We start from the raw sequence: 57,671 nt of genomic DNA, 5'->3' as shown, positions 1-57,671 counted from the left end.
TTCGCCGCGGTGGGCCGGGCGCCGGGCGGGGAGGGCGTGACCGGCACCTTCCACGGCGATGCCCAGGGCTGGCAGCTGGCGCTGGATCCGCAGGCGCCGCTGCGCCTGGACTGGCCGGCCGGCTTCGGCGAGGTCCACCAGGTGCGGCTGGACGGGCACGTGCTCGGTTGGCGCGAGGGCGCCGGCTGGCGCATCGCCAGCCCGGCCCTGCACGTGCGCGGCGAGGACTACGGTGCCGACCTGCGCGGCGGGTTGTGGTTCCAGGGCGACGGCAGCCGGCCGTGGATCGATCTGGCCGCCGAGCTGGAGCCCTCGCCGCTGCCGGTGGCCAAGCGCTTCTGGCTGCGCCGCAGCATGCCTGAGGGCGCGGGGCGCTGGCTGGACATGGCCCTGGAGGCCGGCACCCTGCGGGAGGGCCGCGCGCTGGTCTCCGGCGATCTGGACGACTGGCCCTTCACCGGCCACGACGGCCTGTTCGAGGCGCGCGGGCGGATCGAGCAGGGCCGGTTGCGCTTCCAGCCGGACTGGCTGCCCCTGGAGGACACCGAGGCCGAGATGGCCTTCATCGGCAACGGCTTCCGGGTGCAGGGCAGGGGCCGCCTGGCCGGCGCCACCGTCGGCCGGTTCGAGGCCGGCATGGAGGACTACGCCAACGCGCCGCTGCGCGTGCGCGCCGAGGCCGCCGGCGACGCCGCGCGGTTCCTGGAGCTGCTGCGCAACAGCCCGCTGCAGGCCGGTCACCGCGAGGTGCTGGACAGCCTGGCGGTGGGCGGACCGGCGAAGGTGGGCTTCATCCTGGACCAGCCGCTGGGACATCACGGCGGCAAGGGCCGCCTCGAAGGCACGGTCGAGCTGGCCGGGGCGACCCTGGCCGAGAAGCGCTGGAACCTGGCCTTCGAGGGGGTGCATGGGCTGGCCCGCTACGACAGCACTGGCTTCGCTGCGGACCTGGCGGTCCTGCACGACGGACGCCCCGGCGCGCTGGTGCTGCGCGCCGGTGGCCACGCCCGCGCCGGCCAGGCCTTCGAGGCCGAGCTGCACGCGCCGATGGACGCCGGCCGCCTGCTCGAGCGGGCGCCCGAGCTGGCCTGGCTGAAGCCCCATGTGCGTGGCCGCTCGCCCTGGTCGCGGGCGCTGGCCATCCCCGCCGCCGGGCGCGGCGGCCCCGGGGGCGGCGTGCTGCGCCTGCAGTCGGACCTGGTCGGCACCACGCTGGAGCTGCCGGCGCCGCTGCACAAACCGGCCGGCGAGCCGTTGCCGACCCGGGTGCAGGTGCCCCTGCCGCCGGGCAGTGGCGCCATCGACGTGGCCTTCGGCGAGCGCATGGCGGTGCGCGCGCGCCAGCGCCAGGGCGCCACCGGCGTGCAGGTGACCCCGGGCCAGGGCAGCGTGGACGCCGAGCCGCCCGCCTCCGGGCTGGCCGTCAACGGCCGCACCGACCGCCTGGATGCGCTGGAGTGGATCGGCCTGGCGCGCGGCAAGGGCGAAGGCGAGATGCCGCTGCGCCGCATCGACGTGCTGGCCGGGCACCTGCAGATGTTCGGCGGCCAGTTCCCACAGACGCGCCTGCAGCTGCGCCCGGCCGCCGGCGTGCTGGAGGTGGAGGTGGACGGCCCGGCCCTGGCCGGGCAGCTGGCCGTGCCGGACCAGGACGGCCGGCCGGTGCGCGGCCGCTTTGCGCGGCTGCACTGGCAGCCGCGGACCGACGCCCAGGCCGGCGCCGGGACCGGGCCGGACGCCGGGCCGGACGCCGCCGCGGACGTGTCGGCCACCGCTCCGGCGGCGCCGGCGGCCGATCCGCGGGAGGACTTCGATCCGGCGCGTATCCCGCCGCTGGAGCTGGACGTGGACGACCTGCGTGTGCGCCAGACCCGGCTGGGCACGGCGCAGCTGCGCACCCGCCCGGTGCCGGGCGGCCTGGAGGTGGAACGGCTGCAGGTGCGCGCCTCCTGGCAGCGCACCGAAATCACCGGCCAGTGGCTGGGCCGCGGCGCGGAAGCGCGCACCCATGTGGACGTGCGGGTGGACAGTTCCAACCTGGGCCGGCTGCTGGCCGGCCTGGGCTTCGAGGACTGGCTGGCGCGCGGCCACGGCACGGTGCGCTTCGATGCCAGCTGGGTCGGCTCCCCGGCCGCGTTCCGGCTGGGCGCGCTGGAGGGCGGCATGGAGCTGGTGGTGCGCGACGGCCAGCTGCTGGAGGTCGAGCCCGGCGCCGGCCGCGTGCTGGGCCTGCTGAGCGTGGCCCAGCTGCCCCGGCGCCTGATGCTGGACTTCCGCGACCTGTTCGCGCGCGGCCTGGCCTTCGACCGGATGGAGGGGCAGGTGCGCTTCGGCGACGGCGTGGCGCGCACCGACGACCTGCGCATCGACGCCCCGGCGGCGGACCTCGCCATCCGCGGCAGCACCGACCTGCGCGCGCAGCGCTTCGACCAGACCATCGACGTGGCGCCCAAGTCCGGCAACCTGCTGACCGTGGTCGGCGCGATGGCCGGCGGCCCGGTGGGCGCGGCCGTGGGCGCGGCGGCCAACGCCGTGCTGCGCCGGCCGCTGGGCGAGATCGGCGCGCGCACCTACCACGTCACCGGACCGTGGAAGGAGCCGAAGGTGGAGGTGGTCGAGCGCGACCAGGCACGTGACGGCACGGGCGGGGCGGCGGCCCGGCCTGCGCCGCGGCAGGCGCCGGAGGGCGGTGCGCCGTAGCGGGCCGTGGCGCGCGCTCACGCCCGCGGCGGGCGCCTGCTGTCATCATAGGACGCTTGTTCCTTGCGCCGGCCGCGTGCCGCCCCCACCTTGCAGACGATGAACGAATCCGCCCTGACCATCGCCGAATCCCGCCTGCTGCTGCCCGCCGGCCTCGACCAGAGCGGCCTGGACCGCGCCTTCGGCGCGCTGCTGGGGCCGGGCATCGACTACGGCGACCTGTACTTCCAGCACAGCCGCCGCGAGAGCTGGACGGTGGAGGACGGCATCGTCAAGGACGGCGCCCACTCCATCGAGCAGGGCGTGGGCGTGCGCGCCATCGCCGGGGAGAAGACCGGCTTCGCCTATTCGGACGACATCAACGCCGAGGCCCTGCGCCTGGCCGCCGGCTCGGCCCGTGCCATCGCCCGCGACGGCGCGGCGCAGGCGCCGCGCGCGCTGGTGCGCAGCGGCGGCCACGCCCTGTACCGGCCGGTGGACCCGGTGGACGGGCTGGGCAACGAGGAGAAGGTCGGGCTGCTGCGTTCGCTGGACCGCCTGCTGCGCGCGGCCGACCCGCGCGTGGTGCAGGTCACGGTGAGCCTGGCCGGCGGCGTGGACACGGTGCTGATCGCCCGCAGCGACGGCGTGCTGGCTGCCGACGTGCGGCCGCTGGTGCGGCTGAACGTGCAGGTGATCGTGGAGCAGGGCGGGCGCCGCGAGTCCGGCTACGCCGGTGGCGGCGGCCGCTACTCGTACCAGGAACTGTTCGCCGACGGCCGGCCCGAGCAGCTGGCGCGAGAGGCGCTGCGCCAGGCACTGGTGAACCTGGAGGCGATCGACGCCCCGGCCGGGACCATGCCGGTGGTGCTGGGGTCCGGCTGGCCGGGCGTGCTGCTGCACGAGGCGGTCGGCCACGGCCTGGAGGGCGACTTCAACCGCAAGGGCACCTCCACCTACGCCGGTCGCATCGGCCAGCGCGTGGCCGCGCCGGGCGTGACCATCGTGGACGACGGCACCCTGCCGGGGCGGCGCGGCTCGCTCAACATCGACGACGAGGGTACGCCGACCCGGTGCACCACCCTGATCGAGGACGGCGTGCTGGTCGGCTACATGCAGGACACGCTCAACGCCCGCCTGATGGGCATGAAGCCGACCGGCAACGGCCGCCGCGAGTCGTTCGCGCACCTGGTCATGCCGCGCATGACCAACACCTACATGCTGGCCGGCCGGCACGATCGCGAGGAGATGATCCGCTCGGTGAAGCGGGGGCTGTACGCGGTCAACTTCGGCGGCGGCCAGGTGGACATCACCAGCGGCAGGTACGTGTTCTCGGCCACCGAGGCCTACCTGATCGAGGATGGGAAGATCACCGCGCCGGTCAAGGGCGCGACCCTGATCGGCAACGGCCCGGAGACGATGCAGAAGGTGCGCATGGTCGGCCACGACCTGGCCCTGGACGAGGGCGTGGGCATCTGCGGCAAGGACGGGCAGAGCGTGCCGGTGGGCGTGGGCCAGCCCTCGCTGCTGATCGAGGGCCTGACCGTGGGCGGGACGCGGGCGTGAGGGGGCGCGGGTGAGGCGGCCCTGCAGGCAGCGGCCCGGCGCTCAGTCCTCCGCGCCGTCGCCGTCGTCGAACCCGGACGCCGGAGCCTCGGCGGCTTCCGCTCCGTCCGCGTCCTCCGCGGGGGCGGCCGTGGCGGCGCCGGCGGCGACCAGCGTGCGCAGCTCGCGGAACAGTTCACGGAAGGCGCGCGGCGGCTTGTTGCGCCTGCGCTCCTCCAGCGCGTTGCGCACCAGGGTGCGCAGGTGCTGGCGGTCGGCCTCCGGGTACTCGTCCAGCAGCCGGCCCAGGGCGGCATCTCCCTCCCCGAGCAGGCGCTCGCGCCAGGCCTCGATGCGGTGCATCAGTGCCACCTCGCGCCGCGCCGCGGCGCTGTCCTCGTCCAGCGCGTCGCGGATCGCGTCCAGCACCGCCTCGTCCTCGCGCCGCATCTGCTTGGCCAGGTACGCCAGCTGGCGCTTGCGGGCGATGTGCGAGGTGATCCGGCGGGCCTGCTCGATGTGCGGCAGCAGGTCCTCCGGGACCGGCAGCCGGGCCAGCTGGGTCGGGGTCATGCCGGCCAGCTTTTCGGCCAGCTCGAGCACCCCCAGGGCCTCGCGGCGCCGCTGGCTGCGGCTGGGAGACAGGGATTGGCCGGTTTCGGGATCGCGTCCGCGCATGGGGCAGGCTTGGTTTCGGGTGGTGCGATTCTACCCGGATGCCTGCCGCGTCCCGTACCGGACCGCTTTCGACAGGATGGAGCAGTGAACGACATCGCACGCAATGACGACAGCCTGCAGCGCCTGGAGCGGCTGGCGGAGATCTCACAGCGGCTGCTGGTCCGGGCCCGCGCGCTGGGCGCCAGCCAGGCCGAGGTGACCTGCAGCGAGGACACCGGCCTGACCGTGTCGGTGCGCAAGGGCGAGGTGGAGACGGTGGAATCCACCCGCGACCGTGGCATCGCCGTGACCGTGTACTTCGGCCGGCGCAAGGGCAGTGCCAGCACCGCCGACCTGCAGGAGGCGAGCCTGGAGGCCACGGTGGAGCAGGCCTGCGCCATCGCCCGCCACACCGAGGACGACCCGGCCGCCGGCCTGGCCGATGCCGAGCTGATGGCGCGCGAGTTCCCGGACCTGGACACGTGGCATCCCTGGCATCTGGGCCCGGACGAGGCCATCGACCTGGCCCTGGCCTGCGAGGCGGCTGGGCGCGAGGCCGACCCGCGCATCAGCAATTCCGACGGCGCCTCCTTCGGCAGCGGCGAGAGCCTGTCGGTCTACGCCAACAGCCACGGCTTCATCGGCTGCGAGCGCGAGACCCAGCACTCGCTGGGCCTGGCCCTGATCGCCGGCCACGGCGAGGACATGCAGCGCGACGGCTGGTACAGCATCGGCCTGGCCCAGGCGGACCTGGAGCCGGCGGCGGCGATCGGCCGGCGGGCGGCCGAGCGCACCGTGGCGCGGCTGCAGCCGCGCAGCGTGGCCACGGGCGAGTACCCGGTGCTGTTCGCCGCCGAGGTGGCGCGCTCGCTGGTCGGCCACCTGCTGGGCGCGGTGTCCGGCAGCGCCCTGTACCGGCGCGCCAGCTTCCTGCTGGACAGCGTCGGCCAGCGCCTGTTCCCGGAGTGGTTCGCCATCCGGGAGCGGCCGCTGATGCCGCACGGCCTGCGCTCGACCGCGTTCGACGCCGACGGCGTGGCCACCCGCGACTCGGCCCTGGTGGAGGATGGGGTGTTGCAGCGCTACGTGCTGGGCAGCTACTCGGCGCGCAGGCTGGGCCTGCAGACCACCGGCAACGCCGGCGGCGTGCACAACCTGGAGGTGGCGGCCAACGCCGGCAGCCTGGACGAGCTGCTGCGCGGCATGGGCCGCGGCCTGCTGGTCACCGAGCTGATGGGCCAGGGGGTCAATCCGGTCACCGGCGACTACTCGCGCGGCGCGGCCGGCTTCTGGGTGGAGGACGGGACCATCGCCTATCCGGTGGACGGACTGACCATCGCCGGCAACCTTCGGGCCATGTTCGCCGCCATCGAGGCGGTGGGCAGCGAGGTGGACGTGCGCTCGCACATCCGCACCGGTCCGATCCTGGTCGGGCGGATGACCGTGGCGGGTGGTGAATGACGTATACTTCGGCGTGACGGCCGGTGAACGCTTAAGCCGGGGCCGCAGGACCTGATACATCGAAGAGGGGGATTCGAGGATGAGCGATTTCGAGAACTACACCGCACCGCCGGCCGCGCCCGTGGGCGTTGCTTCCCAGGAAGAGAAGCAGTGGGGCATGTTCGGCCACCTGTCCGCGTTCACCGGTCTGGTCACCGGCGGCATCGGCAACATCGTCGGCCCGCTGGTCATCTGGCTGGTCAAGAAGGACACCATGCCTTTCGCCGCCGACCAGGCCAAGGAAGCACTGAACTTCAACATCACCCTGGCCCTGGTCGGCGTGGCGCTGGCGATCCTGACCTTCATCACCCTCGGCCTCGGCGCGATCCTGACCATCCCGGTCGGGCTGCTGCTGTTCCTGGCCTGGCTGGTGCTGACCATCATGGCCGCGATCAAGGCCAACGAGGGCGTCGCCTACCGTTATCCCTTCACCCTGCGCCTGGTGAAGTAGGCACGACACAGCAGGTGGATACGCAAAGGGCCCGGCAATGACCGGGCCTTTGGTTTTCGATTCGGTGGCGTTCCGTGCCCGGTAGGTCGGGGCGCACCTCTGCGCCTCACCGAGGGAGACAGGTCCATGAACCAACGTATACCTTTACATCCTTGAGGGCTGCCGCTAGTTTCAGGCAAAGCGTGCAGAGGGGGGGGGGGATGCACTCGATCAACGTGGCAGGGAGCCACCCGGCATGAGTGAGCGCGCGCAGGGGGCGGGTTCCGGATACATCCAGTCGCAGCTGTTGCGGTTGCAAGAAGACCGGCAGCGTGCCGTCGAGCACGCCAGAGATGCGGCCGGCAAAGTGACCCACAATCACGACGGCCTGCTATGCCAGGCCGCGGCAGCGATCGCAGATGAAGCAGGGAGGCTGTGCGACGAGGCCACGGAAGCCGCGTTGCGGCGCGCCAAATCCCGGGCCTGGAAGGCGGCGCTGACGCTGGCCGCGCCATGGGGGTCCGGACGCGCACAGGTCATGTGCTGGCTGGGGCTGGCCGTGGGCGCACCCATGCTGGCGTGGATGATCGGCCTCGGCACGACCACGGCGGCGTTACTGTTCATCGCCGGCTACGTGGGCTTGGTCCACTGGGGACGCGGGCGCGAGGCGATGCGTTCCAGCCAGGGCGAGCGCGATGCCATTTCGGACTTCCGCGCACTGAAGCAGCAGCTAATCGCGGTCGCCAGCGAGCCGGGGACCAATCCGGACTATCCCTACCAAGCCACGAGGGCGCCGGTCGGCGAGAAAGAGGACTTCACCTGTATCTTGCGCATCGCCAAGGAGCACGGCCAGCAGTTCGGCGCCACCTTCGTCGGCATGCGCGAGGCAGGCGGCACGGTGCGCCTGCTGGTGCGGTTGCCCGTCGACGGTTTCACGGTCCAGGCCGTGCCGTTCAACGGCATGACGGCGGGCGATCCGCGCTTGCCGGTGTGGGCGGCGCTGGCCACTGACCTGGCCGCCGTGGCGGCGGTGCATGCCTCGAAGATCCGCACCTTCGCCGGCGAAGTGGCCGACTGGCTCGCCGCCAAGGCGCGCGTGGAGCTGATCGAACAGCGGATCGGGACCCTGGCCGGGCTGGAGCGGGCATGGTCGGATGTCGCCCTGCCCGAGGAAACCCTCGACGGCATCTTACGCCTGGTCGACACATTCAAGTCCGGGCGGCCGGTGAAGGGGATTCTCCTTTACGGCCCGCCGGGCACCGGCAAGACCCTGGTCGCGCGCAAGCTGGCGCAGCATTCGGGTTGCAACTTCGTCGCCGTGGGCGTTTCCGACCTCAAGGGCAAACACATCGGCCACACCGGGCCGAAGGTGCGCGAGACCTGGCAAAAGTGCCGCGAGGGCGCGCCGACGATCCTGTTTGTGGACGAGTGCGAGAGCGTGTTCGCTGCGCGCGGTTCGGCCAACAGCGATGCCTTCAGCGACGAGCTGGTGCAGACCTTCCTGGCCGAGTGGGACGGCTTCAACCAGTCCGCGGACCAAGTCTTCGTGGTCGGCGCGACAAACCGCCACGACCTGATCGACAACGCGATCATGTCACGCTTCACCGAAACCTTCGAGATCGGCGTGCCGGACGCGCGTGGGCGCGAGCGCATTCTCACCAACGAGCTGGCCAGGGCGCGGCTCGATTTCAGGCCCACCGAGGACATGGTGCGCGAGACGGCGGGCATGTCCGGCCGCGACATCCACACCTTGGTGTCCAAGATCGTCGCCGCCCACGTGGACGGCGAGGTCAGCCAGGAGGTCTTCGCCGAGGAGGTGAGGCGATTGCGCGGCAAGGGTTCGACGTCGGTCGAGCGCCTGTCCTGGGACGACCTGGTGTTGCCGGAGTCGACCTTGGCCGAGTTCAGGAGCCTGGGCCGCGAATTGGTCCATGCCGAGGAGCTGCGCCAGCTGGGCGTGGACGTGCCGCGCGGCATACTGCTGTACGGTCCCCCGGGGACCGGCAAGACCCAGGTGGCGCGCGTGCTGGCCAGCGAATCGGGGTTGGCGTTCATCGCTGCCAGTTCCAGCGACCTCAAGGCCGGCTACATCGGCCAGTCCGGTGGACGGGTCAAGCAGCTGTTCGAGAAAGCACGGACACAGGCGCCCTGCATCCTGTTCCTGGACGAGATCGACACAGTGGCCCGGCAACGCGGTGGCGGCGACAGCTTCACCGACGAGATCGTCGCCCAGCTACTGCAGGAACTGGACGGCGTGGCAACGCGCAAGGGACAGGTATTCCTGCTCGCCGCCAGCAACCATCCGGACAGCATCGACGGTGCGCTGCTGTCGCGGTTCGAACGGCGGATCGAAATCGGCCTGCCCGACGAGGCTGCGCGCGCCGCGATCCTCGCCCTGCAGCTTGCGTCCAAGCCGGTCGCGTTCGAGGTGGCCCCGGCCTGCGCAGCGCTCGCTGCGCGCACCGCCGGCCTGTCTGGCCGCGACCTGCAGTCGCTGGTCACCAGCGCCACCCGCAGGGCGCTGCAGCGCGCGATGGAGCAGCACGGCGACCCGCGCCTTCTGTCGCTGAGCCTCGAGGACCTCGAATCCAGCCTGCCGGCGACCGTCTGAGCGCCGCGCGTCCCATATCGCGCCACAACAGAGGAGTTTCCCTGATGCGCGTCATCCTGGCCCTGGTCGTCGCCTCTTCGTCGGCGGCTTCATCGCCGGCGTCCTCGGCATTCCCTTCCCCTTCCTCGGCTTCCTGACCGGCCTGGCGGCTGCGATCTTCGCGTTCATCTGGATGATGCTCCGGGGCAAGGATAGTGCGCCGAAGAGCTACCCGGAGGGGTTCACCCCGACCTACGCACACGACAACATCGCCATAGATGTGCCCAACGGCAAGCTGTGGTTGCGCGACCAGAGCGGTTACTCCACCGTGCTGAACAAGGGCGACGTGCTGCGCTGGAGCGAAGCCTACGTCGCCTACGGCGTGCACCACACCAGGAACCGACTGGAGGTCAACGTGCGCGACCTCGGCCGGCCGAAGTTCGAGGTGCCGTTCCGCCGCCACATAGAAACCAAGTGGGGCGCGAAGAAGAACTACGCCGAGCTGCAGGAATGGCACTCGCGCCTGACCGCCTGGGTCAACAACACCTGACGGGTCGAGGGGCCGGGCGGCATGCCCGGTTCCCTGCTTCAGTGGTTGCGCGTGACCGCCAGCGTGCCCAGCGCGGCCAGCGCGGCGGCGCGTGTGCCCAGCGGTGCCAGCGCGGCGTCCATGTCCGCGGCGAGTTGCCGCAAGCACGCGCGGGCGCCGTCCACGCCAAGCAGCGCGGGGTAGGTGGACTTGGCCTGGGCCACGTCCTTGCCCGCCGTCTTGCCCAGCGCTTCGGAGCTGGCCTCGATGTCGAGCAGGTCGTCACGCACCTGGAAGGCCAGGCCCAGCGCGGCGGCGAAGCCGTCCAGGCGCGCCAGCGTGGCCGCGTCCGCGCCGCCGGCCAGCGCGCCCATGCGCACCGCCGCGCGGATCAGCGCCCCGGTCTTGAGCGCGTGCATGCGTTCCAGCTGCGGCAGCGGCTGCACCTGGCCGGTGGCGTCGATGGCCAGCGCCTGGCCGCCGCACATGCCGGCCGCGCCGGCGGCGGCGGCCAGCTCGCGCACCCAGCCGATGCGCAGCGTGTCACTGGCCGCGGCCTCGGCCAGCACGGAGAAGGCCAGGGTCTGCAGGGCGTCGCCGGCCAGGATCGCGGTGGCCTCGTCGAAGGCCACGTGCACGGTCGGGCGGCCGCGGCGCAGGTCGTCGTCGTCCATCGCCGGCAGGTCGTCGTGCACCAGCGAATAGGCGTGGACCAGCTCCACCGCCGCGGCCGGGGCGTCCAGCAGCTCCTCGCTGGCGCCCAGCGCGGTGCCGGCGGCGTACACCAGCAGCGGGCGCATGCGCTTGCCGCCGCCCAGGGTGGCGTGGCGCATGGCCGCGTGCAGGCGCTCCGGCGCGGCGGCCGGGTCCGGCAGCAGGCGCTCGAGGCTGGCCTCGGTACGCGCGGCCCAGCGCGCGAACAGCTCAGCCGCCATCATCGGCGGTGAAGGGCTGGGCGGTGTCGGGGCGGTCCGGGTCGCTGAGCAGGCGCACGCGCAGCTCGGCCTGCTCCAGCGCGGTCTGGCACTGGCGGTACAGGCCCACGCCGCGCTCGTAGGCGGCCAGGGACTCCTCCAGGCTCATCTCGCCCTGTTCCATCTTCTCGACCAGCTGCTCCAGCTCCTCGAGCGACTGCTCGAAGCGGGCGACCGGGGAAGCTTCTTCGGTGTTCTTTCGGGGCATGGCGCGCAGTGTGCGCGGTGCGCCGCGGAGGGTCAACGCACGCCTTCCCCTGCGGGAGCCGCGTCGGCGTCGACCCGGCAGGCGTTTCCGAAGCCGGCGGTCGACGCGTGCCCAAGGTGCCGGGCCGCGCGCCCTGGCGGCGGACGATCCCTCTGTCCGGCGGAGGTGCATGCAGGCCGGCGTGGATGCGTGCGGCGCGCATGGAGCCGTCGTGTCCCCGCTTACGCGGCCCCTGCAGGAGGCGGATCAAGGCAGGGGGCATCGCCGGGCGCGCACCAGGCCAGGCGCAGGCCGCGCGCGGCCAGCCAGGCGGCCAGCTCCGTGGCCACCGCCACGTCGCCGGCGGCCAGGATGCGGCCGGCGGCATCGGCCAGCAGCGGCAGGTGCGCGCGCCGCCAGGGCGGCACGCCGCGCTCCTGCAGCACGTGCTTGAGTGCGCGGCCCGGGGCGCGGCCGGGCCGGCGGATGCGCTCGCCGCCCCGGCGTGCCCGCACCCGCAACGGGGCGTCGAAGCCGGCGGCCGCCGCATCGCCTTCCAGCCACAGGCGGCCGCCATCGGGCAGGTCCAGAGGCGCGCGGCCGTCCCAGTCGGTGTGCCAGTCCTCCGGCAGCGGCGCGCGCAGCGGGCCGGCGTGGAGCAGGTCGCGCCAGCGCTGCACGCGCGCGCCGGCCCAGTCGAAGCAGGGTTGCGCGTCGGCGCGCGCGTGGAGCAGATCGGCCTCAATGCGTTCCAGGCCGCGTGCCGGCAGCGGCGGCAGGCCGCGCGCGCGCCCCCGCAGACGCAGCAGGCGGGCACGGCGGGCCGGCGGCTGTGCCAGCAGGGCGCGGACTGACAGGGTGCCAGGTCCGGTGCCGGCCACCGCCGGCAGCAGGGCCTGGTCCCCGGCCTTCAACAGGGCGTCGGCCGCGGCGCTGAGCGCGGCGCTGCGGGACAGGGCGGCGGCGGCGTGCGGCCAGCGCCGGCGCAGCAGCGGCAGCACCTGCAGGCGCAGGAAGTTGCGGTCCGGATCGGCCAGGGCGTTGCTGGGATCCTCGACCCAGGCCAGGCCATGCGCGCGGGCGTAGGCTTCCAGGGTGGCGCGGGGCACCTCCAGCAGCGGCCGCCAGTGCCAGCCGCCGGCGAAGCGCCGCAACGGCCGCATCGCCCCCAGCCCCTCCGGGCCGGAGGCGCGCAGGGCGCGCAGCAGGAAGGTTTCGGCCTGGTCGTCCTGGTGGTGGGCGGTGGCGAGCACCTCGCCCGGCGCCAGTGCGCGTGCCAGGGCCTCGTAGCGGGCCTGGCGCGCCGCCGCCTCCAGCCCCAGGCCGGAATCGCGCGGCACCTGCACCCGTTCGACCTGCAGCGGCACCTGCAGGGCGTCGGCCAGTTGCCGGCAGTGGTCGGCCCAGGCGTCGGCCCCGGCCTGCAGGCCGTGGTGCACGTGCACCGCGCGCAGGCCGCGGGCGCGCACCGCCGGCTCGGCGGCCAGCCGGTGCAGCAGCACCACCGAGTCCAGACCGCCGCTGCAGGCGGCCACGAAGGCGCCCGTGGCCTGCGCGGGGAGGTCCAGGGGCAGGGCGGGGGCAGGTGGCGCCGTGTCGTCCATGGCCGCATCCTAGCCGCTGCCGCGCGCGTTCCGCCGTTGCAGGAGCCACGTCCACGGCGACCCGGACGGCCTTGCCGGCCCGGCGGTCAACGGGACCGGATGGGATCGTCGCGTCGCCGCGTACGCGGCTCCTGCGGGTCGTCAGGCGGTCTCGTAGGCGCCGTAGCTGCGCAGGCGCCGGTAGCGGCGCTGCAGCAGCTCGTCGATCGGCACCTGCGACAGCGCGTCCAGCTCGTTGAGCAGGACCGCCTTCAGGCGCCGGGCCATCTGCTTCGGGTTGCGGTGGGCGCCGCCGATCGGCTCGCGCACCACCTTGTCGACCAGGCCCAGGCTGTGCAGGCGGCGGGCGGTCAGGCCCAGCTGCTCGGCCGCGTCCTTGGCCTTGGCCGCGTCCTTCCACAGGATCGAGGCGCAGCCCTCCGGGGAGATCACCGAGTAGGTGCCGTACTCCAGCATCAGGGTGCGGTCGCCCACGCCGATGGCCAGGGCGCCACCGGAACCGCCCTCGCCGATCACGGTGCAGATCACCGGGATGCGCAGCTCGGCCATCTCGATCAGGTTGCGGGCGATGGCTTCGGACTGGCCGCGCTCCTCGGCGTCGATGCCCGGCCAGGCGCCGGCGGTGTCGATGAAGGTCAGCAGCGGCAGGCCGAAGCGCTCGGCCAGCTTCATCAAACGCAGGGCCTTGCGGTAGCCCTCCGGCTTGGGCATGCCGAAGTTGCGGCGCACCTTCTCCTTGGTGTCGCGGCCCTTCTGGTGGCCGATGATCATCACCGGGCGGCCGTCGATGCGGGCCAGGCCGCCGACGATGGCCTTGTCGTCGGCGAAGGCGCGGTCGCCGGCCAGCTCCTGGAACTCCTCGCAGATCACGTTGACGTAGTCCAGCGTGTACGGGCGCGCCGGGTGGCGGGCCAGCTGGGAGATCTGCCAAGGGGTCAGGTCGCGGAAGATCTGGGCGGTGCGCTTGCGCAGCTTGTCCTGGAGCGCGCGCACCTCGGCATCCACATTCACCGCGGGGCCGGTGCTGGCGTTGCGCAGCTCCTGGATCTTGGCTTCCAGGTCGGCGATGGGCTGCTCGAAATCGAGGTAGTTCGGGTTCATCGGGAACCGGGTCGTACAGGAAGCCGGCAGTGTAGCCGAACGTGCGTGTTTGGACCGAACCGTACGGTATGGAACCGGGGCGAATGGCGCCGGATCACCGCCGGCACGCGGGCGGGTTCAGTGCGCCCATGGCCTGGCGATGGCCACCTTGACCGCGCGCACGCCCGGCTGGGCGCGCAGCTCGTCCAGCAGCGGCGGGGCCACCCGCACGCCATGGGCGCCGTTGAGGTCGAGCACGCCGGTGGCGCCCTGGGCTCCGCGGCGACCGACCTGCACGTGCAGGCGCAGCGGGGTGGGGCCGGGGCGGTGGCGGGCCAGCACCGCGTCCACCCGGTCCCAGGTGTGCGGGTCGCGCAGGTCCAGGCGCAGCGACAGGCGCTGGGCGTGCTGCGCGCACAGCTGCTCGAAGTCCCAGGCCTGGCGCAGGCGCAGGCTGAAGCCGCCGCTGAATTCGTCCTCGCGCAGGCCGCCTTGCACCACCAGCACGCGGTCGCGCACCAGCAGGCCGGCGAACTCGGCGGCGCTGTCGGAGAACACGCTGCACTCCAGGCGGCCGCGGCCGTCCTCCAGCTGCACGAACAGCTGGCTGTCGCCCTTGCGCCGCACGCCGGTGACCATGCCGGCCACCACCACCTGCACCTCCGGGCGCCAGCTGCGCTTCTCGCCGTTGGCGCCGGCGGCCCACAGCCTGTCCAGCTCGCCCAGGTCGGCGCCGACCAGCTGCCGCACCTCCTCGCGGTACGGGTCGAACGGGTGGCCGCTGAGGTAGTGGCCCAGGGTTTCGCGCTCGCCGTCCAGGCGCTGGCGCAGCGGCCACTCGTCGGTGGTCGGCAGCTCCAGGGACAGTGCCGGGCCGGTGTCCTCGACCATGCCGAACAGCGAGGCCTGGCCGGCGGCCTGCTCCCTGGTCAGCTGGTCGGTGGCCTTGAGCACTTCCGGCAGCTGCAGCATCAGGGTGGCGCGGTTGGCGCCCAGCGCGTCCAGCGCGCCGGCGTGGATCATCGCCTCCAGGGCGCGGCGGTTGAGCTTGGTCGAGTCCACCCGGCGGCAGAAGTCCAGCAGGTCGCGGTACGGGCCGCCGCGCTCGCGCTCGGCCACGATCGCCTCGCACAGGCCGCGGCCCACGCCCTTGATCGCGCCCAGGCCGTAGCGCACCGTGCGGGCGTCCACGGCCTCGAACATGTAGTTGGATTCGTTCACCTTCGGCGGCAGGACGGTCAGCCCCAGCCCGCGCGCCTCCTCGAGGAAGCCCACGACCTTGTCGGTGTTGTCCATGTCCGAGGACAGGGTCGCGGCCATGAACTCGGCCGGGTAGTGGCGCTTGAGCCAGGCGGTCTGGTAGCTGACCAGGGCGTACGCGGCGGCGTGCGACTTGTTGAAGCCGTAGCCGGCGAACTTCTCCATCAGGTCGAAGATCTCGTCGGCCTTCTTCTCGTCGACGCCGCCCCTGGCCGCACCCTCGCGGAACATCTCGCGGTGCTTGGCCATCTCCGCCGGGATCTTCTTGCCCATGGCGCGGCGCAGCAGGTCGGCGCCGCCGAGCGAGTAGCCGCCGACGATCTGCGCCATCTGCATCACCTGCTCCTGGTACACCATGATGCCGTAGGTGTCCTTGAGCACCGGCTCCACGCGCGGGTCGGGATAGGTGACCTCCTGGCGGCCGTGCTTGCGCTCGATGAAGTCCGGGATCAGGTCCATCGGGCCCGGGCGGTACAGCGACACCAGGGCGATCAGGTCCTCGAAGCGGTCCGGCTTGGCGCGCTTGAGCAGCTCGCGCATGCCGCGCGATTCGAACTGGAACACCGCGCCGGTGTTGCCGCTGGCGAAGATGTCCTGGTAGACGGCCTGGTCGTCCAGCGGGATGTGGGCGATGTCCACCGGCGGCAGGCCGGCGCGCGCGTGGCGCGCGTTGATGGCCTTCACCGCCCAGTCGATGATGGTCAGGGTGCGCAGGCCCAGGAAGTCGAACTTCACCAGGCCTATCGCCTCCACGTCGTCCTTGTCGAACTGGGTGACCGGGTTCTTGCCCAGGCCGTCGTGGTCGTGTTCGGCGAACAGCGGGCAGAAGGTGTACAGCGGCGCCGGCGCGATCACCACGCCGCCGGCGTGCTTGCCGGCGTTGCGGGTCAGGTCCTCCAGCTGGCGCGCCAGGTCGATCAGGTCGCGGACGTCGTCCTCGCTGTTGTAGCGCTGGATCAGCTCCTGCGAGGCCAGTTCGCTGTCCTTGCCCTCGCCCATGGCGTCCTTGAGCGTGATGCCCAGGACGTTGGGAATGAGCTTGGCCACCCCGTCCACGAAGCCGTAGGGCAGGCCCAGCACGCGCCCGGCGTCGCGCACCACGGCCTTGGCCGCCATGGTGCCGTAGGTGATGATCTGGCTGACCCGCTCGCGCCCGTACTTGCGGGCGACGTAGTCGATCACCTCGTCGCGCCGGTCCATGCAGAAGTCGATGTCGAAGTCCGGCATCGACACGCGCTCGGGGTTGAGGAAGCGCTCGAACAGCAGGTTGTAGGGCAGCGGGTCCAGGTCGGTGATCTTCAGCGCCCAGGCCACCAGCGAGCCGGCGCCCGAGCCGCGGCCCGGGCCGATCGGGATGCCCTGGTTCTTGCCCCACTGGATGAAGTCGGCCACGATCAGGAAGTAGCCGGGGAAGCCCATCTTGATGATGGTGTCCAGCTCGAAGTCCAGGCGCTTGAAGTAGTCCTCGCGGGTCTTGCCCGGGGCCAGCGGGTTCTTCGCCAGCCGCTCCTCCAGGCCCTCGTAGGCCTGCTTGCGGATCCAGGTGTCCAGGGTCTCGTCCGAGGGCACCGGGTAGGCGGGCAGGGAGTACTTGCCCAGGGTCAGCTCGAGGTTGCAGCGGCGCGCCAGCTCCAGGGTGTTGTCCAGCGCGTCGGGCACGTCCGCGAACAGCTGCGCCATCTCCTCCGGCGACTTCAGGTACTGCTCGGGGCTGTACTCGCGCGGGCGCTTGGGGTCGTCCAGCACCCGGCCGGAGGCGATGCACACGCGCGCCTCGTGCGCCTCGAAGCCGGAACGCTCCAGGAAGCGCACGTCGTTGCTGGCCACCACCGGGATGCCGCGCACCGCCGCCGCGTGCAGGGCGAAGGCGTTGAACGCCTCCTCGCCCTCGCGGCCGGTGCGCACCAGCTCCAGGCACAGGTCCTGGCCGAACAGGCGCTGCCAGTCGGCCAGCTGCTGCAGGGCCAGGTCATGGCGGCCTTCGGCGGCCAGGCGCCCGGCCAGGCTGCCGCGCCCGGCGATCACCACCAGGCCGGAGGCGCACTCGCGCAGCCACTCCGGGGTCACGGCCACGCCGCCCTCGGGGCGGTGGCCCTCCATCCACGCCCTGGTCAGCAGGCGCGACAGGTTCAGATAGCCGGAGTGGTCGCGGCACAGCACGGTCAGCCGCCACGGCACCTCGGACGGCGAGGCGGCCACGCACAGGTCGGCGCCGGCGATCGGCTTGATGCCCACCGCCTCGGCCGCCTTGTAGAACTTGATCAGCGCGAACAGGTTGTTGAGGTCGGTCACCGCCAGGGCCGGCAGCCCCAGCTCCACCGCGCGGCTGAGCAGGTTGGGGCGCTTGGCCTTGGCCGGGTCGGCCTGGTCCGGTTTCTCCGGCACGCGGATGGTCGAGTCCGCGAGCGAATACTCGGTGTGGATGTGGAGGTGGACGAAGCCGGACATGAGACCCAGCAGGGTACCGGCGGGGGGGAGGGGGAACAAGGACTTGACGGGCGCCGCGGGCGGGGCGTGCCGGCCGCGCCCGGATCGTTCATCATCGCCGGCCAACCCGGAGGAAGCGATGACCGCGAACGACCTGCAGCCGGTGGCCCCGGCCGAACGCCTGGCCATGCTCGATGCCCTGCGCGGCCTGGCACTGTGCGGCATCCTGCTGATGAACATGGAAGGCTTCTTCGGTCCGGTGCTGGCCTCGGGCACCGGCCTGGATCCGGCGCTGTCCGGCGCCGACCGGATCGCCGACGGCCTGGTCTACTTCTTCGTCCAGGGCAAGTTCTTCACCCTGTTCTCGCTGCTGTTCGGCATGGGCTTCGCGGTCATGGCCGGGCGTGCCGAGGCGGCCGGGCGCGGCTTCGTCCGGGTCTGCGTGCGCCGCGGCCTGGTGCTGCTGGGCATCGGCCTGCTGCACGCGGTGCTGGTCTGGTCCGGGGACATCCTGGTGACCTATGCGCTGCTGTCGTTCCTGCTGCTGGCGTTCCGGCCGCTGCCGGCGCGCTGGCTCGCCTGTCTGGGCGCGGCGGCCTGCCTGGTGTCGCCGCTGCTGCTGGCGGCCACCGCCATGCTGGCCGGCGTGGTGTCGCTCACCCCCGGAGGTGCCGAGGGCTGGAACCGGGCCATCGCCGAGGGCGCCGCGGACATGCTGGCGCTGGTGGAGGAGGGGCGCCGGCTCTACGCCTCCGGCGGCTACGGCGAGGTGGTGGCCCTGCGCCTGCGCGAGCTGGGCTCGATGGTCTCCAGCCTGCCGTTCTTCGGCACGCAGGTGCTGGGCATGTTCCTGCTGGGCGCGGCGTTCGTGCGCAGCGGCGCGATCGCTGCGCCGGCCCAGCATCCGCGCCTGTTCGCGCTGCTGCGTGGGGTGGCGCTGCCACTGGGCCTGCTGGCCATGGCGGCCGGTTTCGCCCTGGCGCCATACCTGCCGCTGGACCGCTTCGACTTCGCCCTGGGCATGGGGCAGGCACTGATGTTCCTGGCCGGCCCGCTGATGTGCCTGGGCTACGTGGGCTGGCTGGTGGCCCTGTTCCGGACCCGCGCCGGGGCCCGACTGGCGGTGTGGCTGGCCCCGGCCGGACGCATGGCCCTGACCCTCTACCTGATGCAGTCGCTGGTGTGCACCCTGCTGTCCTATGGCTACGGCCTGGGCGGGTTCGGCCAGGTGGGCCGGGCCTGGCAGGTGCTGCTGGCGCTGGCGCTGTTCCTGGTGCAGGTGCTGCTGGCCCATGCCTGGCTGGCGCGCTTCCGCTTCGGCCCGGTCGAGTGGCTGTGGCGCTCGCTGACCTACGGGAAGGCGCAGCCGATGCGCCCGGCTGCGCCGCTTCCCGCCGCCTAGCCGGCGCTTCCTCCCGGCGGTGCGGGCGGCTACCCTCGCCGCAGCAGGGTGGAGAGGGAAGTCCATGCAGGTGACGGCAGCGCCGGGGCGGGCCCCGGGCAGGGGGATCGGTCCCGTGGCCACGGCCGCGGCGCGCTGGATGCTGGCCGCATGCGCGGCCGTCCTGGCCACGCCCGCGGCGGCGCGGGCGGACGGGGGCGCGGCGGCCGTGGCGGGGAACTCCTGCCCGCAACGCGACGGCGACACCTCCCGCCCGCGGATCGGCCTGGCCCTGGGCGGCGGCGGCGCGCGTGGCGTGGCCCACATCAGCGTGCTGCGCAAGCTGGAGGAGCTGCAGGTGCCGGTGGACTGCATCGCCGGCACCAGCATGGGCTCGCTGGTCGGCGGCCTGTACGCCGCCGGGGTGCCGCTGGACGAGCTGGAGCAGCTGGTCCTGGAGGCGGACTGGAAGCAGCTGTTCGACGATTCGATCCCGCGCCGTGAGCGCAGCTACCGCCGCAAGCAGGACGACCGCGACGGCCTGGCCACCCTCGGCCTGGGCTTCGACCGGCGCGGCCTGCGCGCGGCGCCTGGCGTGCTGCAGGGCGAACGGATCCTGTCGCTGTTCCAGCGCAAGACCCTGCACGTGGCCGCGGTGCGCGACTTCGACCGGCTGCCGATCCCGTTCCGCGCCGTGGCCACCGACCTCAACACCGGGCAGGCGGTGGAGCTGGGCAGCGGCAGCCTGGCCCAGGCCATGCGCGCCTCGATGTCGCTGCCGGGCATCTTCCAGCCGGTGCGGATCGACGGGCGGGTGCTGATCGACGGCGGCATCGCCGAGCAGGTGCCGGTGGACACCGTGCGCCGGATGGGCGCGGACGTGGTGATCGCGGTGGACGTGGGCACGCCGCTGATGGCGCTGGATGCCGACGCCAGTCTGCTGCAGGTGGTCTCGCAGCTGACCGGCATGCTCACCGTGGGCAACACCCGCAGTGCGGTGGCCACGCTGGGCGGCAGGGACGTGCTGATCGTGCCGGAGCTGGGCGAGGACGTGGCCACCGGCGACTTCGCCAGGGCCGCCGAGGCCCTGCGCATCGGCCGCGAGGCGGCCGACGCCGCCTCGCCCGCCCTGGCCGCGCTGCCGCGCTGGCGTGCCGCCCCGCCGGCGGCCGCGCCGGTGCCGGAGCCGGCGGTCGTGGACTACGTGCGCCTGGAGAACGAGAGCCGGTACGACGACCGGGGGCTGGCCGGCATCCTCGACCTGCGCCCCGGCCAGCCGCTGGATGCCGGCCACCTCGAGCAGGCGACCCTGCGCGCCTACAACGAGGGCACCTTCGCCAGCGTCACCTACGAGGTCGAGCGCGACGCCGAAGGCCTGACCGGTGTGGTGGTGCGTGCGCGGGAAAAACCCCAGGGCCCGAACTACCTGCAGGCCGGCTTCCGCACCGCCACCGACTTCAGCGGTGCCAACGAGACCAGCCTGCGCATGGCCCTGCTGCGTGCGCCGGCCACGGCCTACGGCGCCGAGGCGCGCGTGCTGGCGGGCATCGGCAGCGAGCCGGAGCTGCAGGGCGAGTACTACCACCCGTTCGACCCGCAGGCGCGCTGGTACCTGTACGGCCGCCTCGGCGCGCGGCGCAGCACCGTGCCGGTGTTCGACGGCCGCGGCCATCGCTTGGCCGTGTACGAGGCGCAGCTGGCCTCCGGCCTGCTGAGCCTGGGCCGCACCTTCGGCCGCTACGGCGCCGCGGAGGTCGGCCTGGAGCGCAGCAGCGGCGAGGCCGAGGTGGAGACCGGCGATCCGGCCCTGCCGGACGCGGACGTGGACGCCGGCAGCTGGTACGCGCAGGTGGCGGTGGACCGGCTGGACAGCCTGTACTTCCCGCGCGAAGGCCACTGGTCGCGCCTGACCTACCGGCGCAGTGCCGGATGGCTGGGCGGGGATGCCCGCTTCGAGGAGGCCGGGTTCGACGTGCTGGCCGCCATGCCGTTCGGCCGCCACGCGGTGCAGGCCTCGCTGGCCTGGCACACCACGCTCTCCGGCGAACTGCCGCTCAACCTGCGCCACCGCCTGGGCGGGCGCGGGCGCCTGGCGGGCTTCCACTACAACGAGCTGGCCGGCCAGCACTACGCGGTGCTGATGGCCGGCTACAGCTACCAGCTGGCCTCGCTGTTCCGGCGCTCGGCCGTGGCCGGCGCCACCCTCGAGTACGGCAACGCCTGGGAAAACCGCGGCGACATGCGGCTGGGCGACGGCATCTGGAACGGCAGCCTGTACCTGGGCTTCGACTCCTGGATCGGGCCGATGCTGTTCGGCTACGGCCGCCGTGCCGGCGGCGGCGCCGTGCTGTTCCTGGAGATCGGCAAGCCCTGGTGATGGCGCAGGACTAGAATCCACCCCGTGAACGCGCACATGGACGATGTCCTCATCCTCGGCGGCGGCGCCATCGGCCTGGCGACCGCGCTGGCGCTGCTGGAGGCCGGGCGCGGCGTGCGCGTGCTCGAGGCCGCGCAGGTCGGCCGCGCCACCTCCTTCGGCAACTGCGGCACCATCACCCCCAGCCACGCCCCGCCGCTGGCCGCGCCCGGCGTGCCGGCGCGCGCGCTGCGCTGGATGCTGGCGCCGGACGCGCCCCTGTACATCCGCCCGCGCTTCGATCCGGCGCTGTGGCGCTGGCTGCTGCGCTTTGCCCGCCGCTGCAACCGCCGCGACTGGCTGGCCAGCACCACCGCGCGCGCGGCCATCCTCAACGATTCGCGCGCGCGCCTGGCCGGGTGGGTGCGCCGCTACGGCCTGGAATGCGAGTTCGCCGAGAAGGGCCTGGACTACGTGTTCCGTGATCCGCGCAATTTCGAGCACTATGTGGCCGAGTGCGGCCCGCTCAACGAGCTGGGCATCGCCACCGAGGTGATCGAGGGTGCCGAGTACCTGCGCCAGGAGCCGGCGCTGCGCGAGGGCGTGGTCGGCGCGATCCGTTTCCCGGTGGACGCCCACCTGCGCCCGGACCGCTACGTGGCCGAGCTGGCGCGGGTGGTGCGCGCGCGCGGCGGCGTGATCGAGGAGGGCTGCCGGGTGGAGGTGTTGCAGCCGGAGGACGAGGCGGTGCTGGTGCGCCTGCAGGACGGCGGCACCCGCCGCGGACGCGAGGCGGGGGGGGCGATGGCCGCCTGGACCCCGGCGCTGGGGCGCCGGCCGGGCGTACGCCTGCCGATCCAGCCCGGCAAGGGCTACTCGATCACCTACGCGGCCCAGCCGCTGGTGCCGCAGCGGCCGCTGGTGCTGAAGGACCGCTCGGTGTGCGTGACCGCCTGGGGCAGCGGCTTCCGCCTGGGCAGCACCATGGAGTTCTCCGGCCAGGACACCACGCTCAACCCGGTGCGCCTGGGCGCGCTGGAGCGGGCCGCGCGCGAGTACCTGCGCCAGCCGCCGGACCCGGCCACGGTGCAGGAGCGCTGGTACGGCTGGCGGCCGATGACCTGGGACGACCTGCCGGTGCTGGGCCGGGTGCCGCGCCATCCTCACGTCTGGATCACGGCCGGGCACGGCATGCTGGGCATGAGCATGAGTGCGGCCAGTGGCCAGCTGATGGCCGACCTGATCACCGGCCGTGATCCGGCCATCGACCCGGCGCCGTACCGGGTCGAGCGTTTCCAGTAGCCAGCGAGGCCTGCCATGACCCCGAGCCGATCCCCGCGACCGGAAGCCGGATTCGACCTGCTGGTGCTCGGCGGGGGCTCGGGCGGGCTGGCCGGTGCCTTCGCCGCGGCCGCGCACGGCGCACGCGTGGCGCTGCTGGAGCCGGGGCCGCTGGGCGGCGCCTGCGTCAACGCCGGCTGCGTGCCGAAGAAGGCCATGTGGCTGGCCGCGGACATGGCCGAGCGCCTGGCCCTGGCCGCGGATCTGGGCTTCGACCTGCCGGCCACGCCGCCGGTGCTGGACTGGCCCACGTTCAGCGCCCACCGCCAGCGCTACATCGGCCAGATCCACGCCAGCTACCGGCACCGCCTGGACGCGGCCGGCATCGTGCTGATGCCCTGCCGCGGCCGCCTGCGCGATGCGCACACGGTGGAGACCGACACCGGCGTGCGCCTGCGCACCGACCGCGTGCTGCTGGCCACCGGCGCACGGCCGCAGCGGCCGGACATCCCCGGCGTGGAGCTGGCCGGCACCTCCGACGACTTCTTCGAGCTGGCCCGGGCCCCGGGCCGGGTGGCCCTGGTCGGTGGCGGTTACATCGCCGTGGAGCTGGCGGGCGTGCTGCAGGCCCTGGGCAGCCGGGTGGAGGTGTTCGCACGCGGGCCGCGGCTGCTTTCGCACATGGATGCCGAGGTGGTGCTGGCGCTGCAGGCCAGCCTGCAGGCGCGCGGCGTGCGCCTGCACCTGGAGGCGCCGGTGCACGCGTTGCAGCCGGGTGCCGGCGGCGGGATCCGCGTGCTGCACAAGGGGCAGGACGCCGGCGCGGCAGCCGAGCCCTTCGACTGCGTGCTGCTGTCCACCGGGCGTCGGCCCGACACCGGGGGCCTGGGCCTGGAGGAGGCCGGGGTGGCCCTGGGCGAACGCGGCGAAGTCCTGGTGGACGAGTGGCAGGACACCTCGCTGCCGGGCGTGCACGCAGTGGGCGACGTGACCGGCAAGCTGGCGCTCACCCCGGTGGCCATCGCCGCGGCGCGGCGGCTGATGGCACGCCTGTTCGGCGGCCAGGCCGATGCGAAGCTGGACTATGACAACGTGCCCACCGTGGTGTTCTCGCACCCGCCACTGGCCACCGTGGGCCTGACCGAGGAGCAGGCGCGCGCCCGCCACGGCACGGTGCGGGTGTACACCAGCGGGTTCCGGTCGATGCTGGCGGCGCTGGCCGATGCGCCGCAGCGCAGCCTGTTCAAGCTGGTGTGCGTGGGCGTGGAGGAGCGCGTGGTCGGCATCCACCTGCTGGGCGAGGCCGCCGACGAGATCCTGCAGGGCTTCGCCGTGGCGCTGAAGCTGGGCGTGACCCGCGCCCAGCTGCGCCAGACCGTGGCCATCCATCCGACCTCGGCCGAGGAGCTGGTGCTGGCCGGCCAGTGATGGCGGAAACGGCGCGTGCCGGCTGCTATGATTTTCCGCATTCCCAACGCGGACTTGCACCAGTGACCGCAGCATTGATCGGCTCGCCGGGGGAGGCGGCCGGCCAGGCAGTGCCCATGTCCGGGATGCAGGCGCCCGCCGACGCCAGTGCCCGCCTGCCCGAGGCGCTGGTCGCGGTCGGTCGGGTCCTGGTCCGGCACGGACTGGTCCGTGTGCTGGAGCAGGAGCGCCTGGCCCGGGTGAGCGTCGCCGCCGACGCCGGGCAGGCGCGCAGCCTGCTGCAGCGCCACCGGTTCGACATCCTCCTGGTCGATGCCGCGCTGGCCTCGGAGCTGGGCGAAGCGGCGCTGCAGGGCCGGCACCACCGCATCGTGCTGGTCACCCCGCGCGAACATGCCGGGGAGACGCCGCTGCCGGGCAGCGCGCAGGCGTGCGCGATGCTCAGCGAGGCGCAGGACGAGAGCGCTACCATCGAACTGCTGCGCACCGTGGCCCGCTGCGCCGAGCCCGGCTACCGGCAGGAAAGCTGCTGCCGCTGCGCGGCGCGCGAGACCTGGCGGCAGCAGGAACTGCCGCTGTCCCCGCGCGAACGCGAGATCTTCCTGCGCATCGGTGCCGGCATCGGGCCGCGGCAGATCGCCGAGGAACTGGGCCTGTCGGTGAAGACGGTGGAAAGCCACCGCGAGAAGATCAAGCACAAGCTCGGCCTGGGCGACGGCGACGCGCTGCGCGCGGCCGCCCTGCGCTGGCGCGAGGGCTACCGCCTGGCCTGAGGGCGCTCAGGCCTCCACCGGTTCGGGCTGGAGCAGCCAGCGCCGGGCGAAGGCCTCGGCCGGCAGCGGCGCGTCGAACAGGAAGCCCTGCGCGCGCCGGCAGCCCAGCTCCAGCAGCGCGTCGGCCTGGGCTCGCGTCTCCACGCCCTCGGCCACCAGCTCCAGCCCCAGGCTCTGCGCCATGGCCATGGTCGCCACCACGATCGCGTAGTCGTGGCGATGCTCGAGCATGCCCCGCACGAAGGAACGGTCCAGCTTGAGGCTGTCCAGCGGAAAGCCCCTGAGATGGGCCAGCGACGAGTAGCCCATGCCGAAGTCGTCCAGCGACAGGCTGAAGCCGGCGGTCCTGAGCGTGGCCAGCACGGTGAGCGATGCGTCCGGATCGGCCATCAGGCCGCTTTCGGTCAGCTCCAGGTCCAGGCGGTCGGGACGCAGGCCGCAGGCGGCGACATGTCCGGTCAGGCGGTCGGCGAAGTCCGGGTCGTCGAACTGTCGCGGTGAGAGGTTGATCGCCAGCCGCCCGGGCAGGCGCAGGCCGCGCTGCTCCCACTCGCGCAACTGCGCGCAGGCGCGCGCCACCACCCAGTGGCCCAGCGCGTCGATCAGGCCGCGGTGCTCGGCCAGCGGCACGAACTCGTCCGGGCTGACCTGGCCCAGCTCGGCGTCGTTCCAGCGCAGCAGCGCCTCGGCGCCGACCAGGGTGCCGTCGGCCATGGACACCTGCGGCTGGTAGTACAGCTCCAGCCCGTCGTGGCGGATGGCCCGCTCCAGGCGGTCGGCCAGCTGCACGCGCCGGGCCAGACGTGCGCTCATGCGCGGGTGGTAGACGTCGATGCCGGTGCGCGAGCGCTTGGCCGCGTACATGGCGATGTCCGCATTGCGCACCAGCAGCTCGCTGCCCACGCCGTCGGACGGGAACACGGAGATGCCGATGCTGGCCCGTACCGCCAGGCGGTGCCCGCACACGTCCATCGGCCGGGCGATGGCCTCGGCCAGGCGTGCGGCGATGGCCCGTGCCCCCGGCGCGTCGGCCCCGGCGGCCAGGACCACGAACTCGTCGCCATCCAGGCGCGACCAGCTCGCCGGCCTGCAGGTTGCCGCGCAGGCGCCGGGCCACCTCGATCAGCACCGCATCGCCCACGCTGTGGCCCTTGGTGTCGTTGATCTCCTTGAATTCGTCCAGGTCGATGAAGAGGATCGCGAACACCCGTTCGGCGGCGGCGGCGTCCTGGATGTGCCGCTCCAGCGCGGCGTGGAAGCTGGCGCGGTTGGGCAGCTTGGTCAGGTCGTCGAACAGGGCCAGCTGCTCGATGCGCGACAGCTGGGTGACCTGCAGGGAGATGTCCTGGATGGTGCCGACCACGCGGGTGCGGCTGCCGGCCGGGTCGCGCAGCGCGCGCCCGCGCTCGCGCAGCATCCGGAGCGGCTGCCCGGGATACTCGACCCGGTAGCGGATGTCGTAGGCGCTGTCGCTGCCCAGCGCGGCGCGGAAGGCCTCGTCCACGTCGGGCCGGTCCAGCGGATGCACCCAGCGGCGCAGGTGGTCGTAGCCGCCGCAGCCGACCGAGGCCTCGGTGTGCAGCAGCTCCTGCGCGCGCGTGCAGCAGGTCAGCGCGCCACTGGGCAGGTGCAGCTCCCAGCGTGCCAGCTGCGCCAGGTCGTGGGCCTCGCTCAGCAGCGCCTGGCTTTCGCGCAGCGAGGCGGTGGAGGCGTTGAGCGCCTCGCGGTCGGAGGCCACGTACGCGTTCATCGCCAGGCCCATGTCCAGGAACAGGCGGCGGATCAGCGACTTCAGCGCGTCGGCATGGAAGTCGGGGTCGTGGTCGCGCAGCGGGCGCATCGAGTCGACGATGGCGGTCAGCAGCTTGGCGCAGGACGCCAGGTACCAGTGCGGCTCCACGCCCAGGTGGTGGTGGACCGCGCCGATGCGCAGCCGGTTCTGCACGTAGGCCCTGTCGCAGGGCAGGGTGAACAGCTCGCGCGCGTAGCGCGCCTGGGCCTGGTGCAGGCGCTGCAGGGTCTGCCAGTCCTCGATGAAGCTGCCGATCTCGGGGAAGGCCCCGATGTGGGTGTAGAAGCTGTCGATGGTGCGGTCGCGGCTGCCTTGCACCACTTCCCACAGCTGGATGAGCCGCCGCTGGTCCTCCTCGCCCAGTTCCAGGAACGCCAGGCGCCGGCGCAGGTCTTCTTCGTCGATCGAGGCCAGTGACGGCGACAGGGGCGGCAGCGGCATGGCGGGGCGGTGGACGGACGGGGCGGGGCGCCCGGCAGGCCGCGGCCGGTGAAGGCCCGGCTGCACGTGGTGCCGGCGGGCGCCGCGCGCCTTCCGTGGCGGGTATCCGCCCAGCCTAGGCGCGGCCGTGGCGCTCGACCATCGGGGAGGCCCCGGTCCGGCCATGCGCCGTTCGTCGAACCGAACAACCGGGCAAACTCCGGGGCGGCCGGCGTGCACGGCCTACAATGCGCGCATGGACATCTGCCGACTGCACCGGGGCACCGCGCCCCTGCTGGTGAGCCTGCCGCACGACGGCAGCGCGCTGCCCGAGGGCCTGGCCGGACGCCTCACCGACAGCGCCCGGCGCGTGCCGGACACCGACTGGCACGTCAGCCGCCTGTACGACTTCGCCCGCGAGCTGGGCGCCTCGGTGCTGGTGCCGTACTACTCGCGCTACGTGGTGGACCTCAACCGCCCGCCGGACGACACCTCGCTGTATCCGGGGCAGAACACCACCGGCCTGTGCCCGGTGACCCAGTTTTCCGGCGAGCCGGTGTACCGCCCCGGCCGCGAGCCGGACGCGGCGGAGATCGCTGCGCGCGTGGAGCGCTACTGGCGTCCGTACCACGCCACGCTCCAGGCCGAGCTGGGGCGCCTGCGTGCCGAGCACGGCCGGGTGGTGCTGTGGGAGGGCCATTCCATCCGCGGCCGCCTGCCGTACCTGTTCGAGGGCGAGCTGCCGGACCTCAACCTCGGCACCGCCGGCGGCGCCAGCTGCTCGCCGGCGCTGCAGCGGCGCCTGGAGCAGGTGCTGGCCGCGCAGGGCCGGTACAGCCACGTGGTCAACGGCCGCTTCAAGGGCGGCTACATCACCCGCCATTACGGCCGTCCGGACGCCGGCGTGGAAGCGGTGCAGCTGGAGCTGGCCCAGCGCACCTACATGGACGAGGACAGCTTCCGGTACCTGCCCGAGCGCGCGTGCCACCTGCAGGCCGTCCTGCGCCAGCTGCTCGAGGCCACCCTGTCCCTGTAGGAACCGCGTCAGCGGCGACCCGGCCGGCGTGTCCGGCGGCTGCGTTCAACCGCGTGGCGGAAGACGCCCAATGCCACACGCCCCGGCAAGGACGCATCCGCCGCGGCCCGCGGGTCCCCGCGCCGCGTACGCGGCGCCTGCAGGTGAGGCCCGCTCCTGTGGGAGCCGCGTCCAGCGGCGACGCGGCCGGCGTGTCCGGAGCCGGCATTCAACCGCGACGCGGCAAGGGCGCCGACGAACCGCCGCATCCCCGGGGCCTGCCCGCCGTCAGGCCGCATCGGCAGGCACACCCACCGCGGCCGGACGTGCGCCGCGGCGCCACCTGCGCGGCCCCCCGCAGGTTCCGTCCTCGTCCGCCTGCGGCCGCCAGGCCTGGACCAGCTTCTGCTGGATGTTCGGCGGCACCGGTTCGTAGTGGCTGAAATCCAGGGTGTAGCGCCCCTTGCCGGCGGTCAGCGACTTCAGCTCGGCGGCGAAACCCTCCAGCTCCGCCTGTGGCACCTGCGCACGCACCACCGCCTCCTGCAGCGCGCCCCTGCCGTTGCCGTCGCTGCCGTCGGTCCCGGCGATGCGCGCCCGGCGGGTGGCCAGGGCACCGGTGATGTCGCCCACCTGTTCCTCGGGCACGGCCGCCTCCAGCGCCACCACCGGTTCCAGCACCAGCGGCCTGGCCTTGGCGACCGCGTCGAGGAAGGCCTTGCGTCCGGCGGTGACGAAGGCAATCTCCTTGCTGTCCACCGGATGGTGGCGGCCGTCGTAGACCACCACGCGCACGTCCTGGATGGGATGGCCGCTGATCGCGCCGGCCTGCATGGCCTGGCGCACGCCCTTCTCCACCGCGGGGATGAACTGCCCGGGGATGGCGCCGCCCTTGACCTCGTCCACGAACTCGAACCCCGCCCCGCGCGGCAGCGGCTCCACACGCAGGAACACCTCGGCGAACTGGCCGGCGCCGCCGGTCTGCTTCTTGTGCCGGCAGTGGCCTTCGGCCGCCACCGAGACGGTCTCGCGGTAGGCGATGCGCGGCGGGCGGGTGGCCACCTCCAGGCCGAAGCGCTCCTTCAGGCGCTCGAGCATCACCCGCAGGTGCAGCTCGGACAGGCCGTGGACCACCGTCTCGTTGACCTCGGCGTTGTGCTCGACCACGAAGGCCGGATCCTCCTCGGCCAGCTTCTGCAGCGCCTGCGCCAGCTTCTGCTCCTGGCCGCGGCTTGCGGCCTGCACCGCCAGGCCGAACATGGCCTTCGGGAACTGCACGGGCGCCAGGCGCACGTGGTCCTCCTCGTGCGAGTCGTGCAGCACCGCACCGAAGTGCAGCTCCTCGATCTTGGCCACCGCGGCGATGTCGCCGGCCACCGCCGCGCCGGTTTCCGGGTGCTCGCGGCCGAACAGGCGGAACAGGTGGCCCACACGCACCGGGCGGCGGCCGTCGTCCACCAGCAGCTGCGCGTCGCGGCGCACGGTGCCCTGGTAGACGCGGAAGATGCCGATCTTGCCGACGAAGGGGTCGTGCACCACCTTGAACACCTGGGCGACCACGCGGCCGTCCGGATCGGCGCGCACCGCCACCGGTTCCCCGCCCTGGCCGTTGTGGCGCAGCAGCTGCGGCGGGTTGCCCTCCAGCGGCGAGGGGAACAGGCGGCCGGCGACGCGCAGCAGCTCCGGCACGCCCACGCCGCTGCGCGCGGAGACGAAGCACACCGGCACCAGGTGGCCCTCGCGCAGGGCCTGCTCGAACGCGTCGTGCAGCTCCTGCGGCGAGAGGCCGGATTCGCCGCCTTCCAGGTAGTGCTCCATGGCCTGCGCGTCCACCTCCACCACCTGGTCGAGGATGCGCTGGTGCCATTCGGCCACCGGGCCGAGGTCGGAGTCGCCGCCGGCGCCGGAGAAGCAGTCCACCACGCGCGTGCCGCCGCCGGCCGGCAGGTTCAGCGGCAGCACCTCCGGGCCGAACAGCTCGCGCAGCTGCGCCATCACCCGCGCCGGGTCGGCGTGTTCGTGGTCGATCTTGTTGACCGCGATCACCCGGCACAGCCCGCGCTCGCGGGCGCGGGCCATCAGGCGCACGGTGCCGTGCGCGGCGCCGGTGTCGGCGTCCACCACCACCAGCGCGGTCTCCACCGCCGACAGCGCCGACAGGGTCGGCCCGCGGAAGTCCGGATAGCCTGGGGTGTCGATCAGGTTGAGGTGGAAGGAGCCGTCGCCGGCGTCGTGGTCCAGGCCGGCGATGGCGATGTCCAGGGAGTGGCCGCGGGCCTTCTCCATGGGGTCGAAGTCGGACACGGTGGTGCCGCGCTCGATGCTGCCTGCCGAGTTGATGGCGCCGCCGGCATGCAGCAGGGCTTCGAACAGGGTGGTTTTGCCGGCGCCGGGGTGGCCCGCCAGGGCCACGTTGCGGATGTCGCGGGTCGCGTAGGGCATGGGGCCGTTCCTCCCGTGGCTGGGTCGAAGGCCGTCATGGCTGTCCGGGCCGGGCCCTCCGTGGTGTCGACCCGGCGGGCGGTCATGGCGGACGAACACCTTAGCGCGCCCCCGGCGCCGGCCACGTTGCGCCGCACAACCGCGGGCCGCGGCCACGGCGGGTTAACGCGCCGGCGGCTAACGTGCCGCTTCCGGCCGACATCCAACGAGGAAGGGAACATGGGCATCTCGCGTCACGCCACCGCGCACTGGGAAGGCGACCTCAAAGGCGGCGGCGGCCGCCTGGACACCCCGCAGAGCGGGCTTCTGTCCGGAACCCGCTACGGCTTCAACAGCCGCTTCGGCGAGGAGAAGGGCACCAATCCCGAGGAGCTGATCGCTGCCGCGCACGCCGGCTGCTTCACCATGGCACTGTCGGCCAAGCTGTCGGAGGCCGGCTTCCCGCCCGCCGCCATCGACACCCGCGCCGACGTGGACCTGTCGCTGGAAGGCGGCCCGGCCCTGTCGCGGATCCGGCTGAAGACCACCGCCTCGGTGCCGGGCATCGACCCGGCCAGGTTCCGCGCCGTCGCCGAGGACGCCAAGCAGAACTGCCCGGTGTCGCGGGCGCTGTCGGCGGTGCCGATCGAACTGGAGGCGCAGCTGGTCGGCTGAGCGGCACGCGCGCCGGGGCCGGTCCGGCGTTGCCGTGGCGGCGGTGCGCCGGCATAGTCGGGGGCTTCGCAAGAACCGAAGGAGTCGACTATGCGCGTGCGCATCCTCGCCCTGGCCCTGGCCCTGGCCACCCTGGGTTGTGCCATCCCCGCATCCGTGCCGGCGCAGGCACCGGAGGCGGCGCCGGGCGAGGTGGTGGCGGTGCTGACCGCCGCGCGCATCCACACGCTGGACCCCGCGCAGCCGCAGGCCACCGCTCTGGCATGGGATGCGGAAGGGCGCATCGTCGCGGTGGGCAAGGCCGCCGAGCTGCGCCGCCGCTTTCCGCAGGCGCGCCACGTGGACGCCGACAAGGGCACGGTGGTGCCCGGCCTGATCGACGCCCATGCGCACGTGATGGGGCTGGCGCAGGCGCTGATGAGCGCCGACCTGACCGGCGCCGGCAGCAAGGCCGAGATCGTCGAACGCCTGCGCGCCTTCGCCGCGACCATACCGGAGGGCGCCTGGATCGTCGGCCGCGGCTGGGACCAGAACCGCTGGCCGGAGCAGGCATTCCCGACCGCGGCCGACCTGGACGCCGCCTTCCCCGACCGGCCGGTGTGGCTGGTGCGCGTGGACGGCCATGCCGGCTGGGCCAACAGTGCGGCGATGGCCGCCGCGCAGGCCCTGGAGGGTGCACGTGCGCTGGACGGCGACTGGCAGCCGGAGGGCGGCCATATCGTGCGCCAGGACGGCCGCGCCAGCGGCGTGTTCGTGGACGGGGCGATGGTCCTGGTTGAGCGCGCCATTCCCGCGCCGGACGCGGCCTGGCAGGAGCAGGCGCTGGAGCGGGCGCTGGAGCTGGCGGTGGCCAACGGCCTGACCGGCGTGCACGACATGGGCGTCTCGCGCGAGGAGCTGGCGCTGATGCGCCGCTTCGCCGACGAGGGCCGCCTGCCGCTGCGCATCTCCGCCTATGCCGACGGCGACGGCCCCGCATTGGCCGACCTGTGCGCGCACGGCCTGTACCGCCACCCCTCCGGCCGCCTGCAGATGAAGGGCGTCAAGCTCTACATCGACGGTGCCCTGGGCAGTCGCGGCGCGGCGCTGCTGGAGGACTACTCGGACGAGCACGGCAACCGCGGCCTGCTGGTCACCGACCCGCAGGCCTACGCCGCGGCGGTGATCAAGGCGCGCGACTGCGGCGTGCAGGTGGCCACCCACGCCATCGGCGACCGCGGCAACCGCATCGCGCTGGACACTTACCAGCACGCCCTGGCCGCGCGCACCGCGCGCGCCGACCATCGCTGGCGTGTGGAGCATGCCCAGGTGGTGGCGCCGGAGGACCTGCCGCGCTTCGCCGCGCTGCGCCTGGTGGCCTCGATGCAGCCCACCCACGCCACGTCGGACATGCCGTGGGCCGGGGAGCGCCTGGGCCAGGCGCGCCTGGCCGGCGCCTACGCCTGGCGCCGCCTGCTGGACCTGGGCGTGCCGCTGGCGCTGGGCTCGGACTTCCCGGTGGAGTCGGTGGACCCGCGCCTGGGCCTGTATGCCGCCGTCCCCCGCCAGGACCTGGACGGCCAGCCACCCGGCGGCTGGCTGCCCGGCCAGCGCCTGAGCGCGGTGGAGGCCCTGCGCGGCTTCACCGTGGAGGCCGCCCGCGCCGGCCACGACGAATCCGAGGTGGGGCGCCTGGCCCCGGGGCTGCGCGCCGATTTCGTGGTCTTCGACCGCGACCCGCTGGCCGTGCCGCCGGCCGAGCTGCCCAAGCTGCAGGTCCGCTCCACCTGGGTCGACGGTCAGGCGGTCTACACCGCCGACTGAGGCCCGCGCCCCTCGCCGCGGACGCCTGCCCCCGGCCGGCCCGGGCTCCTGCAGGGAGCCAGGCTCATGGCCACGCCCACCATTCTCTCTGCAGGAGCCGCGTCAGCGGCGACCCGGCCGGCACATCCGGGCTCGCGTTGCACCGCGCCGCCGGGAGAGGCGGCCCCAACCGCCGCCGGGTGCAGGTGCATCCGCCGCGAATCGGCCACTTCCGTCGCGTCGCCCCGGGCGCGGCTCCTGCAGGGGGCAGGCCGGCCATTCTCTGTAGGAGCCGCGTCAGCGGCGACCCGGCCGGCACATCCGGGCCCGCGTTGCACCGCGCCGCCGGGAGAGGCGGCCCCAACCGCCGCCGGGTGCAGGTGCATCCGCCGCGACCGGCCACTTCCGTCGCGTCGCCCCGGGCGCGGCTCCTGCAGGGGGCAGGCCGGCCATTCTCTGTAGGAGCCGCGTCAGCGGCGACCCGGCCGGCACATCCGGGCCCGCGTTGCACCGCGCCGCCGGGAGAGGCGGCCCCAACCGCCGCCGGGTGCAGGGGCATCCGCCGCGAATCGGCCATCCCCATCGCGCCGCCGGTGACGAGGGCCCCGAAGCAGGGGAGGAAAGGGGGCGGGGGCTCCGGCCGTTCATCCCCCAGGTGGCCCGCCCCGCCGAAATCCCGGATAATCCGCCAAAGCCGGTCGGACGCGCTTCCCAGGAAGCCAGCTGCCCGGCTTTTTCCGTGTCCGGGTTCCGCCAGGCCTGGGGCGCCCCGATGGCGCCCCGCCCGGGCCGCGGCGGATCCCCCGGCGCACGGCCTTCCCCGCGGCCCCGATGGCCGCACGTTACACAGGAGCTACCGGCCATGGGCCAGTCAGTCGTCGTTCTCGGCGCCCAGTGGGGCGACGAGGGCAAGGGCAAGATCGTCGACCTGCTCACCGAGGAGATCGGCGCCGTCGTGCGTTTCCAGGGCGGCCACAACGCCGGCCACACCCTGGTCATCAACGGCAAGAAGACGGTGCTGCACCTGATCCCCTCGGGCATCCTGCGCGAAGGCGCGCTGTGCCTGATCGGCAACGGCGTGGTGCTCAGCCCCGCCGCGCTGAAGAAGGAGATCGAGGAGCTGGAGGCTTCCGGCGTGGAGGTGCGCAGCCGGCTGAAGATCAGCCCGGCCACGCCGCTGATCATGCCGTACCACATCGCCCTGGACCAGGCGCGTGAGAAGGCCGCCGGCGGCAAGGCCATCGGCACCACCGGCCGCGGCATCGGCCCGGCCTACGAGGACAAGGTGGCGCGCCGCGGCATCCGCATCGCCGACCTGCACTACCCGGCGCAGCTGGAGGAGAAGCTGCGCGCCGCGCTGGACTACCACAACTTCGTCCTGACCCGATACCTGGGCGTGGACGGCGTGGACTTCCGGCAGACGCTGGACGAGGCGCTCGCCTTCGGCGACTACGTGGAGCCCATGAAGGCCGATGTGGCCGGCATCCTCCACGAGCTGCGCAAGCAGGGCAAGCGCGTGCTGTTCGAGGGCGCACAGGGTGCGCTGCTGGACATCGACCACGGCACCTACCCGTACGTCACCAGCTCCAACACCACCATCGGCGGCGCCCTGGCCGGCACCGGCGTGGGCGCGCAGGACATCGACTACGTGCTGGGCATCGCCAAGGCCTACGCCACCCGTGTGGGCGGCGGCCCGTTCCCGACCGAGCTGAACGACGAGATCGGCCAGGCCATCCGCGACCGCGGCGCCGAGTACGGTGCCTCCACCGGTCGCCCGCGCCGCTGTGGCTGGATGGACATCGTGGCGCTCAAGCGCGCGGTGGCCATCAACGGCATCACCGGCCTGTGCATCACCAAGCTGGACGTGCTGGACGGCATGGACAAGCTGAAGGTGTGCATCGCCTACGAGTACCGCGGCAAGCGCACCGAGTACGCCCCGCTGGACGCCCAGGGCTGGGAGGAGTGCACCCCGGTGTACCTGGAGTTCCCCGGCTGGCAGGAGAGCACCCACGGCATCACCGAGTGGGACAGGCTGCCGGCTGCGGCCCGCGCCTACCTGCGCGCGCTGGAGGAGCTGGCAGGCTGCCCGATCAGCATCGTCTCCACCGGTCCGGACCGCGAGCACACGATGATCCTGCAGGATCCGTTCGCCTGATCCGGAAGACCATCGGAGCCAACGGAAAGCCCCGCGGAAGCGGGGCTTTCCTTTTTCACGGGCTGGTGCCGTACGCCCACCGGATCCCGTGGCCGGTACGCAGAAGGAGTTTCCAGCCGGCAGCAGATGGCGGGAGGCAAGGACTGCCAGCATCCTTCCATTCCCGGGCGCATCCGCGTCCTGCAGGTGTCGCGGACGATCCGGTCCACGCGCTTCCGCGGGGCCTCGGGTCTTGTTCCATGGGTTCTTGCGGCCCTTGACCGGACTCGTCATCCACGGGCGGGAGAGGGATCCACGGGTGGCAGGGACAGCACGCAGTGGCTATCCTGAAGGGCCTCCCGACCGTCGGTGCCACCATGTACGCCCTGCTGTTGCTGGCCCTGCTGTCTGCCGATCCGGCATCCGACGCCATGCAGGCGCCGGTGTCCGCCACCCCTGCCGGACAGCATGACCCGCTGGTCCGCTTCGCCCGGCCGGCGGCGGGCATCCTGGCCGGTGGGCGCATCGCTGCGGCGGACCTGCCGGCGTTGCGGGCGGCCGGTGTCGTGCGGGTGGTGGACCTGTCGCGTGACGAGGAAACGCCGGACTTCGACGAGGCCGCCGCGGTGCGCGCGGCCGGGCTGGAGTACGCCAACCTGCCCATCGCCGGGCCGCAGGACCTGGATCGGGCCACGGTGCAGGCCTTCGACGCCCTGCTGGCGGAAGGCGGGCCGGTGCTGGTGCATTGCGCCAGCGGCAACCGGGTGGGAGCTCTGGCCGCCCTGCGTGCCGCCTGGCTCCACGGGGCCGGCGAGGAGGCTGCCATCGCCGAGGGGCGGCGCTGGGGCCTGACCAGCCTGGAGGGTGCCGTGCGCGAGCGCCTGCGCGCCACCTGCCTGGCCGAGGCCGGCCAGGACGGCCGCTGCGACGGGGGCGGCTGAGCGGCGGCACCTGTCTCGGCTGCGTCTGTCCAGGCAGTCCGCCGGCCCATGCGGGGCCGTACATCAGGTGTGTCGAACGCATGTCCGGCCTGAAAAGCCACGGGTAAGCGGCGCCTGCCCGCGCCGCGGGCGCGCAATGAGGCTCATCCGTCGGCACCAGGACGCAGGTGCGCCGTGGTTCGGTTCGTGGCGCGGGGAGCGCTCCACGTGGTGCTTGAGCACTTCGCCCTCGGGGGCCAAGCAGGCCAGGCCCGGTGGTCCGGCGAGTGCATGGGAGGCGGTTGCCAGGATGGACCCGTACGCAGGTGCACGCGCGGTGGTGCCGGTGGAAGCGAGCCGTCCCTGTGCGGGGCATTTTTTCGGTTCTTCTCCCAACTGAGGGGAGAGAGGCGCACGGCCGACCCGGCAGAATTGTTGTTCTCGAGGCAACAAAACGGGGCCGGCCGTGGCCGAAGTGGATTGTATGTCCCCCTGCTGCAGGGGCTGCTGCCGGGCACCAGCATCGACCTGACCGTGGCCGACTGGAACGGCCTGGCAGGCGCCAACATCGACCTCAACCTGCTGCTCACCCGGCTTGCAGCCGATGTGGGCGTCAGCGAGCCCGGCCAGGTCCTGGATGCCGACGTGCAGCTGGGAACACTGATGCTGGCCGCCGCCGACGTGCTCGAGGCCGACGGTCAGACCCTGGCCGCCAACGCCCTGGAGCTGCTGGGTCTGCGCGTGGGCGGCCTGATGGGCACCGTCCGCCTGGCCGAACTGCTGGAGCTGGATTTCCCCCCGGGCGCACTGGGCAACGTCCGGCTGGGGGTGCTGGACCTGGTGACCGGCCTGGTGCAGCTCTACAACTTCCGCAACGTCATCACCACTCCGGATCCCGTCACCGTCGCAGCCAGTTCTTCTCGGCGATGGAGAACTGGGGCGCGATCTTCACCTTCGAGCGCGCGCTGCTGCTGGACCCGGCCATCTCCAACACCTCCGACCGGCAGGCCGTGTTCGAGATCGCCGCGCACGAGATCGCCCACCAGTGGTTCGGCAACCTGGTGACGATGGCCTGGTGGGACGACCTGTGGCTCAACGAGGGTTTCGCCACCTGGATGGAGGGGCACATCACCCGCAAGCTGCATCCGGAGTGGGACCCGGATGACGTGCGCGTGGTCTACACCAGCCGCGGCGCGATGGACCGCGACGCCTATGCGACCACCCACCCGGTCGTGCAGCACGTGGAGACCGTGGAGCAGGCCAGCCAGGCCTTCGACGGCATCACCTACGGCAAGGGCGCTGCGGTGATCAGCATGCTGGAGGACTACGTCGGCGCCGAGGCGTGGCGCCAGGGTGTGCGCAGCTACATCGCCCGCCACGCCTACGGCAACGCGGTCACCGACGCCCTGTGGCGCGAGATCGACCAGGCCGCCGCCGGCAAGGAGTTCCTGCAGGTGGCCCACGACTTCACCCTGCAGCCGGGCGTGCCGCTCATCCGCGCCGCCGTGCGCTGCGAGGACGGGCGGGGCGTGCTGGCGCTGGGGCAGGGCGAGTACAGCATCGACCGGCCGGACAAGGAGCCGCTGCGCTGGCGCGTGCCGGTGAAGGTGCGCGCCGCCGACGGCAGCGAGCAGCGCGTGCTGGTGGACGGCAGGGCGGAGGTGGCACTGCCCGGCTGCGAGGGCCCGGTGGTGGTCAATGCTGGACAGAAGGGCTATTTCCGCCCCCTGTACGCGCCGGAGCAGTTCCAGGCGCTGGGCCAGGCCTTCACCCGCCTGCCGGTGGTCGACCAGCTGGGCGTGCTGATGGATGCCAATGCCCTGGCCGCGGTCGGCCTGCAGCCCGAGGGCGACGTGCTGGACCTGGTGGCGCAGGTGCCGCTGGAGGCCTCGGCGGACCTGTGGCTGCAGCTGTCCGACATCCTCGGCGGCCTGGACGAGCTGTACGGGGACGAGGCGGCTGGTCAGGCCCGCTTCCGCCGCTTCGCGGTGGCCCGCCTGTCGCCGAAGCTGGCGCAGCTGGGATGGGAGGACCGCGACGGCGACAGCGCCACCACCCGCCGCCTGCGCGCCGCGCTGATCGGCACACTCAGCCGCCTGGGCGACCCGCGGGTGATCGCCGAGGCGCGGCGCCGCTTCGAGGCCTTCCTGCGTGATCCGGAGTCGCTGCCTGTGGAGTTGCGCAGGCCGGTGCTGGGCATCGTCGCCCGCCACGCCGACGCGGCCACCTGGGAGCGGTTGCGTGCGATGGCGCAGGCCGAGACCTCCTCGCTGCTGCGCGAGCAGTACTACACGCTGCTGGGCACGGCCACCGACCGGGCGCTGGCGCAGCGTGCGCTGGCGCTGGCCCTGACCGACGAGCCGGGCGCGACCACCAGCGCGGGCATGATCGGCGCGGTGGCACGCAACCACCCGCACCTGGCCTTCGACTTCGCCGTGGCGCACAAGGCGCAGGTCGACCCCCTGGTGGACAGCACCTCCAATGCCCGCTACTACCCGTACCTGGGCGCGGCGGCCAACGACCTGGCCATGGTAGACAAGATCCGCGCCTTCGCCGAGCAGCACGTCGCGCCGACCTCGCGGCGCGACGCGGAGACGGCGATGGTCGGCATCCAGACCCGGGTCAAGCTGCGTCAGCGGCGCCTGCCACAGATCGACGCCTGGCTGCGGCGGCACGGGCTCTGAGGCCGGGCATGGGCCCTGCAGCGCGGGGCCCCTTTCCTTCCTTGCCGGCGCGCCGGGCACGGGCCGGAACGGGGCGGCGTGCGGCATCATTGCCGTGATGAGTCCTCCCACCGCCGTGGCGCCCATGCCGGCGCCGACCCGCCGCGCCGTCGTCCGCCAGGCCTGGCCGATCATCCTGGCCAATGCCTCGGTACCGCTGCTGGGGCTGGTGGACACGGCGGTGATCGGCCACTACGGCAGCGAGGCCGACCTCGGCGCGCTGGCGCTGGGCGCGCTGCTGGTCAACCTGGCGTACTGGAGCTTCGGCTTCCTGCGCATGGCCACCACCGGCTTCGTCGCCCAGGCGGCGGGCGCCGGCGACGAGGCGGGCGTGCGTGCGGCGCTGGCGCGCCCGCTGCTGACCGGGACGCTGCTGGGCGCGGCCCTGGTCGGGCTGCAGTGGCCGCTGGCGGCGGTGTTCTTCGCACTGATGGACGCCAGCGAGGCGGTGTCGGCCACCTCGCGCGCCTATTTCGCCGCACGGGTTTGGGGGGCACCGGCGGCGCTGGCGCTGTACGCGCTGTGCGGCGCGCTGGTGGGGCTGGGACGCAGCCGCAGCCTGCTGCTGGTGCAGCTGCTGCTCAACGGCCTGAACGCCGTGCTCGACGTGCTGCTGGGCGGGGTGCTGGACCTGGGCGCGCGCGGGATCGGCCTGGGCACGGCGATCGCCGAGTGGAGCACCTGCCTGTTCGCAGGCGCCTGGCTGTGGCGACTGCTGCGGGCGCGCCACCGCGACGCGGCCCCGTTCCTGCCGTGGCGGCGGATCCTCGAGCCGGCGGCGGTGCGCGGCACCCTGGCCGCCAACGCCGACATCCTGGTGCGCACCCTGTGCCTGCTGGCGGGCTTCGCCTGGTTCGCGCGGCAGGGCGCGGCCTTCGGCGACGCGACCCTGGCGGCCAACCACGTACTGCTGCAGCTGGTCTCCTTCAGCGCCTTCTTCCTCGACGGCTTCGCCTACGTGGCCGAGGCGCAGGTCGGGCACGCGGTGGGCGCGCGCGACGGCGCGCGCCTGCGTGCCGCGGTGCGGGTGACCAGCGAGCTGGCGGTGGTCACCGCGGTGCTGCTGGCCGCGGGCCTGTGGCTGGCGGGCGGCACGGTGGTCGGTTGGCTGGCCGCGCTGCCGGAGGTGACCGGCCGTGCGGCCGCCTACCTGCCCTGGACCGCGCTGTACGTGCTGCTGTCGGTGGCCGCATTCCAGCTGGACGGGGTGTTCATAGGCGCCACCCGCACCCGGCAGATGCGCAACGCCAGCGTGCTCTCGCTGGCGGTGTTCCTGGCCTTCGCCGTGCCGTTGGCCGGCGCCTTCGGCAACCACGGGCTGTGGGCGGCGTTCGTGGTGTTCGTCGTGGCCCGTGCCCTGGCCCTGCTGCCGTACTACCGGCAACTGCTGGCCGAGGCCCGCTGAGCCGCCATGCCCGCGGCGGCCGCGCACCGTTCACGTGTTTCCGGCCACAATGGGGAAACACCCCGCCACCGCAGGTCCGTGAGCCCGCAGCGCCGACTTCCGCTGATCATCGCCACCGCCCTGTTCATCGAGAACATGGACTCGACGGCGATCTCCACCTCGCTGCCGCAGATCGCGGCCGAGCTGGGCACCGAGGCGGTGGCGCTGAAGCTGGCGCTGACCACCTACATGCTGGCGCTGGCGGTGTTCATCCCGGTCAGCGGCTGGGTCGCCGACCGCTTCGGCGCACGCAACATCTTCATCGGCGCCATCGCCGTGTTCCTGCTCGGTTCGCTCGGCTGTGCGGCCAGCAACGGCCTGGGCCAGCTGGTGGCCGCGCGCTTCGTGCAGGGCGTCGGCGGGGCGATGATGGTGCCGGTGGGGCGCCTGGTGCTGTTGCGCAGCGTGGAGAAGTCCGAGCTGGTGCGCGCGCTCAGCTGGCTGACCGTGCCGGCCATGCTCGGCCCCATCCTCGGCCCGGTGCTGGGCGGTGCCATCACCACCTACGCGCACTGGCGCTGGATCTTCCTGGTCAACATCCCGATGGGCCTGCTGGGCATGTGGCTGGCCTGGCGCTACGTGCCGCTGCTGCGCGAGCCGGTGGCGGCCCTGGACTGGCGCGGCTTCCTGCTCTCGGCCGGCGGCCTGGCACTGGCGATGTTCGGCCTGTCGGCGGTCGGCCGCGGCCTGGTCCCGGGTGCGGCCATCGCCGCCTGCATCCTGGCCGGCGCCGGACTGATGGCCGGCTACTGGCGGCATGCACGGCGCCACCCGCATCCGCTGCTGGGCCTGGATCTGCTGCGCGTTCCGACCTTCCGGGTCGGCGTGCTGGGCGGCTCGCTGTTCCGCATCGGCATCGGCGCCACGCCGTTCCTGTTGCCCCTGATGCTGCAGCTGGGCTTCGGCCTCAATCCGCTGCAGTCCGGTCTGGTGACCTTCACCTCCACCGCCGGGGCGATGTTCATGAAGTTCGTGGCCCCGGCCGTGCTCAAGCGTGCCGGTTTCCGCCCGGTGCTGGTATGGAACGGGCTGCTGGCCTCGCTGCTGCTGTGCGGCTTCGGCCTGTTCCGTGCCGACACGCCGTACTGGCTGATGGTGGCGGTGCTGCTGGCCAGCGGCTGCTTCCGCTCGCTGCAGTTCACCAGCCTCAACGCCATCGCCTACGCCGAGATCGGCCAGGACCGCATGAGCCAGGCCAGCAGCCTGGCGGCCATGGCACAGCAGGTGTCGCTGGCGCTGGGCGTGACCATCGGCGGCTACGCGCTGAGCCTGGCCGGGCGGCTGACCGGGCAGGTGGATGGCGCGCCGATCAACTTCACCTTCGCCTTCCTCACCGTGGGCCTGATCTCGGCGCTGTCCACGCTGCAGATGCGCCGGCTGGCGCCGGATGCCGGCGCGGAGATGGCCGGCCACGCCCAGGCCGGGCGCGAGGTGGCCGAGCCGAAGGTCGAGGCGCGTCCGCAGGCCTGAGCGCGATTCGACGTCGCGTTAACCGCGCCGCTGCTAGATCCGTCCTGCATGGCCGCCGTGGTGGTGCCGGCCGCCTGGCTCCGCCGGGCGCCGGCGCAGTGGACCGCACATCCGCACGTGGTGGCGGCACATGGGCGGATCGAGGCGCTGCCCGGCAGCGCGCGCGGCCAGGCGCACGCCGGCCGCGCGCCCCGGATGCCGCGGGCCGCAGGGCAGCGGCGAAGAGGGCCGCGTGCATCCGTGGACGCAGCGCCTGCCGGTGGCGCGGCGGCAGGGAAGCCGCCGCGCCGGGACCGGGCGCCTGCCTACAGGGAGCGTCCTTTCGCCACACACCAGTGGGGGAGTGTGACGGCGTCCGGAAAATGACGCCGCCCGTTGGCACGCCACTTGCCTATGACGGGATGCCCGGCATGCCGGGCATCCCGTGGGGGGGTGACATTCCCAATGGTGATTGCAGGTGTTCAACAGCAACAACGTCGTACTGCAGGAGCGGCGCCAGGCCGCCATCCATGATCCCGCCGCGCAGCCGCTGGCCGGCCTGACGCCCGAGCAGCGCTCCACCCTGGAGACGCTGGAGCATTTCGGCTGGCGGGTGAATTCCGTGCGCCGCAAGCTGTTCATGGCACCGGTCCCGGTGCTGGTGGACCGCAGCGGTTCGCGCTACGTGGCCATCGAGGCCGACGGCAGCCTGGACGAGAACCCGACGGTGCGGTTCAGCGCCTGAGTGCGGACGCGGCGGGGCCGGGCGGGGCCATCCTCAGCCCGGCTTGCGCGCGCTCAGGAACGTCCACAGGTCGCGGTAGGACGGCACCAGCACGTCCTGCTCGCAGCGGTCGGTGAAGTGCGCATCCACCGTGCGCCGGATCAGCGGCAGCAGGCGCGCGCGCTCGGCGCGGTCGTCCGGGTCGGCGCGGCCGTGGCCGCAGCATTGCATGCTGAGCACGCCGCCCGGGCGCAGGGCGCGGGCCATCAGCGCGACGATCTCCGCGACGAAGGCGTCGCGCGGCTGGCCCTCGCGCACCGGGTCCATGGTCAGGTCGTAGACCACCGCGTCCAGGTCGCGGGCCTGCGCGATCCAGGCGAAGGCGTCGCCGATGACCACGTTCGCGGCCGGATGCGAGAAGGCCTCGCCGCAGGTGGCCGGCAGGTGGACGCGGCACAGCTCGATCACGCGCGCGTCGATCTCCACCATGGTCAGCTCGCGCGGCAGCTGGCCCAGCGGCTCGAGCGTGCGCAGCAGCTCCCACAGCACGCCACCGTCGCCACCGCCGAGGATGGCCACGCGCTGCAGCCGGTCCAGGCCCAGCAGCGGGCTGATCATGGCGATGCCGTAGGCGGTGTCGGACTCGGATATCTGCAGGTCGCCGTCGAGGAACAGCTGGCCACCGAAGACCGGGTGGCGGACGATGCGTACCTGCTGCAGGCCGGTGTGCTCGTCGACGAGCACGGTGCCGGCCCTGGGCGGGACCGGAGCGGCGGGGTAACCGGCGCGGTGGCCGCCGATCGCGGACATCGAACCTCCTGCTGCGACAGTTCGGAACAACATCCTCGGGAATCCACCCGGGGCATGCAAGTTCGGCGGCGCCGGCAGGATGCGCCGCCGGGCGCCTCCCGCACGGGAGGCGCCCTTTCCGGCGGGGCTCAGGCCCCGGCGGTTTCCTGGTAGGCCTCCACCGGAATGCACGCGCAGAACACGTTCTTGTCGCCGTAGACGTTGTCCACGCGCGCCACCGGCGGCCAGTACTTGTGCTTCTTCAGCGAGGGCAGCGGGAAGGCGGCCAGCTCGCGCGGGTAGGCATGCGGCCACTCCGTGGCCGACACCTGCATGGCGGTGTGCGGGGCGTGCTTGAGCGGGTTGTCCTCGCGGTCCATGCGGCCCTCCTCGATCGCGCGGATCTCCTCGCGGATCTGGATCATCGCGTCGCAGAAGCGGTCCAGCTCCTGCAGCGACTCGCTTTCGGTCGGTTCCACCATCAGTGTGCCGGACACCGGGAAGCTCAGGGTCGGGGCGTGGAAGCCGAAGTCGATCAGGCGCTTGGCGATGTCCTCGGCGCTGATGCCGGTGGCCTTCTCCAGCGGACGGATGTCCAGGATGCACTCGTGCGCCACCAGACCGTTGCGGCCGGTGTAGAGCGTCCTGTAGTACGGGGCCAGCCTCCTGGAGACGTAGTTGGCGTTGAGCAGCGCCACCTGGGTGGCCTTGCGCAGGCCGGCCGCCCCCATCATCGCGATGTACATCCAGCTGATCGGCAGGATCGAGGCCGAGCCGTACGTGGCCGCCGAGACCATGCCCGCGGCGCCCTCGGCGCCGAGCGCGCGCGGCAGGAACGGGGCCAGGTGCGCCTTGACCGCGCACGGGCCCACGCCCGGGCCGCCGCCGCCGTGCGGGATGCAGAAGGTCTTGTGCAGGTTCAGGTGGGACACGTCCGAGCCCCACTTGCCCGGCTTGGCCAGGCCGACCAGCGCGTTCATGTTGGCGCCGTCGGTGTACACCTGGCCGCCGTGGGCGTGGACGACCTCGCAGATCTCGACGATGTCCTCCTCGAACACGCCGTGCGTGGACGGGTAGGTGATCATCAGCGCGGCCAGGTTGGCCGAGTGCTGCTCGGCCTTGGCGCGCAGGTCGGCCAGGTCCACGTTGCCGTTGCCGTCGCACTTGACCACCACCACCTTCATGCCGGCCATCTGCGCCGAGGCCGGGTTGGTGCCGTGCGCCGACTCCGGGATCAGGCAGACGTTGCGGTGGCCCTCGCCGCGGGAGGCGTGGTAGCCGCGGATGGCCAGCAGGCCGGCGTACTCGCCCTGGGCGCCGGAGTTGGGCTGGAAGCTCACCGCGTCGTAGCCGGTGACCTCGGCCAGCATCGCCTCCAGCGAGCGGATCAGCTCCTGGTAGCCGCGGGTCTGCGCGGCCGGGGCCAGCGGATGGATGTTGGCGAACTCCGGCCAGGTGATCGGGATCATCTCGGCCGTGGCGTTGAGCTTCATGGTGCACGAGCCCAGCGGGATCATCGTGCGGTCCATGGCCAGGTCCTTGTCCGACAGCGCGCGCATGTAGCGCAGCAGCTCGTGCTCGCTGTGGTAGGTGTTGAACACCGGGTGCTGCAGGTAGGCGCTGGTGCGCAGCAGCTCCGGCGGCAGGGCGTCGGCGGTCTCCGCATCCAGGGCGTCCACGTCGTCGACCTGGACGCCGAAGATCTTCGCCAGGGCCACCACGTCCTCGCGGGTGGTGGTCTCGTCCAGGCTGATGCCGACGCTGTGGGCGTCGATCTTGCGCAGGTTGATGCGCTGGTGGCTGGCGTAGTTGTGGATCGCCTCGGCGTCCACGCCGTCCACGCGCAGGGTGTCGAAGAAGTGCTCGCCACTGCCCAGCTGCAGGCCGGCGCCGCGCAGGGCCGCGGCCAGGATCGCGGTCAGGCGGTGCACGCGGCGGGCGATGCGCTTCAGGCCCTCGGGGCCGTGGTAGACGGCGTACATGGAAGCCATCACCGCCAGCAGCACCTGCGCGGTGCAGATGTTGGAGGTGGCCTTCTCGCGGCGGATGTGCTGCTCGCGGGTCTGCAGGGTCAGGCGGTAGGCCGGGTTGCCGGCCGCGTCCACCGACACGCCGATCAGGCGGCCGGGCATGGAGCGCTTGTAGGCGTCGCGGCAGGCCATGAACGCCGCGTGCGGGCCGCCGAAGCCGAACGGCACCCCGAAGCGCTGGGTGCTGCCGACCACGATGTCCGCGCCCCACTCGCCGGGGGCGGCGATCAGGGTCAGGGCCAGCAGGTCGGTGGCCACCGCCACCAGGGCACCGCGTGCGTGCACGGCCTCGACCAGCCCGCGGTAGTCCTCGATGCGGCCGAAGGTGTCCGGGTACTGCAGCAGCACGCCGAAGCAGTCGGCGTCCCTGGCCTCCTCGGGGCGGCCCACCTGCAGCTGGATGCCCAGCGGCTCGGCGCGGGTGCGCAGCACTTCCAGGGTCTGCGGATGCACGGCGTCGTGCACGAAGAAGGTGTCCGACTTCGACCTGCCGGCGCGCCTGGCCAGGGTCATGGCCTCGGCGGCGGCGGTGGCCTCGTCCAGCAGGGAGGCGTTGGCGATCTCCATGCCGGTCAGGTCGGCGCACATGGTCTGGAAGTTGATCAGCGCCTCCATGCGGCCCTGCGAGATCTCCGCCTGGTACGGGGTGTAGGCGGTGTACCAGGCCGGGTTCTCGAGGATGTTGCGCAGGACCACCTTGGGCGTGTGGGTGCCGTAGTAGCCCTGGCCGATGAAGCTGCGGAAGACCTCGTTCTTCTGCGCGATGGCCTGCAGGCGGGCCAGCGCCTCCTCCTCGGTCAGGCCGCCGGGCAGGGCCAGCGGATCGGCGGACTTGATGCCGGCCGGGACGATGGCGTCGGTCAGGGCCTCGAGCGAGTCGTGGCCGACCACGGCCAGCATGTGCTGGATCTCGGCCTCGCTGGGGCCGATGTGGCGGCCGGCGAAGGCGTCGCGCTGCTGCTGCTCGAGTTCGCGCAGGGAAGGGGTGTTCTGGGACATGGAGGCGGTCCGGACAGGGGCGTGGAGCCGCAAACGCGGCGGGATGCCCCTCTGTCCTTTTGCCTGAGAGTTTGGAAGCGGACGGCGGGCCGCCGCTTCGTGCCCCTTCGGCGCCGGCGCTGCCACGGGGGCGGCCGGTCTCTCCAGAGTGTTTTCCGCGCGGTGGTATTGGGGCCTGAGCGATTACGGGCGTTTGCGCCTTCGGCAGCGGGTCGTCCCGCTTCTCCCACCCACGCGGTGGGCCCGCATTATACCGGGCCACGGCGCCGGACCGGTTCAGGCCATCCGTGGCCAGGCCGGGGGAGCGGCCCGGGGGCGTGGCACCCGGCCGCCGTAACGGTTCCACAATCGCCCGCCGCCAGGGCTGCGGTCCGGGCCCCGGCTTGGCTTACCATGGCGGCACCCGGCCCTGGTGCCATGCCCTCCCATCCACCATCGCCGCGCCACGCCGTCCGCGCGGGCCGGGCTGTCCGGCCCGTGCGTGCGCATGGCTAGGCGGTGGGCTCCCCCCGATGAACAAGCAAAGTACCCGCAGACTGGCCCTGTTGCTGGGCGGCCTGGCCATGTTCGGGCCGTTCTCGATCGACACCATCTTCCCGGCCTTTCCGCAGATGGCCGCGCAGCTGGGCGCCGACAAGGTGGCCATGCAGCAGACCATCAGCGTGTACCTGGCCGCCTATGCGCTGATGAGCGTGGTCCACGGACCGCTGTCGGACGCCATCGGCCGGCGTCGGGTGATCCTGGGCGGGCTGGTGGTGTTCACCCTGGCCTCGGTCGGGTGTGCGTTGTCGCGCGACCTGGCCACGCTGCTGTGCTTCCGCGCGCTGCAGGGCCTGTCCGCCGGCGTGGGCCTGATTGTCGGCCGGGCGGTGATCCGCGACGTGCTGCAGGGCGACGACGCGCAGCGGCTGATGAGCCAGGTGTCGATGATCTTCGGCATCGCCCCGGCGATCGCGCCGGTCATCGGCGGCTGGATGCTCGGCGCCGGGCGCTGGCCGCTGATCTTCTGGTTCCTGGCCGCGTTCGGTGCGCTGCTGATCGCCAGCGTCGGCCGCTGGCTGCCGGAAACCCATCCGCCGCAGGCACGCCTGCCGCTGCGCCCGCGCCACCTGGCACGCGACTACCTGGCCATCGCCGCCAACCCGCGCTTCCTGCGCCTGGCCGCCGCCGGCGCGCTGACCTTCGGCGGCCTGTTCCTGTACATCGCCTCGGCGCCGGCGTTCGTGATGGAGCTGTTGCGCCTGGGCGAGCGCGACTTCGCCTGGCTGTTCATCCCCACCATCGGCGGGATGACCCTGGGCGCGTTCGTGTCCGGGCGCGTGGCCGGGCGCTGGCCTGCGGCGCGCCAGGTGGGCGCGGGCTTCGCCTGCTGCGGCCTGGCCGCGGCGGCGAACCTCGCCTACAACGCGCTGGCCGCGGGCATCGCGGTGCCGTGGGCGGTGCTGCCGATGAGCCTGTTCTCCTTCGGCGTGGCCCTGGTGTTCCCGGTGCTGACCCTGGCGATCCTGGACATGTACCCGCGCCAGCGCGGCTCGGCCTCGTCGCTGCAGGCCTTCCTGCAGCTGGTGCTCAATGCGCTCATCGCCGGCCTGCTCTCGCCGCTGCTCAGCCACCACGGGCTGCACCTGGCGCTGGGCATGGCCGCCTTCGGCCTGGCCGGCTGGCTGTTCTGGCGCTGGGAGAGCCACGTGACGCGGCGGCTCCCGCCCACGCCCGCCACGCCGATGATCGAGCCCGGCGAACAACTCTGATCCCGCCCCAAGGAGGCCCCGCATGTCCATCCGTTCCAAGGCACGGCGCGATGCCCGCAAGCGCCAGGCGCAGCGTGAGCGCAACCGCCGCCGTGCATCGGCGCCGCCGGTCGAGCCGCACGCCGAGCTGCGTGACCGCGAGGGCCGCCTGCTGGCCGGCATCGTGCGCCAGGCCGGGGTGTGGGTGCTGGGCATGGACGGGCGCGTCGCCGGCAGCACCGACAGCGCCGCGCAGGTGCTGATGCTGATCCGCCGCGCGCAGCGCCTGCACGACGACCAGGGCATCCCGGTGCGCCTGGTCTATTCGGACGCGCTGCGCGACGCGGCCGAGCTGGAGGCCGCCGCGCACGGCCTGTCCCTGGCCGACTACGAGCGCCAGCTCGAGGCCGAGCTGGCGCCGGCCGCCGGCGCCGCGGCGGGCGAGGGCGAGGCTGCACCGGCGCCGCACAGGGCTGACCTGCCCGGTTCCACGAGGACGACGGGCGCCCGCAGGCGCCCGTCGCTGCTGTTGGCCGCCGCGCCGGTTCAGGCTTCCGGGGCGTCCCCGTCCCGGGCCGGGGACGCGGGGCCGGCCTGCCAGCCGCAGGACTTGCCCTGGTTCTGCTGCTGCAGCCACTCCTGCAGCGGGGCGAAGTATTCCAGCACCGCGCCGGCGTCGATCTGTTCGCTGCCGGTCAGCTCCTTGAGCGTGGCCTGCCAGGGCTGGCTGGCACCCTTCTGCAGCATGGCCTGGAAGCGGCGGCCGGCCTCGGCGTTGCCGTAGAAGGTGCACTCGTACAGCGGGCCGGTGTGGCCGGCGGCCTCGCACAGCGACTTGTAGAACTGGAACTGCAGCAGGTGCGCCAGGAAATAGCGGGTGTACGGGGTATTGCCCGGCACGTGGTACTTGGCACCCGGGTCGAAGAACTCCTCGCCGCGCGGCTGCACCGGGGCCACGCCCTGGTAGCGCGCCTTCAGCTCCCACCAGGCCTGGTTGTAGCGGTCCGGGGGGATCGAGCCGTCGAACACGCCCCAGCGCCAGCGGTCGATCATCAGGCCGAAGGGCAGGAACGCCACCTTGGCCAGGGCCATGCGCATCTGCGCGTTGATCAGCGCCTCCCGGCTCTGCGACTGCGCCTGCACCAGGCCGATGGACTCCAGGTACTTCGGCGTCATCGCCAGGACGATGGTGTCGCCGATGGCCTCGTGGAAGCCGTCGTTGGCGCCGTTCTGGAACAGCGGCGGCTGCGGGTTGTAGGCCAGGTCGTAATAGATGTGGCCCAGCTCGTGGTAGATGGTGGTGAAGTCTTCCTCGTTGGGCTTGATGCACATCTTGATGCGCACGTCGCCTTCCATGTCCATGTCCCAGGCGCTGGCGTGGCAGACCACGTCGCGGTCCAGCGGCTTGATGAACTGGCTCTTCTCCCAGTAGCTGGACGGCAGCTTGGGCATGCCCAGGGAGACGTAGAAGTCCTGCGCGCGCTCGGTCATCTGCCGGGCGGTGAGCAGCTGGGCCTCGCGCTCGGCCTCGAAGCGGGCGCGAGGGCCCGGATTGGGGCCGCGCTGGTGCAGGGCCGCGCCCAGGTTCTGCTGGTACTGGCGCTCCAGCGCGCCGGTGATGTCCAGGCTGCCGGCGCCCCTGTACGGCTGCAAGATGTCCCACAGGTTGCCCCAGTCCTGCTGCCACATGTTGCCCATCAGGTGCGCCGGCAGCAGGCCCTCGCCGACCTGGCCCTTCTCCACGCCATAGGTCTGCTTGAGCTTCTCGCGCGCATAGCAGTGCAGCTGCTCGTACAGGGGCCGCACCTGCTCCCACAGGCGGTCGGTCTCGGCGGCGAAGGCGTCCGGGTCCATGTCGTAGGCGCTGCGCCACATGGCGCCGGCGTCGGCGTAGCCCAGCTCGCGCGCGCCTTCGTTCACCAGCTCGACGAAGCGGACGTAGTCCTCGCGCATCGGTTGGGCGATCGAGTGCCAGCCGGCCCAGGCGTCGAGCTGGGCGTCGTAGTCGCGGCTGGAGCGCAGCACGTCCTCCAGCTCGCCCAGCTGGCGGCACTTCCTGGCCGCGCCTTCGCCGCTGCAGTAGGTGCCGGCGCCGTAGGCGCCTTCCATCTTCGCCGCGATCCGGGTCAGCTCGGCCAGCTTCTCCGGGTCGCGCGGGGCGGGCATGGCGGTGGCCTGCTTGAGCAGGTTGAGGGCGCGCCGGCTGTCGTCGGACATCGGCTGGCCCTCGAACTTCTTCGCTTCCTCGATCCAGGCATTGAGCTGGGCCAGGGCGCGCTCGTTGGCCTTGGCCGCCACCAGCTGGCTGTCGTCGTTGATGTAGGTCGAGGACAGCCACTGCGCGGAAGTGAGCTCCGGATAGGCGGCCTTGAACTCGGCGTTGATGCGCGCGACGAACTGGTCGGCGGTCTCGCCGTTCTCGGCCCGGGCGGCGGGCTTTTCCTGTTCCGGGCTGGGCGTCTTGCGGCAGGCCGACAGCGACAGCAGGCCGGCGGCCACGGCGATGGCCAGCAGCAGGGGGCGATGGTTCACGAGGGGTCCCTTTGCGTGAGTGCGACCGGCGAAGGCTAGAGGCCCGGGATGGCACTGGCAAGGCAGGGGCCGCAAGCGAAGGGCGGATAGGCGCCCGAGGAGCGGCCTTCTGTGGGAGCGGCTTCAGCCGCGATGGGGCTTTCATGCAGATCCTTCTGCAACAGCCTGCACATTCATGTGCCGAGGTTCAAATGAGAAAGCTCCGTCGCGGCTGAAGCCGCTCCCACAAAAAAGCCGTTCCTACGGATATCGGGTTTACGAGGGCGAGCGCGCCCGCCGCAGATTCACTGCGCGCAGCCGGCGAACAGGTCGCGCGAGCGATCGTAGACGGAGGTCCTCACCTGCATGAGGCCCAGCACCGAGTGGAACAAGTTGTCCTGGTCGGCGCGCCCGTTCGCACGCTGGCGCAGGCACTTCAGGTCGAGCCCGCGGTCCTGCGCGAATTCCGGCGAAAACCACATCACCATGGGCACGCGGGTCTGCTCGGCCGGCGCGATCGCGTAGGGCACGCCATGCAGGTAGAGGCCTTTCTCGCCGAGCGACTCGCCGTGGTCGGAGAGATAGATCATGGCGGTGTCGTAGTCGGGCAGGGTGCGCAGCGTGCCGATCGCGCGGTCCAGAAAATGGTCGGTGTACAGGACCGTGTTGTCGTAGGTGTTGACGATCTGCTCGCGGCTGCAGTTGCCCAGCTCGGCGGTGTCGCAGGTCGGCGCGAAGCGCCGGAACTGCGCCGGGTAGCGCTGGAAGTAGGCCGGGCCGTGGCTGCCGAGCTGGGGCAGCACCACCACGCGGGCGCCCGGCCTGGCGCGCACCTGCGCGGCGAGGGCGTCGAGCAGGATCTCGTCCATGCAGCGCCCGTCCTTGCACAGCCCGGGCTTCTTCGCGTCGTCGAGCTGCTGGATCTGCAGGCCTTCGCACACGCCCTTGCAGCCGGACTGGTTGTCGCGCCACAGCGTGGCGATGCCGGCGTGTTCGAGCACGTGCAGGAGCGACTGGTGGGCGCGGATCTTCGCTTCGTCGTAATCGTGGCGGCCGAACGGCGAGAACATGCACGGCACCGAGACCTCCGTGCTGGTGCCGCACGAGTGCATGTCGGGGAAGTTGATCACCTCGGTCTGCGCCAACTTGGGCGTGGTCTGGCGCGCATAGCCGTTGAGGCCCCAGTTCTGCGCGCGCATGGTCTCGCCCAGCACGATCAGCAGCAGGCGCGGGCGGCTGCCCGGCGCGCGCGGGGTCGCCATCGCATCGTGCTCGATCGGCAGCTTCGGCTTGTGCTTGATCGGCGAGTCGGTCTTGAGGTCCTGCATGAGCGCGACCAGGTAGTTGACCGGCGTGGCCAGGTAGCGCACCTCGCGATGGTTGCGCATCAACGCCGACAGGCCCTGGAACGACAGCATCGAACCGGCGGCGCCGACCGCCGCGATGGCCGCCAGGAACAGCAGGCGCACGCCGAGCGCGCGGCTCCAGCTGCGGCGGCGCAGCCGCACCCGCCACAGCACGGCGATCGGGAGCGCCGCGTAGAACAGCAATGGCCACAGCAGCGCGGGCGTGAGCAGCTCGCGCGATTCCTTGTGGTCGGTGTTGAGCACGTTGCGCAGCATGTCCGCGTCCAGGTAGACGCTGTAGCTGTTCATGTAGTGCGTGGCGAACGCGGTGGTGACGAACAGCAGCGTCAGCAGCGGCTTGGCGTTCCAGCGCCACACCAGCAGGCCGAACAGCAGCGCGTGCACGGAGACCAGCAGGAAGAACAGCGACGCGGCGAAGCCGATGTCGCCGGGATGCGTCGCGAGCGACGCATGCCAGAACATGCGGTTGCAGGCGAGCGCGAAGAACACGCTGCTGCCCAGCACCAGCGTTTCCACCGACACTTCGGGTCGGTGCGTCCAGTCGAGCGCGCGCAGGCGCGAGAGCACGTCGCTGCGGGGCAACGAGAGGCTCATGCGGTTTCTCCCGCCGCGCCGGCCGCGGCGCTGCGCGCCCGCGGGCGCAACAGCCACAGGTACAAGCCGAGCGACACGCCCCAGCAGACCGCCAGGGCCCACAGGTCGTGGGAGAGGAAGTGCGCGCCGCGCAGTTGCTGGGAAACGCCGAACAGCAACCCGGCGCCGAGACCGATCGCCAGCCCGGCCTTGCGCCAGCGCGGGCGGACCGCCAGCGCGGCGAAGTACAGCGCGACCCAGGCATAGCCGCCGCTGGCATGCCCGGCCGGGAAGCAGCCCGACGCCGGAACGCCCTGGCGCGATTCGAACAGCCCGTAGAAGGCGTGGGTGCCGCCGTAGCTGGCCAGGTCCCACGGGCAGTCCATGTGCGTGGCTCCCTTCAGCAACGATACCGCCGCGGTCGAAAGCCCCACCGCCAGCACCACGTACAACGCCGGGCGCGACCAGGCGTTCCAGCGCGGCGAGCGCCGCGCATACAGGCCGAAGACCAACAGCGCCAGCGCCGCGGCGGTGCTGGCCTGCTTGCCGCCGCGATGCACGAGCTTGGCGGTGAACCAATGGTCCTTGAGCAGCCAGTGCCCGCCTTCGGCGTGATAGATCTGCGTGGCCAGCCATTGGTCGACGCCGCCGGCCGTCAGCAGCGCGCTCAGCGCCAGCACCGCCGCCAGCGGAATCCACAGGTGGGTGGCGACGAAGCGGCTGTACGGACGGAGAACGGGGAAGGCATCCGTGGCGGATGCAGGCATCAGGTTCATCGGGCGCCAACGGGCAAAAGGCCGTTTCCGGCAATGGCGGGCATGATCCGGGCCGGTTTGTCGGAAAGCGGTCGGACAACCGTTGCCCAGCGCTTAACCTCAGACAACGTCCCCGGCGGTTCAGTTGCCGTTGTCGTCGCCCGCGCCGGCCTGGTCTTTCGCGGGCGTCACGCAGCCCGGCTTCAGTGCACTGCCCGGCACCAGTTGCCAGGCATTGCGGTTGGACTCGCCGATGTCGATCGCCTGCGCGCGGTCCACGCAGGGGCTCATCGCGTCGCGCAGCACGAACAGCCAGCGCCGCTGCGGCGCCTGCGCCACCCAGTCCGCGGCGCGTGCCCATTGCACGTCCCAGGGCTGCTTGAAGCCGAAGTCCACCGCCGGCCGGTCCGCCTGCAGCAGGTTCTGCTCGCGCCAGGCGATCATCCCCAGTTCCGCGCCGGGGCCGATGCGCTCGCCCACGCGCTGCATCAGGCCGGCCGCCGAGCTGTAGGGATCGAGCGCCACCATCAGGCCCAGGCCATGGATCGTCCACAGCAGCGCCGTGGTGGCGACCACCAGCGCGCCGGCGCGTCGCAGCCGCGCCCAGGCCGCGAGCAGCAGGACAGGGATGGCGAAGGCGAGCAGCCAGGCGCCGAACACCTGCATCGCCGCCGGGTCGATAGCGCGCTTGAGCGCGCCCCGCATCGCCCATCCGGCCTGCATGCACAGGCCGGCGCCGACCGCCAGCGCGGCCAGCGCCAGCAGCCAGACATAACCGGCCAGGACCCAGCGGGTCGCGCGCCTGCGCAGCAATCCGGGCAGCAGCGGCGCGGCAGCCACGGCCAGCGCCGGCAGCATCGGGAAGATGTAGACCTCGCGCTTGCCGGGGCTCGCGCTGAAGAACGCCAGCACCAGCACGCTCCAGCCGAGCAGCAGCCAATGGCGCGGATCGCCGCGCCGCAGGCGCCGCCGCCAGGCCGGCAGCAGTTGCGGCAGCAGCAGGCAGCCCGGCAGCCACAACGTGGCGATCACCTGCAGGTAGTACCAGGCCGGCTGCACGTGGTGCCAGGCCGCGGTGTAGCGCGTGCCGGTCTGCTTGAACAGCAATTCGTGCGCATAGGCGCGCAGGCTGGGGTCGGGAGCCTGCCATAGGGCGATCGCCAATGGCAGCAGCCACACCGCCGTGCCGGCGACGAAGGCCGGGACCGCGCCCAGCCATGCCGGCCATGCGCCACGCACCGCGTCCGCGCGATGCCGGTGGCGCCAGGCCGCCCACGGCAGCAGCACCAGCAGCGGCAGGAAACCCACGCCCTTGGTCACCGTGCCCAGCCCGGCGGCGAACGCGCCCAGCGCCCAGGCCGGCCAGTCGGGGCCGCGCAGCAGGTGCCGCAACAGTCCCCACAGCGACAGCGTGGTCATCGCCACCAGCACCATGTCGATCTGCGCGCGCTTGGCCAGCACCCCGAACTGCAAGGTGGCGAACAGCGCCAGCACCGCGTAGTGCGCCACGCGCCGGTTCCAAAGCCGGCGCGCCAGGTCCCAGGTCAGCCACAGGGTCGCCAGCGCCGCGAGCAGCGAAGGCAGCAGGAAGGCGACGCGCCAGTCGCGCACCAGTTCGAACGCGCCGGCCTGCATCCACATGAACACCGGCGGCTTTTCCGCGTACAACTCGCTGCCCCGGTGCGGCAACAGCCACCGCCCGCTCTGCACCATCGCGCGCGCGGCGAGCACGAAGCGGGGTTCGTCCGGCGGGTTAGGCTGGCGCAGCCCCAGCCCGGCCAGCAGGGAGAGCACGATCGCCAGCAGCGCGGCGCGGTAGGCCCAACGCCGCCGCCGCTCCAGGGGTGTGATGGAAGTCTGCACGTTGGAATGCGGGCAAAACGGGCGCAGACTATGCCGCGGCGAGCGTGGGAAGTTTGTCGGAACCTGCCGTTTCGACGCGCTTCCGACATCGCCCGGCTACGATGCACGACCACATCTTTCCCGGAGACCGACGATGCGGCTGCTCGTCATCGAGGACAACCGCGATCTGGTGGCCAACCTGTTCGACTATTTCGAGGCGCGCGGCCATACCCTGGATGCCGCGCCGGACGGCATCACCGGCCTGCACCTGGCCACCACGCAGCCCTACGACGCCATCGTGCTGGACTGGATGATGCCGCGCATGGACGGCCCGGAAGTGCTGCGCCGGCTGCGCGAGGAACACCTGTCCGAACTGCCGGTGATCATGCTGACCGCGCGCGACGAGCTGCCCGACAAGATCGCCGGCTTCCGCGCCGGCGCCGACGACTATCTCACCAAGCCGTTCGCGCTGCCCGAGCTGGAAGTCCGGCTGGAAGCGCTGCTGGTGCGCGCGCAGGGGCGTGGCCGCAGCAAGATGCTGACGGTCGGCGACCTGAAGCTGGACCTGGCGACGCTGGAGGCCAGCCGCGCCGGCAAGCCGCTGCACCTGTATCCCGCCTGCCGCAAGCTGCTGCAGGTGCTGATGCAGGCCAGTCCGGCCGTGGTCACCCGCGAGAAGCTCGAACAGGCCCTTTGGGGCGACGAGCCGCCGGACGGCGACATGCTGCGCTCCCACATCTACGACCTGCGGCGCAGCGTGGATGGCCCGTTCGAGGAGAAGCTGATCCACACCCTGCCGCGCGTCGGCTACCGGCTCGGCCCCGCCGGGCACCAGGAACGCCTGCATGCCGAATAGCCCGCGTCGCGCCCTGAACCGCAAGCGCGGGGCCCCGCCGGCGCGGCGCCGCATCCCGGACGGCGCGCGCCTTCCATGAAGCCGGGCGGGATACGTTCCAGGCTGGGCGGGCTGCGCGCGCGCGTCACGCTGTGGCTGGTGATCTACGCCGCGCTGATCTCGCTCGCGGTGTTCATCCATGGCTTCATCGTCAACGAGCAGGCCGAGCAGCTGACCTGGCGCTCGCTGCTCAAGTCGGAGTTGGCCCACTTCGTCCAGCGCAGCGCCGAGGATCCGCACTACCACTGGACCGACACCGAGACCGTGCAGCTGTACGGCGACGACGACGACTCGCCGGCGCCGCCGGAGTTCGCCCGCTTCGGCCCGGGCATCCACGACGGCATCGAGTACCAGGGGCGCGACAAGGTGCTGATGGTGCAGGACGTCAACGGCCGGCGGCTGGTGCTGGCGCTGGACATCACCCAGTTGCAGGCGCACGAGAACAACCTGGGGTTGTGGATGCTGGTCTCCAACATCATCGCGATCGTGCTGCTCGGCATCCTCGTGGCCTGGGGCCTGGGGCGGGTGGTGCAGCCCCTGGCCGACATGGCCAAGCGCATCCACGCGCTGCGCCCGGACCGGCCCGGCCAGCACATCGACGTGGTGAAGGGCGCCAGCCACGAGCAGGTGGTGATCGCCGAGGCGCTCAACGACTACCTGCAACGCAACGACACCTTCGTCGAGCGCGAGCGCGCCTTCATCGACAGCACCAGCCACGAGCTGCGCACGCCGATCGCGGTGATCCACGGCGCCAGCGAGCTGGCCCTGGACCAGCCGGACACGCCGCCGGCGGTGCGCCACCAGTTGCTGCGCATCCGCCAGACCGCCGAGTCGGTCGAGCAGCTGGTCACGCTGCTGCTGGTGCTGGCGAAGGACCCCAGGCGACTGGAGAAGAGCAGCGACTACGTGAACCTGGACGAGCTGCTGCCGGACATCCTCGACGACCATCGCCACCTGTGCGCGGACAAGGACCTCGGCCTGCAACTGGTCGAGCTGGCGCGCTGCGAGCTGTTCGCGCCGGTGGCGATCATGCAGGTCGCGATCGGCAACCTGCTGCGCAACGCCATCGAGAACAGCGACCGCGGCGTGATCCGCGTGTCCCTGCTGGCGCCGGCGACGGTGCGGATCGAGGATCCCGGGCACGGCATGAGCCCGGAAGAGATCGCCGCGATCTACCGCCGGATCGCGCGCGGCGACCCGCGGCAGGGCAGCGGCATCGGCCTGGACCTGCTGGGCCGCCTGTGCGAGCACCTGGGCTGGAAGCTGCAACTGGACTCGGAGACCGGGCAGGGCACCGTGGCCACGCTGGACATGAGCGGCTCGCTGGCCAAGAGCCGGGATTCGTGATTGGGGATTCGGGATTGGCAAGAGCGTAGGCTCACGCCGCTCCTACAAATCCCCAATCCCGAATCCCGAATCCCGAATCCCGAATCCCGAATCCCGAATCCCGAATCCCGAATCCCGAATCCCGAATCCCGAATCCCGAATCCCGAATCCCGAATCCCGGCCTTAAAGCAACAGCCCGCGCGCGGTCAGCCAGGCGCGTGCATCCTCGGCATCTTGCTCGAACCACGCCCTCGTCGACCCAAGCCGGTACGTATAACCCCACGCATCCATGTCGGCCATCAGGCGGTCGCTGCCCACGCCGGGCAGGCGTCCGGCCAGGACGATCTGCAGGTAGCAGGTGGCGTCCTCCTCGGGCACCGAGTCGGTGGCGTCGGTGTGGACCTGGACGCGCCGCTCCGGCGGCAGCACGATCAGGTGGCAGGCCTCGTGCAGCATCGAGTGCACCGGGGTGTCGCGGCGCACGTAAACGGTCGGGCCGATGATGCCGGCCTCCGGCTCGCCCCAGTAGCTGCCCGGGATCGGCTCGCCGTCACCGACCAGGACCAGCTCCAGGCCGTAACCGGCCAGCAGGGCGGCGGCATCCTCGAAGCGGATGTCGCGCAGGCACAGGACGTCGGGCAGGGCGGGGGCGGTGGATTGCATGCGGGGAAAGG

Annotated in this window: 36 protein-coding genes, 3 pseudogenes and 1 riboswitch (1 of these 40 running past the window's edge); of the genes and pseudogenes, 24 read left to right on the top strand and 15 right to left on the bottom strand. The window is 72.5% G+C overall.

The features are described from left to right. A protein-coding gene (locus CR938_RS02315; protein ID WP_162123467.1) for a YhdP family protein crosses the window boundary here: on the top strand, positions 1-2,700 show its 3' portion. The gene continues 1,185 nt to the left of window position 1, outside the view; only the last 2,700 of its 3,885 coding nucleotides appear in the window; its start codon lies beyond the left edge, outside the window; its stop codon occupies positions 2,698-2,700. Between the two features lie 99 nt (positions 2,701-2,799). Continuing rightward, the gene (gene tldD / locus CR938_RS02310) at positions 2,800-4,245 is read left to right on the top strand and encodes a metalloprotease TldD (RefSeq protein WP_162123466.1); all 1,446 of its coding nucleotides are present in this window, start codon (positions 2,800-2,802) and stop codon (positions 4,243-4,245) included. A 42-nt stretch (positions 4,246-4,287) separates the two neighbouring features. Here the strand turns inward: tldD and yjgA are convergent, their stop codons facing one another. Next, positions 4,288-4,902: a ribosome biogenesis factor YjgA gene (gene yjgA / locus CR938_RS02305; RefSeq protein WP_162123465.1), complete on the bottom strand. Its 615-nt coding sequence runs from the start codon at positions 4,900-4,902 to the stop codon at positions 4,288-4,290. Between the two features lie 84 nt (positions 4,903-4,986). On the opposite strand from yjgA, the gene pmbA reads away from it, so the two are divergent. The 4 genes from pmbA to CR938_RS02285 all read left to right on the top strand — a co-directional run bounded on the left by pmbA (position 4,987) and on the right by CR938_RS02285 (position 9,951). After that, positions 4,987-6,342 (top strand): metalloprotease PmbA, encoded by a 1,356-nt coding sequence (gene pmbA / locus CR938_RS02300; RefSeq protein WP_162123464.1) that lies wholly within the window; start codon positions 4,987-4,989, stop codon positions 6,340-6,342. 79 nt (positions 6,343-6,421) lie between these two features. Further along, positions 6,422-6,832, top strand: coding sequence for a DUF4870 domain-containing protein (locus CR938_RS02295; RefSeq protein ID WP_162123463.1), 411 nt, complete (start codon positions 6,422-6,424; stop codon positions 6,830-6,832). A gap of 235 nt (positions 6,833-7,067) precedes the next feature. Next, complete coding sequence (locus tag CR938_RS02290) at positions 7,068-9,422, top strand: AAA family ATPase (protein ID WP_162123462.1); 2,355 nt, start codon at positions 7,068-7,070, stop codon at positions 9,420-9,422. Between the two features lie 175 nt (positions 9,423-9,597). Continuing rightward, positions 9,598-9,951 (top strand): hypothetical protein, encoded by a 354-nt coding sequence (locus tag CR938_RS02285; protein ID WP_162123461.1) that lies wholly within the window; start codon positions 9,598-9,600, stop codon positions 9,949-9,951. A 38-nt stretch (positions 9,952-9,989) separates the two neighbouring features. On the opposite strand, the gene CR938_RS02280 is transcribed toward CR938_RS02285, so the two are convergent. The 5 genes from CR938_RS02280 to dnaE all read right to left on the bottom strand — a co-directional run bounded on the left by CR938_RS02280 (position 9,990) and on the right by dnaE (position 17,483). Next, entirely contained in the window at positions 9,990-10,865 is an 876-nt protein-coding gene (locus CR938_RS02280) for a polyprenyl synthetase family protein (RefSeq protein WP_162123460.1), read from the bottom strand. Then, the gene (locus tag CR938_RS02275) at positions 10,855-11,112 is read right to left on the bottom strand and encodes an exodeoxyribonuclease VII small subunit (protein WP_162123459.1); all 258 of its coding nucleotides are present in this window, start codon (positions 11,110-11,112) and stop codon (positions 10,855-10,857) included. The genes CR938_RS02280 and CR938_RS02275 overlap by 11 nt, the downstream gene beginning before the upstream one ends. Positions 11,113-11,333: 221 nt before the next feature. After that, positions 11,334-12,695, bottom strand: a complete 1,362-nt coding sequence (tilS, locus tag CR938_RS02270) for a tRNA lysidine(34) synthetase TilS (protein ID WP_162123458.1) — start codon at positions 12,693-12,695, stop codon at positions 11,334-11,336. A 141-nt stretch (positions 12,696-12,836) separates the two neighbouring features. Beyond that, a complete protein-coding gene (locus tag CR938_RS02265; RefSeq protein WP_162123457.1) occupies positions 12,837-13,796 on the bottom strand; it encodes an acetyl-CoA carboxylase carboxyltransferase subunit alpha in 960 nt (319 codons plus the stop codon). Positions 13,797-13,913: 117 nt separating this feature from the next. Then, on the bottom strand, positions 13,914-17,483 hold the full coding sequence (gene dnaE / locus CR938_RS02260) for a DNA polymerase III subunit alpha (protein ID WP_162123456.1): 3,570 nt from the start codon (positions 17,481-17,483) through the stop codon (positions 13,914-13,916). A gap of 118 nt (positions 17,484-17,601) precedes the next feature. On the opposite strand from dnaE, the gene CR938_RS02255 reads away from it, so the two are divergent. From CR938_RS02255 to CR938_RS02235, 5 genes are all read left to right on the top strand, one after another. Beyond that, positions 17,602-18,864, top strand: coding sequence for a DUF418 domain-containing protein (locus CR938_RS02255; protein ID WP_162123455.1), 1,263 nt, complete (start codon positions 17,602-17,604; stop codon positions 18,862-18,864). 115 nt (positions 18,865-18,979) lie between these two features. Continuing rightward, the gene (locus tag CR938_RS02250) at positions 18,980-21,220 is read left to right on the top strand and encodes a patatin-like phospholipase family protein (RefSeq protein WP_246190936.1); all 2,241 of its coding nucleotides are present in this window, start codon (positions 18,980-18,982) and stop codon (positions 21,218-21,220) included. A gap of 36 nt (positions 21,221-21,256) precedes the next feature. Further along, a complete protein-coding gene (locus CR938_RS02245) occupies positions 21,257-22,501 on the top strand; it encodes an NAD(P)/FAD-dependent oxidoreductase (RefSeq protein WP_162123453.1) in 1,245 nt (414 codons plus the stop codon). 15 nt (positions 22,502-22,516) lie between these two features. After that, on the top strand, positions 22,517-23,908 hold the full coding sequence (gorA, locus tag CR938_RS02240) for a glutathione-disulfide reductase (protein ID WP_162123452.1): 1,392 nt from the start codon (positions 22,517-22,519) through the stop codon (positions 23,906-23,908). Positions 23,909-24,024: 116 nt separating this feature from the next. Beyond that, entirely contained in the window at positions 24,025-24,681 is a 657-nt protein-coding gene (locus CR938_RS02235) for a response regulator transcription factor (protein ID WP_162123451.1), read from the top strand. Positions 24,682-24,690: 9 nt separating this feature from the next. Here CR938_RS02235 and CR938_RS14925 read toward each other — a convergent pair. Next, a pseudogene (locus CR938_RS14925) lies at positions 24,691-27,102 on the bottom strand (protoglobin domain-containing protein); the annotation flags it as partial. 47 nt (positions 27,103-27,149) lie between these two features. Here CR938_RS14925 and hutG point away from each other — a divergent pair. Then, on the top strand, positions 27,150-27,929 hold the full coding sequence (gene hutG / locus CR938_RS02215; RefSeq protein WP_162123449.1) for an N-formylglutamate deformylase: 780 nt from the start codon (positions 27,150-27,152) through the stop codon (positions 27,927-27,929). Between the two features lie 267 nt (positions 27,930-28,196). Here hutG and fusA read toward each other — a convergent pair whose 3' ends face one another. After that, positions 28,197-30,350, bottom strand: a complete 2,154-nt coding sequence (fusA, locus tag CR938_RS02210; protein ID WP_162123448.1) for an elongation factor G — start codon at positions 30,348-30,350, stop codon at positions 28,197-28,199. A gap of 219 nt (positions 30,351-30,569) precedes the next feature. Between fusA and CR938_RS02205 the strand changes: the two genes are divergently transcribed. The 8 genes and pseudogenes from CR938_RS02205 to CR938_RS02170 all read left to right on the top strand — a co-directional run bounded on the left by CR938_RS02205 (position 30,570) and on the right by CR938_RS02170 (position 42,201). Continuing rightward, entirely contained in the window at positions 30,570-31,004 is a 435-nt protein-coding gene (locus CR938_RS02205; RefSeq protein ID WP_162123447.1) for an OsmC family protein, read from the top strand. Positions 31,005-31,094: 90 nt separating this feature from the next. After that, positions 31,095-32,807, top strand: coding sequence for an amidohydrolase (locus CR938_RS02200; RefSeq protein ID WP_162123446.1), 1,713 nt, complete (start codon positions 31,095-31,097; stop codon positions 32,805-32,807). An 841-nt stretch (positions 32,808-33,648) separates the two neighbouring features. Beyond that, on the top strand, positions 33,649-34,941 hold the full coding sequence (locus tag CR938_RS02195) for an adenylosuccinate synthase (RefSeq protein ID WP_162123445.1): 1,293 nt from the start codon (positions 33,649-33,651) through the stop codon (positions 34,939-34,941). Positions 34,942-35,258: 317 nt separating this feature from the next. Then, a complete protein-coding gene (locus CR938_RS02190) occupies positions 35,259-35,861 on the top strand; it encodes a protein tyrosine phosphatase family protein (RefSeq protein WP_246190935.1) in 603 nt (200 codons plus the stop codon). 884 nt (positions 35,862-36,745) lie between these two features. After that, a pseudogene (locus tag CR938_RS02185) lies at positions 36,746-38,524 on the top strand (M1 family metallopeptidase); the annotation flags it as partial. Positions 38,525-38,621: 97 nt separating this feature from the next. After that, a complete protein-coding gene (locus tag CR938_RS02180; RefSeq protein WP_162123443.1) occupies positions 38,622-39,968 on the top strand; it encodes an MATE family efflux transporter in 1,347 nt (448 codons plus the stop codon). 78 nt (positions 39,969-40,046) lie between these two features. Further along, positions 40,047-41,477: an MFS transporter gene (locus CR938_RS02175; protein ID WP_162123442.1), complete on the top strand. Its 1,431-nt coding sequence runs from the start codon at positions 40,047-40,049 to the stop codon at positions 41,475-41,477. Between the two features lie 457 nt (positions 41,478-41,934). Next, the gene (locus tag CR938_RS02170; RefSeq protein WP_162123441.1) at positions 41,935-42,201 is read left to right on the top strand and encodes a hypothetical protein; all 267 of its coding nucleotides are present in this window, start codon (positions 41,935-41,937) and stop codon (positions 42,199-42,201) included. A gap of 33 nt (positions 42,202-42,234) precedes the next feature. Here the strand turns inward: CR938_RS02170 and CR938_RS02165 are convergent, their stop codons facing one another. Beyond that, positions 42,235-42,990: a spermine/spermidine synthase domain-containing protein gene (locus CR938_RS02165; protein ID WP_162123440.1), complete on the bottom strand. Its 756-nt coding sequence runs from the start codon at positions 42,988-42,990 to the stop codon at positions 42,235-42,237. A 128-nt stretch (positions 42,991-43,118) separates the two neighbouring features. Then, on the bottom strand, positions 43,119-45,998 hold the full coding sequence (gene gcvP / locus CR938_RS02160) for an aminomethyl-transferring glycine dehydrogenase (RefSeq protein ID WP_162123439.1): 2,880 nt from the start codon (positions 45,996-45,998) through the stop codon (positions 43,119-43,121). Between the two features lie 41 nt (positions 45,999-46,039). Next, positions 46,040-46,155, bottom strand: a riboswitch (glycine riboswitch). A gap of 355 nt (positions 46,156-46,510) precedes the next feature. Here gcvP and CR938_RS02155 point away from each other — a divergent pair. Both CR938_RS02155 and CR938_RS02150 read left to right on the top strand, forming a co-directional pair. Next, complete coding sequence (locus tag CR938_RS02155; RefSeq protein WP_162123438.1) at positions 46,511-47,749, top strand: multidrug effflux MFS transporter; 1,239 nt, start codon at positions 46,511-46,513, stop codon at positions 47,747-47,749. Between the two features lie 22 nt (positions 47,750-47,771). Continuing rightward, positions 47,772-48,143, top strand: a pseudogene (locus tag CR938_RS02150) (hypothetical protein); the annotation flags it as partial. Between the two features lie 131 nt (positions 48,144-48,274). Here the strand turns inward: CR938_RS02150 and CR938_RS02145 are convergent. The 4 genes from CR938_RS02145 to CR938_RS02130 form a co-directional block, all read right to left on the bottom strand. Then, positions 48,275-50,260 carry a M2 family metallopeptidase gene (locus CR938_RS02145; protein ID WP_162123437.1) on the bottom strand — a complete coding sequence of 662 codons (1,986 nt, stop codon included), beginning with the start codon at positions 50,258-50,260 and terminating at the stop codon, positions 48,275-48,277. Positions 50,261-50,544: 284 nt separating this feature from the next. Further along, positions 50,545-52,200, bottom strand: coding sequence for a phosphoethanolamine transferase (locus CR938_RS02140; RefSeq protein WP_162123436.1), 1,656 nt, complete (start codon positions 52,198-52,200; stop codon positions 50,545-50,547). Then, positions 52,197-52,955 carry a phosphatase PAP2 family protein gene (locus CR938_RS02135; protein WP_125077226.1) on the bottom strand — a complete coding sequence of 253 codons (759 nt, stop codon included), beginning with the start codon at positions 52,953-52,955 and terminating at the stop codon, positions 52,197-52,199. The genes CR938_RS02140 and CR938_RS02135 overlap by 4 nt, the downstream gene beginning before the upstream one ends. Positions 52,956-53,075: 120 nt before the next feature. Then, positions 53,076-54,797 carry an ArnT family glycosyltransferase gene (locus tag CR938_RS02130; RefSeq protein WP_125077225.1) on the bottom strand — a complete coding sequence of 574 codons (1,722 nt, stop codon included), beginning with the start codon at positions 54,795-54,797 and terminating at the stop codon, positions 53,076-53,078. 133 nt (positions 54,798-54,930) lie between these two features. Between CR938_RS02130 and CR938_RS02125 the strand changes: the two genes are divergently transcribed. Both CR938_RS02125 and CR938_RS02120 read left to right on the top strand, forming a co-directional pair. Then, positions 54,931-55,632, top strand: coding sequence for a response regulator transcription factor (locus CR938_RS02125; protein WP_162123435.1), 702 nt, complete (start codon positions 54,931-54,933; stop codon positions 55,630-55,632). 75 nt (positions 55,633-55,707) lie between these two features. Further along, the gene (locus CR938_RS02120) at positions 55,708-57,018 is read left to right on the top strand and encodes a sensor histidine kinase (RefSeq protein ID WP_162123434.1); all 1,311 of its coding nucleotides are present in this window, start codon (positions 55,708-55,710) and stop codon (positions 57,016-57,018) included. Between the two features lie 162 nt (positions 57,019-57,180). On the opposite strand, the gene CR938_RS02115 is transcribed toward CR938_RS02120, so the two are convergent. Beyond that, positions 57,181-57,660 carry a hypothetical protein gene (locus tag CR938_RS02115; protein WP_162123433.1) on the bottom strand — a complete coding sequence of 160 codons (480 nt, stop codon included), beginning with the start codon at positions 57,658-57,660 and terminating at the stop codon, positions 57,181-57,183. Between the last annotated feature and the right edge of the window lie 11 nt (positions 57,661-57,671).

It is taken from the genome of Pseudoxanthomonas taiwanensis (assembly GCF_010093135.1).
Taxonomy (GTDB): domain Bacteria; phylum Pseudomonadota; class Gammaproteobacteria; order Xanthomonadales; family Xanthomonadaceae; genus Pseudoxanthomonas; species Pseudoxanthomonas taiwanensis.
This window is presented reverse-complemented; position numbering and strand designations above follow the sequence as displayed.

What these genes read in the sequence shown, in the direction of transcription:
- tldD (WP_162123466.1), top strand. Translation starts at nt 2,800, where the DNA reads ATGAACGAATCCGCCCTGACCATCGCCGAATCCCGCCTGCTGCTGCCC.
- yjgA (WP_162123465.1), bottom strand. Translation starts at nt 4,902, where the DNA reads ATGCGCGGACGCGATCCCGAAACCGGCCAATCCCTGTCTCCCAGCCGC.
- CR938_RS02295 (WP_162123463.1), top strand. Translation starts at nt 6,422, where the DNA reads ATGAGCGATTTCGAGAACTACACCGCACCGCCGGCCGCGCCCGTGGGC.
- CR938_RS02290 (WP_162123462.1), top strand. Translation starts at nt 7,068, where the DNA reads ATGAGTGAGCGCGCGCAGGGGGCGGGTTCCGGATACATCCAGTCGCAG.
- CR938_RS02285 (WP_162123461.1), top strand. Translation starts at nt 9,598, where the DNA reads ATGCTCCGGGGCAAGGATAGTGCGCCGAAGAGCTACCCGGAGGGGTTC.
- CR938_RS02280 (WP_162123460.1), bottom strand. Translation starts at nt 10,865, where the DNA reads ATGGCGGCTGAGCTGTTCGCGCGCTGGGCCGCGCGTACCGAGGCCAGC.
- CR938_RS02275 (WP_162123459.1), bottom strand. Translation starts at nt 11,112, where the DNA reads ATGCCCCGAAAGAACACCGAAGAAGCTTCCCCGGTCGCCCGCTTCGAG.
- tilS (WP_162123458.1), bottom strand. Translation starts at nt 12,695, where the DNA reads ATGGACGACACGGCGCCACCTGCCCCCGCCCTGCCCCTGGACCTCCCC.
- CR938_RS02265 (WP_162123457.1), bottom strand. Translation starts at nt 13,796, where the DNA reads ATGAACCCGAACTACCTCGATTTCGAGCAGCCCATCGCCGACCTGGAA.
- dnaE (WP_162123456.1), bottom strand. Translation starts at nt 17,483, where the DNA reads ATGTCCGGCTTCGTCCACCTCCACATCCACACCGAGTATTCGCTCGCG.
- CR938_RS02255 (WP_162123455.1), top strand. Translation starts at nt 17,602, where the DNA reads ATGACCGCGAACGACCTGCAGCCGGTGGCCCCGGCCGAACGCCTGGCC.
- CR938_RS02245 (WP_162123453.1), top strand. Translation starts at nt 21,257, where the DNA reads ATGGACGATGTCCTCATCCTCGGCGGCGGCGCCATCGGCCTGGCGACC.
- gorA (WP_162123452.1), top strand. Translation starts at nt 22,517, where the DNA reads ATGACCCCGAGCCGATCCCCGCGACCGGAAGCCGGATTCGACCTGCTG.
- CR938_RS02235 (WP_162123451.1), top strand. Translation starts at nt 24,025, where the DNA reads ATGTCCGGGATGCAGGCGCCCGCCGACGCCAGTGCCCGCCTGCCCGAG.
- hutG (WP_162123449.1), top strand. Translation starts at nt 27,150, where the DNA reads ATGGACATCTGCCGACTGCACCGGGGCACCGCGCCCCTGCTGGTGAGC.
- fusA (WP_162123448.1), bottom strand. Translation starts at nt 30,350, where the DNA reads ATGCCCTACGCGACCCGCGACATCCGCAACGTGGCCCTGGCGGGCCAC.
- CR938_RS02205 (WP_162123447.1), top strand. Translation starts at nt 30,570, where the DNA reads ATGGGCATCTCGCGTCACGCCACCGCGCACTGGGAAGGCGACCTCAAA.
- CR938_RS02200 (WP_162123446.1), top strand. Translation starts at nt 31,095, where the DNA reads ATGCGCGTGCGCATCCTCGCCCTGGCCCTGGCCCTGGCCACCCTGGGT.
- CR938_RS02195 (WP_162123445.1), top strand. Translation starts at nt 33,649, where the DNA reads ATGGGCCAGTCAGTCGTCGTTCTCGGCGCCCAGTGGGGCGACGAGGGC.
- CR938_RS02180 (WP_162123443.1), top strand. Translation starts at nt 38,622, where the DNA reads ATGAGTCCTCCCACCGCCGTGGCGCCCATGCCGGCGCCGACCCGCCGC.
- CR938_RS02165 (WP_162123440.1), bottom strand. Translation starts at nt 42,990, where the DNA reads ATGTCCGCGATCGGCGGCCACCGCGCCGGTTACCCCGCCGCTCCGGTC.
- gcvP (WP_162123439.1), bottom strand. Translation starts at nt 45,998, where the DNA reads ATGTCCCAGAACACCCCTTCCCTGCGCGAACTCGAGCAGCAGCAGCGC.
- CR938_RS02155 (WP_162123438.1), top strand. Translation starts at nt 46,511, where the DNA reads ATGAACAAGCAAAGTACCCGCAGACTGGCCCTGTTGCTGGGCGGCCTG.
- CR938_RS02140 (WP_162123436.1), bottom strand. Translation starts at nt 52,200, where the DNA reads ATGAGCCTCTCGTTGCCCCGCAGCGACGTGCTCTCGCGCCTGCGCGCG.
- CR938_RS02135 (WP_125077226.1), bottom strand. Translation starts at nt 52,955, where the DNA reads ATGAACCTGATGCCTGCATCCGCCACGGATGCCTTCCCCGTTCTCCGT.
- CR938_RS02125 (WP_162123435.1), top strand. Translation starts at nt 54,931, where the DNA reads ATGCGGCTGCTCGTCATCGAGGACAACCGCGATCTGGTGGCCAACCTG.
- CR938_RS02120 (WP_162123434.1), top strand. Translation starts at nt 55,708, where the DNA reads ATGAAGCCGGGCGGGATACGTTCCAGGCTGGGCGGGCTGCGCGCGCGC.
- CR938_RS02115 (WP_162123433.1), bottom strand. Translation starts at nt 57,660, where the DNA reads ATGCAATCCACCGCCCCCGCCCTGCCCGACGTCCTGTGCCTGCGCGAC.